At 36.2% G+C, this 57,671-nt stretch carries 51 protein-coding genes and 1 pseudogene (1 of these 52 running past the window's edge); 33 read left to right on the top strand and 19 right to left on the bottom strand.

The features are described 5' to 3' along the window. From CO726_RS16795 to CO726_RS16785, 3 genes are all read left to right on the top strand, one after another. Positions 1 to 842: the 3' portion of a bifunctional O-acetylhomoserine aminocarboxypropyltransferase/cysteine synthase gene (locus tag CO726_RS16795; protein ID WP_098759040.1), read on the top strand. It extends 457 nt beyond the left edge of the window; only the last 842 of its 1,299 coding nucleotides appear in the window; its start codon lies off the left edge, out of view; the stop codon is at positions 840 to 842. Next, positions 826 to 1,731 carry a homoserine O-acetyltransferase MetA gene (gene metA, locus CO726_RS16790; protein WP_099685010.1) on the top strand — a complete coding sequence of 302 codons (906 nt, stop codon included), beginning with the start codon at positions 826 to 828 and terminating at the stop codon, positions 1,729 to 1,731. Before CO726_RS16795 ends, metA begins: the two co-directional genes overlap by 17 nt. A gap of 141 nt (positions 1,732 to 1,872) precedes the next feature. Further along, entirely contained in the window at positions 1,873 to 3,168 is a 1,296-nt protein-coding gene (locus CO726_RS16785; RefSeq protein ID WP_099685009.1) for a homoserine dehydrogenase, read from the top strand. A gap of 30 nt (positions 3,169 to 3,198) precedes the next feature. On the opposite strand, the gene CO726_RS16780 is transcribed toward CO726_RS16785, so the two are convergent. Further along, positions 3,199 to 3,825 carry a YczE/YyaS/YitT family protein gene (locus tag CO726_RS16780; protein WP_099685008.1) on the bottom strand — a complete coding sequence of 209 codons (627 nt, stop codon included), beginning with the start codon at positions 3,823 to 3,825 and terminating at the stop codon, positions 3,199 to 3,201. A 98-nt stretch (positions 3,826 to 3,923) separates the two neighbouring features. On the opposite strand from CO726_RS16780, the gene CO726_RS16775 reads away from it, so the two are divergent. Genes CO726_RS16775 through CO726_RS16755 form a run of 5 tightly spaced genes read left to right on the top strand, consistent with a single transcriptional unit; the run spans position 3,924 to position 8,389 of the window. Beyond that, a complete protein-coding gene (locus CO726_RS16775) occupies positions 3,924 to 4,901 on the top strand; it encodes a LacI family DNA-binding transcriptional regulator (RefSeq protein WP_099685007.1) in 978 nt (325 codons plus the stop codon). Between the two features lie 10 nt (positions 4,902 to 4,911). Then, entirely contained in the window at positions 4,912 to 5,793 is an 882-nt protein-coding gene (locus CO726_RS16770; RefSeq protein WP_136699692.1) for an SGNH/GDSL hydrolase family protein, read from the top strand. Continuing rightward, positions 5,790 to 6,707: an ABC transporter ATP-binding protein gene (locus tag CO726_RS16765; protein ID WP_099685005.1), complete on the top strand. Its 918-nt coding sequence runs from the start codon at positions 5,790 to 5,792 to the stop codon at positions 6,705 to 6,707. The genes CO726_RS16770 and CO726_RS16765 overlap by 4 nt, the downstream gene beginning before the upstream one ends. Further along, positions 6,700 to 7,692: an ABC transporter permease subunit gene (locus CO726_RS16760; RefSeq protein WP_099685004.1), complete on the top strand. Its 993-nt coding sequence runs from the start codon at positions 6,700 to 6,702 to the stop codon at positions 7,690 to 7,692. Before CO726_RS16765 ends, CO726_RS16760 begins: the two co-directional genes overlap by 8 nt. A gap of 19 nt (positions 7,693 to 7,711) precedes the next feature. Beyond that, a complete protein-coding gene (locus CO726_RS16755; protein ID WP_099685003.1) occupies positions 7,712 to 8,389 on the top strand; it encodes a uracil-DNA glycosylase in 678 nt (225 codons plus the stop codon). Between the two features lie 38 nt (positions 8,390 to 8,427). On the opposite strand, the gene CO726_RS16750 is transcribed toward CO726_RS16755, so the two are convergent. From CO726_RS16750 to CO726_RS16740, 3 genes are all read right to left on the bottom strand, one after another. Then, the gene (locus CO726_RS16750; protein WP_098759049.1) at positions 8,428 to 8,721 is read right to left on the bottom strand and encodes a DUF3817 domain-containing protein; all 294 of its coding nucleotides are present in this window, start codon (positions 8,719 to 8,721) and stop codon (positions 8,428 to 8,430) included. 209 nt (positions 8,722 to 8,930) lie between these two features. Further along, entirely contained in the window at positions 8,931 to 9,752 is an 822-nt protein-coding gene (locus CO726_RS16745) for a Cof-type HAD-IIB family hydrolase (RefSeq protein ID WP_099685002.1), read from the bottom strand. A 176-nt stretch (positions 9,753 to 9,928) separates the two neighbouring features. Further along, on the bottom strand, positions 9,929 to 11,212 hold the full coding sequence (locus CO726_RS16740; protein WP_136699690.1) for a purine/pyrimidine permease: 1,284 nt from the start codon (positions 11,210 to 11,212) through the stop codon (positions 9,929 to 9,931). A 95-nt stretch (positions 11,213 to 11,307) separates the two neighbouring features. Between CO726_RS16740 and CO726_RS16735 the strand changes: the two genes are divergently transcribed. The 3 genes from CO726_RS16735 to CO726_RS16725 all read left to right on the top strand — a co-directional run bounded on the left by CO726_RS16735 (position 11,308) and on the right by CO726_RS16725 (position 13,026). Continuing rightward, a complete protein-coding gene (locus CO726_RS16735) occupies positions 11,308 to 12,300 on the top strand; it encodes a potassium channel family protein (RefSeq protein ID WP_136699698.1) in 993 nt (330 codons plus the stop codon). A 6-nt stretch (positions 12,301 to 12,306) separates the two neighbouring features. Then, positions 12,307 to 12,594, top strand: a complete 288-nt coding sequence (locus tag CO726_RS16730; protein ID WP_099685000.1) for a YwdI family protein — start codon at positions 12,307 to 12,309, stop codon at positions 12,592 to 12,594. Positions 12,595 to 12,657: 63 nt separating this feature from the next. Next, complete coding sequence (locus CO726_RS16725; protein WP_000688311.1) at positions 12,658 to 13,026, top strand: DUF423 domain-containing protein; 369 nt, start codon at positions 12,658 to 12,660, stop codon at positions 13,024 to 13,026. A gap of 30 nt (positions 13,027 to 13,056) precedes the next feature. Here CO726_RS16725 and gerQ read toward each other — a convergent pair whose 3' ends face one another. The 4 genes from gerQ to hemQ form a co-directional block, all read right to left on the bottom strand. Further along, positions 13,057 to 13,485 (bottom strand): spore coat protein GerQ, encoded by a 429-nt coding sequence (gene gerQ, locus CO726_RS16720; RefSeq protein WP_098759054.1) that lies wholly within the window; start codon positions 13,483 to 13,485, stop codon positions 13,057 to 13,059. Positions 13,486 to 13,512: 27 nt separating this feature from the next. After that, on the bottom strand, positions 13,513 to 13,935 hold the full coding sequence (cwlJ, locus tag CO726_RS16715) for a cell wall hydrolase CwlJ (protein ID WP_000538167.1): 423 nt from the start codon (positions 13,933 to 13,935) through the stop codon (positions 13,513 to 13,515). A 175-nt stretch (positions 13,936 to 14,110) separates the two neighbouring features. Beyond that, the gene (locus tag CO726_RS16710; RefSeq protein WP_099684999.1) at positions 14,111 to 15,382 is read right to left on the bottom strand and encodes a serine hydrolase; all 1,272 of its coding nucleotides are present in this window, start codon (positions 15,380 to 15,382) and stop codon (positions 14,111 to 14,113) included. Positions 15,383 to 15,706: 324 nt separating this feature from the next. Next, positions 15,707 to 16,450 carry a hydrogen peroxide-dependent heme synthase gene (gene hemQ, locus CO726_RS16705; RefSeq protein WP_099684998.1) on the bottom strand — a complete coding sequence of 248 codons (744 nt, stop codon included), beginning with the start codon at positions 16,448 to 16,450 and terminating at the stop codon, positions 15,707 to 15,709. 280 nt (positions 16,451 to 16,730) lie between these two features. Between hemQ and pta the strand changes: the two genes are divergently transcribed. Next, entirely contained in the window at positions 16,731 to 17,702 is a 972-nt protein-coding gene (gene pta / locus CO726_RS16700; protein ID WP_000067215.1) for a phosphate acetyltransferase, read from the top strand. Between the two features lie 48 nt (positions 17,703 to 17,750). Here the strand turns inward: pta and lipL are convergent, their stop codons facing one another. Continuing rightward, the gene (lipL, locus tag CO726_RS16695; RefSeq protein ID WP_099684997.1) at positions 17,751 to 18,596 is read right to left on the bottom strand and encodes an octanoyl-[GcvH]:protein N-octanoyltransferase; all 846 of its coding nucleotides are present in this window, start codon (positions 18,594 to 18,596) and stop codon (positions 17,751 to 17,753) included. Between the two features lie 128 nt (positions 18,597 to 18,724). After that, a complete protein-coding gene (locus tag CO726_RS16690; protein ID WP_099684996.1) occupies positions 18,725 to 19,417 on the bottom strand; it encodes an RsfA family transcriptional regulator in 693 nt (230 codons plus the stop codon). A gap of 436 nt (positions 19,418 to 19,853) precedes the next feature. Here CO726_RS16690 and CO726_RS16680 point away from each other — a divergent pair, with 436 nt between their 5' ends. The 6 genes from CO726_RS16680 (at position 19,854) to CO726_RS16655 (ending at position 25,868) form a co-directional block, all read left to right on the top strand. Beyond that, on the top strand, positions 19,854 to 20,078 hold the full coding sequence (locus CO726_RS16680; protein ID WP_000526077.1) for a YuzB family protein: 225 nt from the start codon (positions 19,854 to 19,856) through the stop codon (positions 20,076 to 20,078). Positions 20,079 to 20,391: 313 nt separating this feature from the next. Then, entirely contained in the window at positions 20,392 to 21,447 is a 1,056-nt protein-coding gene (locus CO726_RS16675; RefSeq protein WP_098759059.1) for a FecCD family ABC transporter permease, read from the top strand. Then, positions 21,444 to 22,460 carry a FecCD family ABC transporter permease gene (locus tag CO726_RS16670; protein WP_001260777.1) on the top strand — a complete coding sequence of 339 codons (1,017 nt, stop codon included), beginning with the start codon at positions 21,444 to 21,446 and terminating at the stop codon, positions 22,458 to 22,460. Before CO726_RS16675 ends, CO726_RS16670 begins: the two co-directional genes overlap by 4 nt. 16 nt (positions 22,461 to 22,476) lie before the next feature. Next, entirely contained in the window at positions 22,477 to 23,289 is an 813-nt protein-coding gene (locus CO726_RS16665; protein WP_000212061.1) for an ABC transporter ATP-binding protein, read from the top strand. 192 nt (positions 23,290 to 23,481) lie between these two features. Beyond that, the gene (locus CO726_RS16660) at positions 23,482 to 24,417 is read left to right on the top strand and encodes an ABC transporter substrate-binding protein (protein WP_099684995.1); all 936 of its coding nucleotides are present in this window, start codon (positions 23,482 to 23,484) and stop codon (positions 24,415 to 24,417) included. A 146-nt stretch (positions 24,418 to 24,563) separates the two neighbouring features. Further along, the gene (locus CO726_RS16655) at positions 24,564 to 25,868 is read left to right on the top strand and encodes an HD domain-containing protein (protein WP_099684994.1); all 1,305 of its coding nucleotides are present in this window, start codon (positions 24,564 to 24,566) and stop codon (positions 25,866 to 25,868) included. Between the two features lie 39 nt (positions 25,869 to 25,907). Here the strand turns inward: CO726_RS16655 and CO726_RS16650 are convergent, their stop codons facing one another. Further along, the gene (locus CO726_RS16650) at positions 25,908 to 26,093 is read right to left on the bottom strand and encodes a 2-hydroxymuconate tautomerase (protein ID WP_001147171.1); all 186 of its coding nucleotides are present in this window, start codon (positions 26,091 to 26,093) and stop codon (positions 25,908 to 25,910) included. A gap of 112 nt (positions 26,094 to 26,205) precedes the next feature. Between CO726_RS16650 and CO726_RS16645 the strand changes: the two genes are divergently transcribed. Both CO726_RS16645 and CO726_RS16640 read left to right on the top strand, forming a co-directional pair. Continuing rightward, complete coding sequence (locus tag CO726_RS16645; protein WP_099684993.1) at positions 26,206 to 26,877, top strand: site-2 protease family protein; 672 nt, start codon at positions 26,206 to 26,208, stop codon at positions 26,875 to 26,877. A gap of 18 nt (positions 26,878 to 26,895) precedes the next feature. Next, positions 26,896 to 27,405 carry a YwhD family protein gene (locus CO726_RS16640; protein ID WP_099684992.1) on the top strand — a complete coding sequence of 170 codons (510 nt, stop codon included), beginning with the start codon at positions 26,896 to 26,898 and terminating at the stop codon, positions 27,403 to 27,405. Positions 27,406 to 27,438: 33 nt separating this feature from the next. Here CO726_RS16640 and CO726_RS16635 read toward each other — a convergent pair whose 3' ends face one another. After that, positions 27,439 to 29,490 (bottom strand): transglycosylase domain-containing protein, encoded by a 2,052-nt coding sequence (locus tag CO726_RS16635; protein ID WP_099684991.1) that lies wholly within the window; start codon positions 29,488 to 29,490, stop codon positions 27,439 to 27,441. Positions 29,491 to 29,589: 99 nt separating this feature from the next. Beyond that, on the bottom strand, positions 29,590 to 30,315 hold the full coding sequence (locus tag CO726_RS16630; protein WP_099684990.1) for a glycerophosphodiester phosphodiesterase: 726 nt from the start codon (positions 30,313 to 30,315) through the stop codon (positions 29,590 to 29,592). A 152-nt stretch (positions 30,316 to 30,467) separates the two neighbouring features. On the opposite strand from CO726_RS16630, the gene CO726_RS16625 reads away from it, so the two are divergent. The 4 genes from CO726_RS16625 to speB all read left to right on the top strand — a co-directional run bounded on the left by CO726_RS16625 (position 30,468) and on the right by speB (position 34,127). Beyond that, positions 30,468 to 30,875: a MerR family transcriptional regulator gene (locus tag CO726_RS16625; RefSeq protein ID WP_000276566.1), complete on the top strand. Its 408-nt coding sequence runs from the start codon at positions 30,468 to 30,470 to the stop codon at positions 30,873 to 30,875. Positions 30,876 to 30,880: 5 nt separating this feature from the next. Continuing rightward, on the top strand, positions 30,881 to 32,044 hold the full coding sequence (locus CO726_RS16620) for an MFS transporter (RefSeq protein ID WP_099684989.1): 1,164 nt from the start codon (positions 30,881 to 30,883) through the stop codon (positions 32,042 to 32,044). A gap of 164 nt (positions 32,045 to 32,208) precedes the next feature. Next, positions 32,209 to 33,036 (top strand): polyamine aminopropyltransferase, encoded by an 828-nt coding sequence (gene speE, locus CO726_RS16615; protein ID WP_000424698.1) that lies wholly within the window; start codon positions 32,209 to 32,211, stop codon positions 33,034 to 33,036. A gap of 218 nt (positions 33,037 to 33,254) precedes the next feature. Next, entirely contained in the window at positions 33,255 to 34,127 is an 873-nt protein-coding gene (speB, locus tag CO726_RS16610) for an agmatinase (RefSeq protein WP_001209831.1), read from the top strand. 184 nt (positions 34,128 to 34,311) lie between these two features. On the opposite strand, the gene CO726_RS16600 is transcribed toward speB, so the two are convergent. After that, positions 34,312 to 35,349 (bottom strand): PTS sugar transporter subunit IIC, encoded by a 1,038-nt coding sequence (locus CO726_RS16600; protein ID WP_097817108.1) that lies wholly within the window; start codon positions 35,347 to 35,349, stop codon positions 34,312 to 34,314. A gap of 234 nt (positions 35,350 to 35,583) precedes the next feature. Between CO726_RS16600 and CO726_RS16595 the strand changes: the two genes are divergently transcribed. Next, positions 35,584 to 35,946, top strand: a complete 363-nt coding sequence (locus tag CO726_RS16595) for a YxeA family protein (protein ID WP_099684988.1) — start codon at positions 35,584 to 35,586, stop codon at positions 35,944 to 35,946. A 25-nt stretch (positions 35,947 to 35,971) separates the two neighbouring features. On the opposite strand, the gene CO726_RS16590 is transcribed toward CO726_RS16595, so the two are convergent. Beyond that, positions 35,972 to 36,958 carry a S66 family peptidase gene (locus CO726_RS16590; RefSeq protein WP_099684987.1) on the bottom strand — a complete coding sequence of 329 codons (987 nt, stop codon included), beginning with the start codon at positions 36,956 to 36,958 and terminating at the stop codon, positions 35,972 to 35,974. A 202-nt stretch (positions 36,959 to 37,160) separates the two neighbouring features. On the opposite strand from CO726_RS16590, the gene CO726_RS16585 reads away from it, so the two are divergent. Both CO726_RS16585 and argS read left to right on the top strand, forming a co-directional pair. Further along, positions 37,161 to 37,598 carry a YwiB family protein gene (locus CO726_RS16585; RefSeq protein WP_000414868.1) on the top strand — a complete coding sequence of 146 codons (438 nt, stop codon included), beginning with the start codon at positions 37,161 to 37,163 and terminating at the stop codon, positions 37,596 to 37,598. Beyond that, positions 37,598 to 39,268, top strand: a complete 1,671-nt coding sequence (gene argS, locus CO726_RS16580; RefSeq protein ID WP_098759069.1) for an arginine--tRNA ligase — start codon at positions 37,598 to 37,600, stop codon at positions 39,266 to 39,268. The genes CO726_RS16585 and argS overlap by 1 nt, the downstream gene beginning before the upstream one ends. A gap of 191 nt (positions 39,269 to 39,459) precedes the next feature. Here the strand turns inward: argS and CO726_RS16575 are convergent, their stop codons facing one another. From CO726_RS16575 to map, 3 genes are all read right to left on the bottom strand, one after another. Further along, a complete protein-coding gene (locus tag CO726_RS16575; protein ID WP_099684986.1) occupies positions 39,460 to 40,860 on the bottom strand; it encodes a M28 family metallopeptidase in 1,401 nt (466 codons plus the stop codon). A gap of 490 nt (positions 40,861 to 41,350) precedes the next feature. Beyond that, positions 41,351 to 50,551, bottom strand: a complete 9,201-nt coding sequence (locus tag CO726_RS16565) for a SpaA isopeptide-forming pilin-related protein (RefSeq protein WP_136699688.1) — start codon at positions 50,549 to 50,551, stop codon at positions 41,351 to 41,353. 818 nt (positions 50,552 to 51,369) lie between these two features. Then, positions 51,370 to 52,164 (bottom strand): type I methionyl aminopeptidase, encoded by a 795-nt coding sequence (gene map / locus CO726_RS16560; RefSeq protein WP_002096176.1) that lies wholly within the window; start codon positions 52,162 to 52,164, stop codon positions 51,370 to 51,372. A gap of 157 nt (positions 52,165 to 52,321) precedes the next feature. Here map and CO726_RS16555 point away from each other — a divergent pair, with 157 nt between their 5' ends. Genes CO726_RS16555 through CO726_RS16540 form a run of 4 tightly spaced genes read left to right on the top strand, consistent with a single transcriptional unit; the run spans position 52,322 to position 55,685 of the window. Beyond that, a complete protein-coding gene (locus CO726_RS16555; protein WP_099684984.1) occupies positions 52,322 to 53,224 on the top strand; it encodes an ABC transporter ATP-binding protein in 903 nt (300 codons plus the stop codon). Beyond that, the gene (locus tag CO726_RS16550; protein ID WP_099684983.1) at positions 53,221 to 53,955 is read left to right on the top strand and encodes an ABC transporter permease; all 735 of its coding nucleotides are present in this window, start codon (positions 53,221 to 53,223) and stop codon (positions 53,953 to 53,955) included. The genes CO726_RS16555 and CO726_RS16550 overlap by 4 nt, the downstream gene beginning before the upstream one ends. After that, positions 53,956 to 55,086 (top strand): ATP-binding protein, encoded by a 1,131-nt coding sequence (locus tag CO726_RS16545; RefSeq protein WP_099684982.1) that lies wholly within the window; start codon positions 53,956 to 53,958, stop codon positions 55,084 to 55,086. Then, entirely contained in the window at positions 55,083 to 55,685 is a 603-nt protein-coding gene (locus CO726_RS16540; protein WP_099684981.1) for a response regulator transcription factor, read from the top strand. Before CO726_RS16545 ends, CO726_RS16540 begins: the two co-directional genes overlap by 4 nt. A gap of 15 nt (positions 55,686 to 55,700) precedes the next feature. Here the strand turns inward: CO726_RS16540 and CO726_RS32475 are convergent. Then, a pseudogene (locus CO726_RS32475) lies at positions 55,701 to 56,255 on the bottom strand (M4 family metallopeptidase); the annotation flags it as partial. Positions 56,256 to 56,423: 168 nt separating this feature from the next. Between CO726_RS32475 and plcR the strand changes: the two are divergent. Next, a complete protein-coding gene (plcR, locus tag CO726_RS16525) occupies positions 56,424 to 57,281 on the top strand; it encodes a transcriptional regulator PlcR (protein ID WP_099684979.1) in 858 nt (285 codons plus the stop codon). Between the two features lie 83 nt (positions 57,282 to 57,364). Further along, entirely contained in the window at positions 57,365 to 57,511 is a 147-nt protein-coding gene (locus CO726_RS16520) for a quorum-sensing peptide PapR (protein WP_000734736.1), read from the top strand. Positions 57,512 to 57,671 lie beyond the last annotated feature (160 nt).

The raw sequence follows: 57,671 nt of genomic DNA, 5'->3' as shown, positions 1-57,671 counted from the left end.
CAGAATCGCTAGGAAATCCAGCGATGAACGTTTTAAATTTCAAAGAATTTTCAGATGCAGCCAAAGAGTTGGAAGTACCTTTTATTGTGGATAATACATTAGCAACTCCTTATTTATGCCAAGCATTTGAACATGGAGCGAATATTATCGTTCATTCTACGACGAAATATATTGATGGTCATGCAAGTTCTTTAGGTGGCATTGTTATTGATGGAGGGAACTTCGATTGGACAAATGGGAAATATCCTGAACTTGTTGAACCGGATCCAAGTTATCACGGCGTAAGTTACGTTCAAAATTTTGGTGCAGCAGCTTATATTGTGAAGGCACGTGTTCAATTATTAAGAGACTACGGAAACTGTATGAGCCCATTCAATGCGTATATTAGCAATATTGGCTTAGAAACGCTGCATTTACGAATGGAGCGTCATAGTGAAAATGCTCTCGCAGTTGCTAAGTGGCTTGCTAACCATGAACGTATTGAATGGGTGAATTATCCGGGATTAGATAGTAATGAAAATTACTCGTTAGCACAAAAGTATTTGAAAAAAGGTGCTAGTGGTGTTTTAACATTCGGCATTAAGGGGGGATTAGAAGCAGCAAAAGAATTTATCGCAAATGTAAAACTAGCAACTCTCGTAACGCATGTAGCGGATGCACGAACTTGCGTTATACATCCTGCTAGTACAACGCATAGACAATTAAGTGCTGAAGATCAGCGTTTAGCTGGCGTCACATCAGATTTAATTCGTTTATCAGTTGGTATAGAAGATGTTTCTGATATTATTGCAGATTTAGAAACAGCGCTAGTCGGAGGCAAAGAACATGCCAATCATAATTGATAAAGATTTACCAGCTCGCAAAGTGTTGCAGGAGGAAAATATTTTTGTAATGACGAAGGAGCGAGCAGAAACACAAGATATCCGGGCACTGAAAATTGCTATATTAAATTTAATGCCTACAAAGCAAGAAACAGAAGCGCAATTACTTCGTTTAATTGGCAACACACCGCTGCAATTAGATGTTCATTTACTTCATATGGAATCGCATTTGTCTCGTAATGTAGCACAGGAACATTTAACGAGTTTCTATAAAACATTCCGTGATATTGAGAATGAAAAATTTGATGGGCTTATTATTACCGGAGCGCCAGTAGAGACTCTTTCTTTTGAAGAGGTAGATTATTGGGAAGAGCTTGGGCGTATTATGGAGTACTCAAAAACGAATGTAACATCCACCCTTCATATTTGCTGGGGGGCACAGGCTGGTTTGTATCATCATTATGGCGTTCCAAAGTATCCTCTTAAGGAAAAAATGTTTGGTGTATTTGAACATGAGGTCCTTGAACAACATGTGAAATTGTTACAAGGCTTTGATGAGTTGTTTTTTGCTCCGCACTCTCGTCACACAGAAGTACGGGAGAGTGATATTAGAGAGGTGGAACAATTAACATTATTAGCGAACTCTGAAGAAGCAGGTGTTCATCTTGTTATCGGGCAAGAAGGTAGGCAAGTTTTCGCACTCGGTCATAGCGAATATAGTTGTGATACGTTAAAAGAAGAATACGAACGAGATCGTCAAAAAGGGTTAAATATTGATGTGCCAAAAAATTATTTTAAGCATAATCATCCAAATGAGAAACCGCTTGTTAGGTGGAGGAGCCATGGGAATCTATTATTCTCTAATTGGCTGAATTATTATGTGTATCAAGAAACCCCTTATGTATTATAAAAAAAGATTGTGTAACACGTGGTAACGTTTTCTTTGTAAAGATTAACCTATATATTTCCGAATGTTCAAAAAACATTGTTTTTCAGATTTTTTGCTCATATAATTTCATCTAAACACAATTTTTGAGGGGTGGACAGTATTATGAAAGAAATTCAAGTTGGTTTATTAGGTCTTGGGACAGTTGGTAGCGGTGTAGTTCGTATCATTACAGATCATCAAGAGCGGCTTATACACCAAGTAGGTTGTCCTGTGAAAGTAACGAAAGTACTAGTGCAAAATATTGAAAAAGAGAGAGAAATAGAGGTACCTTCTACTCTATTAACACAAGATGCAAATGAAATTTTAGATAATCCAAATATTGATGTTGTCATCGAAGTGATGGGTGGCATTGATGATGCAAAAGCATATATTTTGCAAGCTTTACAAAGTGGGAAGCATGTTGTGACTGCTAATAAGGATTTAATGGCGTTGCATGGGGCGGAACTATTAGCGGTAGCAAAAGATAATAAAGCAGATTTGTTTTATGAAGCAAGTGTAGCCGGAGGGATTCCGATTTTACGAAGCATCGTAGAAGGACTTTCTTCAGATCTTATTACGAAAGTAATGGGAATTGTAAATGGAACGACAAATTTTATTTTGACGAAAATGTCAGATGAAGGGAGAGCATATAACGACGTGTTAAAAGAAGCCCAACAACTTGGATTTGCAGAAGCAGATCCAACATCAGATGTGGAAGGTTTAGATGCAGCAAGAAAAATGACGATTTTGGCTACCCTTGGTTTCTCTACAAATGTAGAGCTTGGAGATGTGAAGGTAAAAGGGATTACTTCTATTACAGAGGAAGATATTGAATACAGTAAGAGTTTAGGGTACACGATTAAATTAATCGGTCTTGCAAAGCGAGATGGTGAAAAATTAGAGGTTACAGTTGAACCGACACTACTTCCAAATACACATCCTCTTGCGGCCGTGCAAAACGAATATAACGCTGTATATGTGTACGGTGAAGCAGTCGGAGAAATGATGTTTTATGGACCAGGTGCAGGAAGCTTGCCAACAGCAACAGCTGTTGTTTCAGATTTAGTAGCTGTAATGCAAAATATTAGATTAGGTGTAAATGGAAATAGTGCGGTATCCCCGCAGTATAAAAAGGTATTAAAAGAGCCAGACGAAATTGTTGTGAAGAAATTTTTAAGACTTCATGTAAAAGATGAAATTGGTGTATTTGCAAAAATTACTTCATTATTCTCTGAGCGTGGTGTTAGCTTTGAAAAGATTATTCAAATGCCGCTTGAAGAGAAAGGAAAAGCTGAAATTGTAATTGTAACGCATCGTGCGTCGCTTGCTGATTATGATTATATTCTACATACGTTGCAAGGGTATGTAGAAATAGATTGTGTGAAGGCAAATTATCGAATTGAAGGAGATGCTAAGTAGTATCTCTTACCATAAAACAGAAAGGGCCTATTAAGCAGCTTGCTTAATAGGCTCTTTTCTGTTTAAAATCTGCGTACCAATTTGAATAAATGCTTGGATAACCCAGCCTGTTGTAAAGGATAAGATGATTGTTCCAAAATAGATAGGTCCATCTAATAAAAAGCTTAATGTTAAAAATAAAAATGCTAACGAAATTTCCGTTCTTCTAAATGTCCATTTCTTTTTCTCAGCAACCGTTAAAACGAAAGCTTCTTGAGGTGCTGCGCAAAGGTTTGTAGAGACGTAAAGACCAATTCCAACTCCAACGAATAGATTTCCGCAAATAAGTGTTATATATTTTGGAAGAGAGCGGATAGCGTCCATAATAGTTGTAATAGATCCAATCCAATCAACAAAAAGGGAAATAAGAACCATCGTTACGATTGTACCAATTGTTATTTGTTTTTTATTCCAAAAGAGTACGATAAGGGTAAAGGCAAAATTAATCATGAAAATCCAAAAACCGATACTTATCCCAAAATTTTGATATAGTGCAATAAAGAAGGAATCATAAGGGCTAAGTCCAAAGGAAGTGATTGTCGTCATCATATTAATACCGATGGCGAGAATGAGTAGGCCGCCAATGAAAAATATATATTCTAATTTGAATCTAAGCATAGTTGCATATCCTTTCAAAATGTATTTGCTAGGACAGGATATATTGTGGAAAGCTTACCAGGTCAAGGGAGAATTTTTGAGGGGAAGGGGAAAATGAGATGACGAATATAAGAAAGATTGCTGAACTTGCTGGGGTATCTGTTTCAACTGTTTCACGTGTACTGAATAATCATCCATATGTGAATGAACAGAAACGAAAAGAAATTTTAGCAATCATAGAAGAATTAAATTATACGCAAAATGTGAATGCAATTCATTTAGTGAAAGGAAAAACGAATGTAATTGGCGTTTTATTACCGCACGTAAATGATCAATATTATAGCGCTATTATTGAGGGAATATCAAAGGAAACAGCAAAGAATAATTATAATATGATGCTTTGTCAGACGAATTATAGTGAGGAAAGAGAATTAGAAATTTTGAATATGTTAAAAATGAAAAAGCTTGATGGAGTTATTATATGTTCCCGAGCAAATAGTAAGGAAAAGCTTGAAGAATATACGAAATTTGGCCCAATTGTTATGTGTGAAGAAATAGACTCGAATTTCATTTCGAGTGTGCATATTGATTACTATAAAGTCTTTTCGCGCGGGATGAAGAGCTTAATAGATGCCGGTCATACAAGTATTGGGTATTGTATTGGGAGAAGTAATAGCATTAATAGTCAGAGAAGAAAACAAGCTTATGAGGATTCGCTTCAACAGATTGCTGCAACACCGATAGAGGCCTGGAAGTTTAAAGGCTGTTTTACAGTGGAAGATGGGCGTAATGTAATTAGGGAATGGACCCATATGTCAGTAAAACCAACTGCATTTCTTGTATCTTGCAACCATATTGCGGCGGGAATGGTAACGGAAGCAAAAAAACAAGGAATTCGTATGCCAGAAGATATTACGATTATCGGTTGTGATGATCAAGATGTGGCAGATATTTTAGGTATTACGACGATTTCATATTCTAGTAAAAATGTTGGTGTGAAGGCATTTGAATTATTATATGAAAAGATTAATGATGAAAAAATAAATGTAAAGCACGTAGAGTTATTACCAGAATTAGTACATAGGGAAACAACATAATAGAGAAGTTGTGAAAATCGCTTTTCAAAATTGCGTTTGGTATAATTATGGACAATCTATGAGGGCTAAAAGGAGTTTTGATATGAGATCAAAAGTAGTAAAAGTAATTCTACTCATTACAATTGCATCTTTCTGTTTATTTGCATATGGCTTTGTTTCAGGTGTAAATGATGTATTAAATCCGAAAGCTTCAAATTTAGTTAAAAAGACCGATGTGGTGGCAAAAGAGAAAAAGAAAACGGGAACGTTACAAATCGTTAGTTTAGGTGACTCATTAACACGCGGTGTTGGTGATAAAGAAGGAATTGGCTATATTGGACGGATGAAAAAAGATTTACAAAAAGATTATAAGCAAAAGGTTGCTTTGACTAACTTAGCGGTTAGTGGTGCGAAAATGCCTGACTTATTAAAACAAATTGAGAGTAGTGGCGCTCAATATTCAATTAAGCAAGCAGATGTAATCGTTTTAACGATTGGAGGAAATGATTTATTCCCGGGCTGGGAATCGCTTGGGAAGATAGATTTAGAAACATACCGTCCTGATACAGAAACATTCCAGAATGAAGCGAAGAAAATTATAGAAGAAATTCGTAAATTAAATACAGATAGCCCTATTTTTTGGCTAGGTTTATATAATCCTTTTGAAGATGTAGAAGATTTAAAAGGTTCTTCAAATATTGTTGTAGAATGGAATGCATCTTTAGAAAAATTAGCGCTAAATGATAAAAATGTGTATATTACACCGACATTTGATTTATTCCAAAACCGCGGGAAAGATTTATTATACTCCGATCATTTCCATCCGAATGAAGTAGGGTATACATATATGGCGGACCGATTAGTTCAAAATGTTGCAAGTAAATTAAAACTAGAACAAGGAGGGGTAAAATGACGACGATACTTTCCGTACGAGACGTGAAGAAGGTAATTGGAAAGAAGACAATTGTAGAGAATATTTCCTTCGATGTAAAACAAGGAGAAGTGTTTGGCTTCCTAGGACCGAATGGCGCCGGAAAAACGACTACCATTCGAATGTTAGTTGGATTGATTAAAGAAACAGAAGGTACGATTTCTATCGGCGGTTATTCTATTAAGGAAAATTTCAGAGAAGCGATGCGTCAAATTGGGAGTATCGTTGAAAACCCAGAACTGTATACATATTTAACGGGCTGGGAAAATTTAAAACAATTTGCCCGTATGTTAGGTGGTATATCAGATGAACGTATTATTGAAATTGCTCAAATGGTTCATTTGGATGAAAGAATTCACGATAAGGTAAAAACATACTCACTCGGTATGAAACAGCGCCTTGGCATTGCACAAGCGCTTCTTGGGAACCCAAAATTACTCATATTAGATGAGCCAACAAATGGTTTGGACCCAGCTGGAATTAGAGAACTTAGGGAATTTATACATAAGCTTGTGAAAGAAGAAAATATGAGTGTGTTTATTTCAAGTCACTTGCTAAGCGAAGTACAAATGATATGCGATCGCGTGGCGATTATTCATAAAGGAAAAATGATAACAGTTGCCAAGGTTGAAGAGTTAATTAAAACAGCAAGTGATCGTGTAGAATGGATCGTTACACCGATTGGCAAAGCGAAGGGTATGCTAGAAGATGCGGAAGAGGTAAGAGAAGTGAGTATAGAGGGTGACCGATTACTATGCCGCATGGATATCGCATCTATAAGTAGTTGGAATAAACATTTTGTAGAAAATGGGATAGATGTGCATAGTGTTAAGGAGCTTGTATTTACGCTAGAAGATTTATTTATTGAACTCACAAGGGGTGAGCAGCATGCGTGAATTTGCGAATCTAGTCTTAAATGAATCGGAAAAAATTTATCGTAAAAAACGTATTTTTGTTGTTATGCTTATTTTAGCGATCTTGATTCCACTTTTCGTATATGCACAGTATCGTGAAATAGAAACGACACAAAAAAGGCTCGGTACAACGGATTGGAAAGTTTCGCTGCAACAACAAATTGTTGATTCTCAAAACCGCTTAAACAACTCTAGATTACCAGAAGAATGGCGTGATTGGCTAAAGGTAAGAGTGGAGCAGCAACAGTATTATTTAGATCATGATATTAACCCGATGGCACCAGGTGCACCAACTTTTGTAAGGGCGTTTATTGAGCAAGGAATTACATTGTTTATTCCGCTTCTCGTCATGATTGTCGCTATTGATATTGTTTCAGGAGAACGAAGTGATGGAACGATGAAGATGTTACTCACGCGGCCGATTAGGCGCTGGAAAATACTTCTTAGTAAGTACGTGACAATGTTATTTTTCATTTCACTCATACTGTTTCTTGTAGGTCTGTTTGCTTACGCATTATCAGGGCTTGTATTTGGATACTCAGGATGGAATTTACCTGTTTTAACTGGGTTTGTTATTGATAAGGAAACGTTAAATACAAACTTTGTACATCTGATTCCGCAGTGGCAATACATCTTGATGGCGTACGGATTAGCTTGGTTCGTTGCTATCGTTGTCGGAACTATATCATTTATGGTTTCTGTTTTAATTCGAAATACACCAGCTGGTATGGGAATTATGCTAGCCGCATTAATCGCAGGTGGTATTTTAAGCTCATTCGCAACATCTTGGGAAGGTGCGAAATATATTTTTAGTGTGAATTTATCATTAACGGATTATTTATCAGGAAAACTACCTGCATTACAAGGTTTATCGATGGGTTTTTCTTTAATGAATTTAACTGTTTGGGGAGTTGTATCTCTTATTATTTCATTTGTAGTATTTACAAAGCAGGATATGGTGAATTAATTGAACAGGAAGTGAAAGTATGGAAAATGTTTTAAAAAATGATTGGGGACCATTATTGGCGCCAGAATTTGAGAAAGAATATTATCGCAAGCTGGCTGTTTTTTTAAAAGAAGAGTACAGTACACATGTTGTTTATCCAAAGATAGAAGATATTTTTAACGCTCTAGAGTATACAAGTTATGAAAATACAAAGGTCGTTATTTTAGGACAAGACCCATATCATGGACCGGATCAAGCGCATGGTCTAAGCTTCTCAGTACAACCTGGTATTAAAACGCCACCGTCATTGTTAAATATGTATAAAGAACTTCGAGATGAATATGGGTATGACATTCCAAATAACGGTTATTTAGTGAAGTGGGCAGAGCAAGGAGTGTTATTATTAAATACTGTATTAACAGTTCGACAAGGTGAAGCAAATTCTCATAAAGGAAAAGGGTGGGAGCATTTCACCGATCGTGTAATTGAGCTGTTAAACGAGCGTGAAAAACCAGTTATTTTCATATTGTGGGGACGCCATGCGCAGGCGAAGAAGAAGTTAATTACGAATACGAATCATCATATTATCGAGTCCGTACATCCAAGTCCATTATCAGCAAGACGTGGTTTCTTTGGTAGTAAGCCATACTCTAAAGTAAATGCAATTTTAGCTAATATGGGCGAGAGGGAAATTGATTGGGAAATTCCAAATTTATAAATAGAAAAGGTAGTTAACAGTCGTTAACTACCTTTTTATTATTGTTGTTCGTTTTTTAGTTTTGCATCTAGTACAAACGTGCCAAATGGGATAACTGATGAAACGAATGCCCCAAGTGCCCATACAATCGATTTACGGTGTACGATTGTTACTTGAATTACTGCGAAGATGAATAGAATAAATAAAACGCCGTGAGCCATGCCTGTAATTTTAACAGCTGTTGCAAATCCTGCGAAATATTTTAATGGCATTGCTACAAATAATAGTAATAGGAAAGAAATCCCCTCAATTAAGCCGATTGCTCTTAATCGTCCGATTGGTGTAGATAACATGAAGTAGCCTCCTTTAACGTATGCTTGTTTATAGTAAATTTGTATTCTTTTTCAACATAAAATAGTCTATTTTGTTTCATTATATACAAAAAGAAAGTTTACACTACGAGAATAGTGCAAAGTTCAAAATATAGTCACAAAGGCATGAGAATTTAAATGAAAACCTATTTGAAGTATTTGACTTCAAATAGGTTTTATGAGTGAAAATATTAAACAAGCGCTTCTCTTTTTAGTACGAACTTCTCTACAACTTTTGCAACACCATCGTTCATATTTGTATCTGTTACGTAGTTTGCAATTTCTTTAATATCATCAGGTGCATTGCCCATTGCAACACCGAGACCAGCGAATTCGATCATCGCCTGGTCGTTATAGCTATCACCCATTGCGATAACCTCTTCACGCTTAATGCCAAGTTTTTGGATTAGTTGGTTTAAGCTTGTTCCTTTTGTAACACCATATTCAGTAAATTCTAAGAAGAATGGTTTCGAACGCATAACGCTTAATTGGCCTTCTAGTTGTTTTTGTAGTTTTGATTCTACCGTTTGTAAATGTTCTGGATTTTCTACCATTAATACTTTTACAACTGGTTGTTGTACAGCTTCTTTCAGGTTATTTACTTCTACGATTGGCATACCCGTAATTTGACCTTCAATTTCTGTATAAGAGTTGTTTTTTTCAGTGATAATATCGTCACCAATGTATGTGTGAATCCATACATTTTCTTTTTTACTAATATCGTATAGACTGTGAACGATTTCAGGAGATAACGTACTACTGAATAATTCTTCATCTGTTTTACAGTTAATAATTTTTGCACCGTTAAATGAAAGAATGAAGCTACCGTACTCTTCTAAATGTAATTCTTTTGCGATTGCACGCATTGCGAATGTTGGACGTCCAGAAGCAAGTACCACTTTTACTCCTTGCTCTTGCGCAGTCATTAGAGCCTCTTTTGTGCGAGGTGAAATAGTATGGTCATCACGTAATAAAGTATCATCTAAATCTAAAACAATCATTTTATAAGTCATATTGAAAATTCCCTTCTTTATTTAAATAGAAATACATGTTCATGAAGATATTAAGGAATAATAGTAAGACATCGAACTTCTTGGAAAGAAGTAGATAAATTACCATGAGCGTATTGCCCATGATAATTTATCGTAACAACTCTAAAGGTAGAGTGCAATAATGGAAGTTTTCCAATTTACGATAGTTGTTTTTTTGTTGAACGAGAAAATAGTATTTCGAGCAAAATTGCTATTACAGACCCAAGAACGAGACCGTTACTTAAAAATGATGCTAGAAATGGTGGGAGCGTAGAAAATGCTCCAGCTGGAACGAACATAACTCCGACTCCTGTAAAGATGGAAAGCCCCGCTACTTTAAATAAGCGCTCTTTATTTTGTACTGTGTCGTATTCACGGAAAGCTAGACCAATCATACTTGCAAATACAGGATAGATAGCAGCATAACCAACTGCAACTGGGATTGCTGCAAAGAATGAGGTAATCTTTGGGAATATACTAACGGCAATAATAAAGCTTGATCCTAACATAAATGGGAGTCGCTTATAAATATTAGTCGTTGCAATAAAACCTGCTGATCCAGAAATGGCGACAGGTCCAATAGCTGAGAATAGACCACCTAGTAATTGATTGATTCCTGTTATAATGCCGGCTTGTTTGAAACGATCTGGTGCGGCACCTTCTTCATACTTAGAGACAATCTTTTGCACAACGCGAATACTTGCTAACATATTTGTTAGAAGTAATAGTGTAACGAAAACTACCGTAATTGCCATGTTCCATTCAATGCGAGGCATGCCGAAAACAAATAGGGATGGAAAACGGATTACATCTGTCACAGGCGTTACTGGATTAGATAATCCGAAGCATGCAAATAATATCCAGCCGCAGACAATACTGAAAAGAACGGAATATTGTCCAATAATAGGTAGCTTCATAATGAAAAAGGATAGTAAAATAACAATGAGTGAAAGAATAAATACGTCAGCTTGTACTTCTGTATGTTGTCCGTCAAGGCCAAACATTCCCTTTAAGAAGGAACCACTAAGTTGTGCGACAAGAAGAAATAAATATGTTCCAATGACTGTCGGTGTAAAATAGCGAACTAGCTTATCGATGAGTCCAAAAACACTAAGAATAATACAAATGATACCACTTAATAGGAAGGCGTATTGAAGGACTTTAAGCGTTTCATTGCTTGATCCAAATAATACGACACCTAAACTTGCATAAAGGGAGAAAATCCCCCACCAAAGGCCTGCAGGACCTTCTTGAATAGGAAGTTTATGTCCAAATATAGCTTGCAGTAGACCAGCAAAGCCAAGAACAAATAATGTTCTTTGTACGAATGCAATAGCTTCAGCACCACCTAGGCCATAACTAGTTGCGACGCTAATTGGTACAATAAGGCTCCCAGCTAAAATAAATAGCGCCCATTGTAAGGCGGAAAGAAATGTTTTCATTATATCAACCTCTTTCATAGATTCCGTATCTAGTATATATGTATTTCATTTCCACTGGCAAAGATTGTAGATAGAGAAAAGAGTTGAAACACGATATGAATGCACGTAAGCAATTATGGATAGCAGTTATATGTATGACTTTTGTTGTAATTTTAGGAACATTAGGATTTATGACAATTGAAGAGATTAGTTTGTTTCAAGCATTTTGGATGACGATGATTACTGTATTAACTGTTGGATACGGAGATGCCGTTCCTGTAACACATGCAGGAAAAGTTTTTGCGCTTCTTATTATACCGGTTGGCGTCGGTATCGTTACGTATGCAATTGGTGTAGTGGCAGCTATGATTATTGAAGGGAATTTATTTCATGCAGTACGGAGGAAGAAGATGGATAAACAAATAGCACAGTTACAAAATCATATTATCGTATGTGGTTGCGGTAGAGTGGGGCTTCAAGTTGTACATGAATTGCAAGAAAAGAAAATTCCATTTGTCGTCGTGGATAAGGATGAAAGCATATTAGAGAAGGAAAAAATTTTGTATGTACATGGAGATGCAACAGAAGACCAAGTGTTACATCATGCTGGGATTTCAAAGGCAGCTGGTTTAGTTGCCATCGTAGCAAATGACGCTGAAAATGTATTTATTACATTAACGGCAAGGGGATTAAATGATTCAATTAAAATTGTGGCAAGAGCAGAAAAACCAGAAACCGAAGACAAATTAAAGAGGGCTGGGGCAAATAAGGTGATTAATCCATCTAGTATGGCAGGAATTCATATTGCAAAAGGTATTGCGAATCCGCTAACAGTTCATTATATTGATACAGTACTGTATGGCGTGGATCAGACATTTGTAATTGAAGAAATTGCAGTCGGAAAAGGCTCTATTTTAGCTAGTAAATCGTTACTAGAGAGTGATGTGAGAAATCAATTTGATGTAACAATTTTAGCGATTTTGAGAAATGGGAATGTTATACATAATCCGACGGGGCAGGAAAAATTGCAAGAACATGATATGATAATAGTATTTGGTTCAGTAGAGAAGCTGGGGCAATTTGAGAAAGAACTACAAAGTACGAGGTGATAAGGAATGCAAATATCGAGCGATAAGATTTTAAATAAAATGGCGAATGAAATTGCAAAGGCAAAAAGTAGTGAAGGGCAAAAATCAAAAGATCATTTATTAGTTGTGCGTGCTTTATGTGATTTACTATTAGATGAACAGGTTGAATCTCCTACGTATAGAGAGCCGCAAATTCAATCGCAAGTAATTGGAAAGCAGCCTATAACAACTGTTCAACCAATTATGCCGGTTTCTGGAGAACCTGTGTATATAAAAGAAGAAGGTGCAAATGGTAATTCTTTATTTGATTTTTAAGAATTAAATCGTTTGGATTATATGTGGAAATTGCTTATGATAAAAATAAAAAGGGGAATTAATATGAAAATTTTCTTTTTACTAGGTTGTATTGCAGCGGGGCTATCTGTTGCGTTAGGGGCATTTGGAGCACACGGTTTAGAAAATAAAATTTCTGCGAAAATGTTAGAAGTTTGGAAAACAGGCGTTACATATCAAATGTTCCATGCAGGTGGGCTATTCGTAGTGGCTTTATTAATGGATAAGATTCAATCATCACTTTTAACTACTGCTGGTTGGCTTATGGTAGCTGGGATTATTATGTTCTCAGGTAGTCTGTATGCGTTAAGCACAACAGGGATTAAGTTTTTTGGCCCAATTACACCTCTTGGTGGTGTAGCGTTTATCGTGGCATGGATCTTAGTCGGAACTGCAGTTGTAAAAGGGTTATAAAAAACAAAAGCTGGCATATGCCAGCTTTTTTTATGGTCTTGGAGCATAAGTTGCTTGTTGACTAGGTAAATACGTAATTTCTTCTGGGAATTCTACATAATCTAAGTAAATCATCAATAGTAAATAACGTTTCCCTGATTGTGGCTCACTAATTACAATATGATCACGACCAGCTGCTTCGATAATACCTGTATACGATTGTGTACCGAGTGAACTACCGCGCTCATAAGTCATTACAATTGTAGCTTGCTTGCCCTTGTTCAAGCGAAGAATATTTTCAATATACGACTGTTCTAATGGTAACATGCCTTGAGAAATGGCATATTGGGCTTGCGCAGCTTGTTGTTGCATCGCTTGCTGTTGTTGCTGTTGCTGTGGGGTCATTTGTTGCGGTTGTACATAAGTTCCAGATGGTTGATAGAATCCTGTTCCGTAATACGGGTTTTGTTGCTGTGCCATTCAAAAATCCCTCCTCGTTTTCATTCCTTAATATACGCTAGGGCAATCTCCAGCAGATGGTTGGAAGAAGCAGTGTTTTTTAAAGCGACCAGAGTTTTGTTGGTTATACCAAGTTGGTGGACATGCACCTTCGGGTCTAAAGAACCATAAGGCAAAGTTGGCAGGCCAAAAACGTTGCCCTTGAATGGTCCGTCTCGCCAGGGCAATATCTTGTTCACGTGCCCGTTGATAAAAATATCCTTTTTGCGTTGCTTCAAAACCGCCGGGGTTTTGATAAACCATTTGACGTAAATTACGAATGCTTTTAAAGTCTAAACAATTTCCGCGGACACGATTTACCCCAACGTTTCCGACCATTAACATTCCTTGTTGCCCTTCTCCTTCGGCTTCAGCACGCATCAGTCTAGCTAATAACTTTACATCTTCTTCGTTATAAGCAATAACACCCATTATGTGTCACCTCTCTTTTTGGAATACCTTTTGGAAAGAGGTTTATTTCTAGATGAAGTGTGGAACAATTACTAGTTCATACGTATGAGGAAAAGGACTCAGATATGACAACCAAACGAAGTTTTACATTGAGAGAGGAAAATAAAAAAAGCTAGCGTGAGCTAGCTTTTCATCATTAAAATACTTTAGACCATAAGTTTGAGAAGAAATCTCCAATAGAGCGCATTGTTAGCACAAACCAGTTTGCTTTTTCAACTTCCTCTGTCGTTTTTGCAGTAACTTTCATACTTTTACTACCGTCTAAGAAACCATATTTATCAGTTGATTCTAAAGTAATCGATCCTACTTTGGCATCTTTCTTAACAGGAGCAACTAAATGTCCATCTTCAGCGAGAGATTTATCTACTTCAGTCCCAATTTTATAAGGGTTTTTACTACCCTTTTTCGCAATTACTGTTATTTCTTTTTCTGGTGCAACAGTTACTTGATCTTCTTTCCCTTGTACTACAGAGATTGTATTGTTTTTATCAACCTTTAGCTTTTGTTTTTCGAAGTTATTAAATCCGTATTCGATTAATTCGCGAGATTCTGTGAAGCGCTCGTCCATTGATTTTGTTTTAATAATAACCGAAATAAGGCGTACGTCACCACGTTTAGCAGTAATAGTGAATCCATATCCGGCTGTATCAGAACTTCCTGTTTTTAAACCATCTGTTCCCTCATAAGAGAAAGCGGCACCCGGTAACATCCAGTTCCAGTTTTCCATACGAATTGGTTTCGGATGATTGTCCGGGAAGTTTCTAAATCTTTGTTTTGTATCCTCTAGCATTTCTGGATACTTTGTAATCATTGTTTTTGAAAGACTACCCATATCGCGAGCTGACATAGAGTTTTCTGCATTTGAATCAGTACCCTCAGGATGTTTTCCTTTTAAGTCAGCGTTATTTAACCCAGTAGCGTTTACAAATTTATATTTCTTTAACCCTATATTTTTTGCATGTTCATTTGCAAGATTTAAGAAATTTTTCTCACTTCCTGCAAGTAGTTCTGCTAAGGCAATACTAGATCCGTTTGCAGAGAAGATAACGATAGAATGATATAATTCTCTTACAGTATATTGACGTCCCTTTTCAAACGGAACGTTAGAGAATTCATTATTACGTGAAACTTCATAAGCGTAATCAGAAATGTTTACCTTTGTATCCCAAGTGATTTTTCCTTCTTTAATTGCTTCTAATACGGCATAAACAACAATTAACTTTGACATACTAGCGATAGCTAGTAATTCATCTGGATTTTGTTCATGCAGTATTTTGCCTGTATCTGCATCAAACAGAAGTGCAGCAGCTGCCTCTATATGTATTTTTTCTTCTGCATGGGATGTTGTTACTACTAAGGGGGAAATTGACAATAAAAGCGCTAGTAAAATAGACAAGATTTTCTTCATATAGTTTATCACCTTCGCATCTTTATTAGCATGTAGCTCGTACCATTTTAGCATAAATTTGGATATGAAAAGGTTACAATTTCACTAGGAATTTGAAAAGAATTTGTCGATTTTTGTTCAAATTTGAGGATAAAAGAAGGTTTTTGAGGAGAAATATAGATGGTAATAAAAAAAGGAACGAATTTCGTTCCTTTTTCACGATTTACCCCACTATTTGCCGGGCAGTAAGATTCCTACCTCCCAATTCAGCGAAAGCAAAGAAGTTAGGAGGGGTATCAACTGCCCATAAAAGCCCGATTGGTGAGGGTTGATTAGAGTTTCACTTTATATGTGTAAAAAGTCCTCTACCTTTTCGTCTGGTAAAATGTTTCCAACGAAAAATGTTCCGAATTCACCATAACGAGCACTTACTTCATCGAAGCGCATTTCATATATAAGTTTTTTAAATTGAAGAACATCGTCAGCGAATAATGTTACGCCCCACTCGAAATCATCGAATCCGACTGATCCTGAAATAACTTGGCGTACTTTACCTGCGTACTGGCGACCGATTTTACTATGACTGTACATCATTTTTTTGCGTTCTTCCATAGGAAGCATGTACCAGTTATCATCACCTTGGCGACGCTTGTCCATTGGATAGAAGCAAATGTGATTTGCTTTTGGTAGGTCTGGATATAAGCGAGCTAAGATCTGTGGGTTTTGGTATGGATCTTCATCAGCTGGAAGATAGTTACTTAGTTCAACAACAGATACGTAAGAGTATGCAGGAACCATATATTCAGCTAATGTTGTTTTATTCAATTCTGTCTCAATTTCATTTAACTCTTCCATTGTTGGACGTAAAATCATAAGCATAATATCAGCTTTTTGGCCAACAACTGTATACATTGCATGACTGCCTTTTTTCGCAGTAGCTACTCCGTTCCATTTTTCAACGACATTTAAAAATTCAGACACAGCTTGCCCGCGTTCGTCGCTAGATAATGTTTTCCATGCAGCCCAATCAATAGAACGTAAATCATGTAAACAATACCAGCCATCTAACGTTGTTGTTGCTTCACTCATTCTATTCACCTCAGTTAATGATAGTTTTACACGTTAACTATAGCATATATAGTTTTAAAATCATCTATATAAAACCTTGGGGCATAAATTTGTCACATTTAAATTTACTTGAAAATAGGAGAAGATAAGGATTAAAGGGGATTTATTTCTATGCTGAATTTTATGAAAATATAATCATTTTCATTTTATCTATTTTTTGGGAGCTATAAGTTTAAAATATAGAGGAAAAGCAGTATTCTTAAAGATAGAGTTTTTTTAACATATGTAGGAGGGTTTATTCGTGAGCAACTTATTTACAACAGTAAAAGAAAAAGTTCAAGGAAAAGGCATTTCTATCGTACTTCCTGAAGGAACTGATGAAAGAATTTTAGGCGCTGCAGAGCGTTTAGCAAAAGAAGAGTTAGTAAAACCAATTTTAGTTGGTAATAAAGAAGAAATTAGCGCAAAAGCTGCTAGCATGAATTTAACATTAGCAGGCGTTGATATTTATGACCCAGCTACATACGAAGAAATGGATGCAATGGTAGCATCTTTCGTTGAACGTCGTAAAGGTAAAGCAACTGAAGAAGACGCTCGCAAAATCCTTAAAGACGAAAACTACTTCGGTACAATGCTTGTATACATGGGCAAAGCACACGGTTTAGTAAGTGGTGCAGCTCATTCTACAGCTGATACAGTTCGTCCAGCACTTCAAATCATTAAAACAAAACCAGGCGTTACAAAAACTTCTGGCGTATTCATCATGGTACGTGAAGAAGAGAAATATGTATTCGCTGATTGCGCAATTAACATTGCACCAAACAGCCAAGATTTAGCTGAAATTGGTATCGAGAGTGCGAAAACTGCTGAATTATTCGGTATTGACCCACGCGTTGCTATGTTAAGCTTCTCTACAAAAGGTTCTGCGAAATCTCCAGAAACAGAAAAAGTTGTAGAAGCAACTCGCATTGCAAAAGAAATGGCTCCAGAATTAACTTTAGATGGAGAATTCCAATTTGATGCTGCATTCGTACCATCTGTAGCTGAGAAAAAAGCTCCAGGTTCTACAATTAAAGGTGATGCTAACGTATTCGTATTCCCAAGCTTAGAAGCTGGTAATATCGGTTACAAAATCGCTCAACGTTTAGGTAACTTCGAAGCAGTAGGACCAATCTTACAAGGTTTAAACATGCCTGTAAATGACCTATCTCGTGGATGTAACGAAGAAGAAGTGTACAAGTTAGCTTTAATTACAGCAGCTCAAGCACTTTAATTCTATAACGAATTGAAATAAAGACCGTCGCTATAATAGCGACGGTCTTTATTTTTCTAACCCAAGTGCTTTATTGTTACGATCAATAATACGTTGTAAATTCGTCTCATATAAAGGTATTTCATCTACTGTTAATTGAGATGGTGTTAACTTTGGAGCGAATTGTTGCATTGTTTTTAAAAGGCGCATCATTAAATCTTGTACTGTAATGGTTTCGCCAAGCAATTCTGAAAGTGAAGCCATCGTGCTCGGTACAATTTCAGGGTACGTAAAGCGTGTTTCTTCCCCTTGAATGGCTAGACTGTAGAAATCACGAACGAGTGCAGCACGCTTAGAGCCACTTCCTGTAGCACAGAGATAGATTTGGACAGCGACACCACCGCGAATACGGCGCTGTGAAATGCCAGCAAATTTTTGATCGCGAATACTTAAATCGTAGCTACCAGGACAGTAAGAGCCAACAATTTCTTTTGCCTCGATTGTAACATTGTAATCCTTTAACATTTCCTTAATTAAATGCCACATTGTATCGTATCCAAGATCAATATCGATACCTTTTTCGGTCTCTTGGAATAAAAGTGATACGTTTAAAACACCTTCATCAAGTACGACTGCAAGCCCACCAGAATTACGAACGATAACATTGAAGTTGTTTTCTTTTAAAAAGGAAATACCTTCTTCTAGGTGTGGTAGGCGTGAATCTTGAATGCCAAGAACAATTGTATTGTGATGAACCCAAGAACGCATTGTTGCAGCTGATTGACCATTTCCGATACTTGTGCATAGTGTGTCATCCATTGCGAATGACTGCAATGCATGGAATGTTGGTCCTAAACTAGACTGATCTACAATACGCCACTCTGGCTGCGATAAAATGGAACGGGAATTGCTCATATAACTAACCCCTTATCTTTAAAATGACAATCTCTATTATAGCAAAAAATGAAGAATGGAGTTTTCTTACATATAAAGGGGAAGCTTAGAGGGGAAATAATAAAAAGGATGCATGTAATGCACCCTTTTTATTCTGCAATTTTTTCTAAATTACCGTTTCGATCCATTCGGAAAGATGTTTGAGAACGTTCTTCGTCATCCATGACTGCTAACTTACGAGCGCGGTTCATAATGTTCATAAGTGTTTCGTAATCTTCTTGTACAGTATGAGATTGTTTTTCTAATTTTTCTAGTTTCTTTTCTAGTTCTTCATTTCGAAGGATTTGTGCTTTAATTTCTTGTTTCAATCTCGTATTCTCGTTTTCAAGAGCTGTCACTTTTATATTTGATGATCCAACTGTTTGTAAAAAATAAATAACATCTTGCATTGTCATAGAGCCCTTTGCGGCAGGAACGGTAGTTTCTTGATATGGAGTAGCTTCTTTATATTGTACAATTGATTCCTCTTGTACGAATTCTTCATAATTAGTTATCGAATCTGAAGCTGGTGGTGTATAGAGTAAACGTTTTTTCGCTTGTTCACCACTTGCAGCACGCATTTTATCTTTACGATGTTTTTTTGCTAGTTGAAGAGCTTGTTCATAGCTATAGCGAACAACAGCATTCCAACGGAAACCACAGGCAGCTGATGTACGATTTAACCTGTCTCCTACTTCTTCAAATGCATTTAATTGAGTACTTCCTTCTCGAACGTGACGAAGTACAGTTTCAGCAAGTAATAAATCATCCTCATCCGTCCAAGCATCTTGTCTTACTTTCATAGATTCAACTCCCTTTCTTTTTATGAACTTCCTATTTTTATAATGGGCAAAAAAATGAGCTTTTATACAAAGCTTTTAAAAATATGGTAGATTTCGATGAAAGGTATAAAGTGAAACTTTAATCAGTGGGGGTTTTCTTCATCCCCCACTGATTATTAGTTGAACCAATCGGACTTTTATGGGCAGTTGATCCCCCACCTAGATTCTTTGCTTTCGCTGAATTTTGAGATGGGGGTCTTACTGCCCATTAAAGCGGGATAAATTTTGCCAAGAATGACGGAAGTCTCTGTAGGAGAACATATAAATATGTAGCATTATATGAAGAAAGAGCGTCGCAAGGAAACTTGCAACGAACTTCAAAGAGCGGTAAAATACCATTTAGTGTTTATTTTTAAATGTACTTGAGAAAAGTTTAAAATAGAGGAAGTGTTATATAATGGGAAACGAATTTCGTGTGTGTGATGATTGTCAGGCAACGAACGTTAAAACGTTGATTCCGAAATTAAAAAAAGTAGATTCATGTGCAACGATTGAAGTTGGATGTCAGTCTTACTGTGGCCCTGGTCGCAAAAAATCATTCGCATTTGTAAACAATCGCCCAGTTGCGGCTCCAACAGAAGATGAATTAATTGTAAAAATTGAAGCAAAGTTAAATAAGTAAGAAAAAGAAGAGTGAACAGATTACTCTTCTTTTTTATGCCCATAAGAGCAAAGATTCATTCTTTGGAAGCTTAACTAGTGTTGGCTAATGGTTAGTAACACAGGGACATCACCTACTTATTAAAGTTTCAATCTATATGAATTTGTATTTCAAAATAATGGTTGACATTCTTTGGGAGCAATAGGTAGAATAGAAAGTGTCTGATTCTGAGAATCATTATCAAAGAAATAACAATGCATCTAATTTTTTTTATTACTATTTGAGAATGAATTTCATTTAATAAATATATGTTGTTGGTTAGGATGGTTGAGGGATGGAAGCGAGCGCAAGGAGTATAGAACAGCAAGAAGTGAATGTTAAAGAGATTAAGAGCAGGCCGCTCATCGCTTCTATTATTTTAGTAGCAGGTACAGTTTTGTTAGCTTTAAGCATGGCAGTTTCTATTTCATTTGGTGCGGCAGATATTAGTTTAAAGAATGTATGGCAAGCTGTATTTCAGTTTGATGGTTCTATTACGCATCATAACGTAATTCAAGAACTTCGCATGCCTAGAGCAATAGGGGGCGTAGTTGCAGGTGCCTTTTTAGCGGTATCGGGGGCAATTATGCAAGGTATGACGCGAAATCCACTTGCTTCACCATCGTTAATGGGGATTACAGATGGGGCTGTATTTGGAATTGCAATTATGTATGCATTCTTCCCTAATTCACCTTATTTAATGTTTGTTATCGCTTCTTTTATTGGGGCTGCGTTTGGTGCGAGCATTGTATATGGGATTGGGTCCTCTTCACCAGGTGGATTAACACCTGTGAAATTAGCTTTAGCAGGTGCAGCAATTAGTGCTTTATTAGGGGCCATTTCATCTGGAATCGCACTGTATTTCAACCTTGCCCAAGAGGTGAGTATGTGGAATGCAGGCGGAGTTGCTGGAGTGAAATGGGAAAGTATTAATATGTTAGTACCAATTGGTCTGGTTTGTCTCTTTATTGCAATTATGATGTCGAGGTATATTACAATTTTGAGCTTCGGTGAAGAAATTGCGATTGGACTTGGTCAAAATACGACATTAATTAAATTTATCGGAACAGTACTTGTTCTTGTGTTAACAGGTTCTGCAGTTTCTATGGCAGGATCGGTTGGATTTGTTGGTCTTGTAATCCCGCATATGACTCGTTTCCTTGTAGGTTCGGACTATAGATGGGTTATTCCGTGTTCTGCAGTCTTAGGCGGGCTTTTAATTGAATGTGCTGACATGTTGTCTCGTGTTATTAACCCGCCGTTTGAAACGCCAATTGGAGCAATTACAGCGCTAATTGGGGTTCCATTCTTCCTCTACTTAGCACGTAACGAAGGGAGAGGGAAAATGTGAGGACAAGTGTCTTAACAAAAAAGAACGTTTCTGTTTTAACAATTTTAGTAGGATTAATCGTTACTGTATTTTTAGTGAGTTTAAATACAGGGACATTTAAAATACCACCAATGGACGTATTAAAATCATTGGTTGGGCTTGGGGCTGAAGATCAGTCTGTTATTTTATTTGAATTCCGCATGCCGCGTATGGTTATTGCAATACTAGTTGGCTCTGCATTAGCGATGTCAGGTGCAATTTTGCAAGGTTTATCACGAAATCCACTTGCTGATCCAGGTATTATCGGTATTAACGCTGGAGCGGGGTTAACAGTTGTTATCTTCGTCTACTTTTTCTTCGGTAAAGTTGGAACTGGTACATTTTTATCTGTATTTATCCTTCCTTTCTTCGCGTTAGTTGGTGCGATATTAGCAGCGGTTATTATTTATTTACTAGCATGGAAAGACGGCGTTTCATCAACGAGATTAATACTTGTTGGTATCGCCGTTGCAGCCGGGTTTGGTGCTGTTAGTTTAATTTTTTCTATGAAGATGACATCTAACGATTTCCGTTTTGCTACGATTTGGTTAGCAGGAAGTCTGTGGGGCACAGATTGGAAGTTCGTGCTAAGTGTACTTCCATGGATGGTTATTTTCTTGCCACTTGCTATTAGTAAGGCACACATATTAAATGTAATGAACCTAGGCGACTCCACAGCTGTTGGTCTTGGTGTAAATGTAGAAAAAGAAAGACGTAAATTATTATTTATTGCAGTTTGTTTAGCTGGTGCATCTGTCGCTGTTGCCGGAGGAATTGGTTTTATCGGTTTAATGGCCCCGCATTTAGCGAGGCGCCTTGTTGGTGGTAAACATCAAATTATGCTGCCTACTGCTGCACTAATAGGGACGTTTTTACTTTTATTTGCAGATGTAATTTCAAGAAGTGTATTAACAACTTCAGAAATACCGGTCGGTCTTGTTATTTCTGTAATTGGTGCACCGTATTTCATATACTTACTTATGAGGACAAAATAAAGGGAGGCTTTTTTGTATGGCAACTTTAGCAGTTGATGCGGTATCTGTTGGCTATAATGAAGGGTTAATTATTGATGGATTAACAGTTGAAATTCCGGAAGGGAAAATTACAACAATTATTGGACCAAATGGTTGTGGGAAGTCCACATTATTAAAAACGGCTTCTCGTATTTTGAAGGCGAAAAAAGGTACTGTTTATCTTGACGGAAAAGCAATTGAGAAACAGCCAACGAAAGAAATCGCAAAGAAAATGGCAATTTTACCACAGACTGCAGAAGTGCCAACAGGCCTTACTGTGTTTGAACTTGTTTCATACGGACGCTTTCCTCATCAAAAAGGATTTGGAACGTTAAAAGAAGAGGATTATCGCTACATTCATTGGGCACTTGAAGTGACTGGAATGACTGAGTTTGCAAACCGTCCAGCAGAAGCTTTATCAGGTGGTCAACGTCAACGTGTATGGATTGCGATGGCTCTTGCACAAGGAACAGAATTACTCGTATTAGATGAACCAACAACGTACTTAGATATGGCTCATCAATTAGAAGTATTAAATTTATTGAAAAAGTTAAATGAAGAAGAAGGTCGAACAATTGTAATGGTTATCCATGACTTAAACCATGCTTCTCGTTTCTCAGATCATATGATTGCATTAAAAGCAGGTAAGTTAATGAAACAAGGAACGCCAGATGAAGTGATGACAAGTGAAACACTTCGTAACGTATTTGAGATTGAAGCTCAAATCGTTCCATGTCCAGTAAACTGTAAACCAATTTGTTTAACATATGATTTAATGATGATTAATAATCAATTACGAAAAAAAGCATAAATAGAACCTCCTCTTAGAGAGGAGGGGGACTTCTAATGGACGTTGAGCTTCTTATATATGAATGGGAAGTTGAACGCCCGTTAGAATGGGCTATTAATAACAATTAATAAATATATATTAATTAATTGTTATTATTGTTTCTTATAGTTCATTGTAACTTATAAGAGAAATACACCTAGAAGGAGTGGGAACATGAAGAATTTTAAAATGGCGTTATTAGCAATGGTACTAGTCGTTACTTCTGTACTATTTGCAGCTTGTTCTAACAAAGAAGAGAAGAAAGCAGATGCGAAGACTGAAGAGCGCACTGTACAACATGCAAAAGGGGAAATTAAAATCCCTGCAAATCCAAAGAAAATTGCTGACCTTAGTGGTTCAACAGAAGAATTATTAATCTTTGGTATGAAACCAATTATTACTGCTAATACATCTCAAGAAAAAATTGATGCACATATTGCAAATAAATTAAAAGACGTAAAACCAGTTGGTTCTGCTTGGGGCGATAAAATTAATATCGAAGCAGTAGCTGCTGCAAAACCAGACTTAATTCTTGTAAACAACCGTCAAGAAAAGATTTATGATCAATTATCTAAAATTGCACCAACAGTTATGTTAAAAACTCCATTAGACCAATGGCGTCCGAAATTCGAAGAAGTAGGTCAAATCTTCGGTAAAGAGAAAGAAACAAAAGAATGGTTCAAACAGTATGATGAAAAAGCAAGCAAATTACATGACAAAATCGTTGCGAAAACTGGCGATGCTAAATTCATGAAAATGGCTGCATATCCAAATGCCTTCCGCGTATATGGTGACTACGGTTACGGTAGCGTAATCTTTAATGATTTAAAATTACCAGCAGTTAAAGGTACACCAACTGATAAACCGCTAGTACAAGTACAAAAAGAAGCTTTAATCGATTACAACCCAGATTACTTATTCGTATTTACGACTGGTGACGGTTCTCAGCGTCTAAAAGAATTCCAAGAAGAATCAATTTGGAAAAACATGAACGCTGTTAAAAACAACCACGTATTTACAATTAAAAACGAAGACGTAAACAAAGGTTACTTCCCACTAGGTAAAGAAATGATCTTAGATGAAGTTGCTGAGTTCGTTTTAGGGAAATAATGTATAAAAAGAAATCACTTTTACTCCGGTAAAAGTGATTTTTTCTTTATATAAGGGCAATTAATATAGTCTTTCATTTCTTTCTGTTTCCTATTTCGTTTATAATATATAGTAAGAATGCAGTAAAGAAAGGGGGATGTCGGAAGGTGGTATATTTAAACGACAAACTCAGCGAAACAAAAGTGTTTAAAGACCCGGTACATAAATATGTGCACGTGCGCGATCGCGTTATTTGGGATTTAATCGGAACGAAAGAATTTCAACGCTTGCGCCGTATTAAGCAGCTTGGAACGACATTTTTTACATTTCACGGTGCAGAGCATAGTCGCTTTACTCATTCGTTAGGTGTATATGAAATTATTCGTCGTATGATTGATGATGTGTTTGCTGGCAGACCGAACTGGAATGCTGAAGATAGATTGTTATGTTTATGTGCGGCATTACTTCATGATGTCGGTCACGGCCCGTTTTCTCACTCGTTTGAAAAAGTATTTTCATTAGATCATGAGAAATTTACGCAAAAGATTATCGTTGGAGATACGGAAATTAATCGCGTATTAAGTCGTGTGGATAAAGACTTTCCGCAAAAGGTAGCCGATGTAATCGCAAAAACATCTACTAATAAATTAGCAATTAGTATGATTTCCAGTCAAATTGATGCAGATCGTATGGACTATTTATTAAGGGATGCGTACTTTACTGGCGTAAAGTATGGAAACTTTGATATGGAACGTATACTGCGTGTTATGCGTCCGTACGGGAATCAAGTAGTTATTAAAAATAGTGGTATGCATGCTGTTGAGCATTATATTATGAGTCGTTATCAAATGTATTGGCAAGTATATTTCCATCCAGTAACTCGAAGTGCCGAAGTTATTTTAACGAAGATTTTACACCGTGCAAAATCATTGCATGAGAAGTATTATACATTTAAAAATCATCCTGTTCATTTCTATTCTTTATTTGAAGAAGAAGTAACAGTAGAGGATTATTTAAAGTTAGACGAGAACGTTATGTATTATTACTTCCAAGTATGGCAAGACGAAGAAGATCCAATTTTAAGCGATCTATGCCGCCGTTTTATGAATCGAAACCTATTTAAATATGTAGAGTTTACAGATAAGCACGGTTTAGATAATTGGATGGAATTAAGTAGCTTATTTAAAAAGATTGGACTTGATCCAGAATACTATTTAGTAGTTGATTCAACATCAGACTTACCGTACGACTTTTACCGTGCTGGTGAAGAAGAAGAACGTCTGCCAATCTTACTTCTTATGCCAAATGGAGAGCTCAGAGAGCTTTCACGTGAATCGGATATTGTTGAGGCAATTACTGGTAAGAAGAGAAGGGATCAAAAACTATTCTATCCGCATGATTTAATCTATGAAGATGGAAGAAAAGGAAAATATAAAGAGAGAATCATCGAGTTACTAGAAGGGAAAAAATAAGAAGCAGCTAAGAGCTGCTTCTTATGAAAGAACTTGAAATTATTTGTCGCTTAAGCGTTTTCCGCCAACTGCATAATGGTTTTTAGACATTTCTTCGATGAAAACAACGATGTTTTCTTCAGGAGCACCAGTTGTTTCGCTTACTGCTGCTGTTACTTTCTCAGCAAGAGCTTTCTTTTGTTCCTCTGTGCGTCCTTCTAGCATTTTCACTGTTACGTATGGCATATATAATCGCTCCTTTTATGTAAGTTACAATCTTATTATAGCGGATTATGGGGAAGAACAATCGAAAAAACAAATATTTTCTTTTTTTGACATATTGAAGAGGAGATGAAGTATGGACCAGTTATTTAGATACCCGTTGCATCAAATTCCTTTGGTAGCAATGGCGATTATTATTGCATTATCAGTGCATGAATTTGCGCATGCATATGTTGCATATAAATTTGGAGACGATACAGCAAAGAGACAAGGCCGTTTAACTTTATCACCGATGGCACACTTAGATCCTATCGGAATGATTGCAGTGTTAATTCTTGGTTTTGGTTGGGCAAGACCAGTTCCTGTTAACCCGTATAACTTTAAAAGACCACGTCTTGCAGGTATATTAGTTTCAATTGCAGGACCGATTAGTAACTTAATTTTAAGCGCAATCGGTTTAATTATTTGGTATAGCTTATTAAAATTTGGTGTATTATACTCAATTCCATCTGCAGTAGCAGATACATTAGCTCAATTTTTCCAGATTTTTATTATGTTGAATATCGTTTTACTTATCTTTAACTTATTACCGATACCACCACTTGATGGATATCGCGTAGTGGAGGATCTAGCACCAACAAATATTCGTGCGAAAATGACACAGTATGAAAAGTATGGAGCGATAGCGTTATTAATTCTTGTTATTACACCGCTTAGCAATTACACAATCCAGCCTATTTTTAATGTTGTTATTCCGTATGTATTAATATTTTTACAGAATATCATTGCGCCTATTTTCGGCCTTTAAACGAGGAGGAGCTTACATATGACAGAGAAAAAGAAAAAAATTGGTTTTAATATCGTGAAAAATGATTCAACAGATGGACATGGTGGTTTTGGCGTTGGGACATTAAGCCTAGAGAATATTTCACCTGTATTTGTGGATGTATTAGAAAAAAATGCTTTCGTTGATATCGGTGCGATGCATGCGCGTAGTACAGTCGAAAAAGGTATTAAGTTTTTAACAAATAAAGATGAAGTTCCAAACGGAAAACCATTTTGGCTTGTATGGGTAACGATTGAAAGAACAGCGACAGGTGCTTATTATGCAGGTGTAACAGCTTGTGAAATGACAGTTGACCGTGAAATTCGTCGCGGATATAAATCACTTCCAGAGCATGTAAACAAAATGGATAAATCATTGAAGCGTCACATTATGGTGGATCATATGGATGAATCATCTAAAAAAGTACTTGGTACGTTCTTGAAAGAACATAATGAAGCGATTTGGAACGAATCTAGTGAAGAATTGCGCCGTGCGTTATTGAGTGAATAAAAAATAGCTGACGGATGTCCGTCAGCTATTTTTTTACCAAGGAAGATATCTTTTCCACCAACTTGTTTTTTTCTTTTCTTCAGTTGTCTTTTCAAATTCCTCTTTATCATCGACATGATCCATACAATATTCAGTTGGTTCTGTACCTTTTGCGAAGTACATTTTCACTGAAATTGGACAGTTTTTTGTAGCGATTTTTCCGTTTTCAGGGTTAATATCGACTGCAACGACGTCACTTGGCTGCTTAAACTCTTTTTTAGGTTGTCCATTTAAGCCTTTCTCCATCGTATCCGTCCATATTCTTTTCGCATATCCTTGTTCTGCTACGTTTGAGATTGATTTAGGTTGATCATATCCAACCCACACACCAGTTACAATTTGCGGGGTAAACCCAATCATCCAACTATCTGTTTCAGTAGAACCAGATTTTCCAGCATATGTTCTTGATAGTTTAGATAACATCGATTGCCCAGTTACAGCAGCATAACTGCTTAGTTTTTTATTAAACATGCCCGTCATCATTTCTTCCATTACAAACGCTTTGCTCTTATCTAGAACTTGTTTACTCTCCAAATGAGCGTCGTATAACATATTTCCTTCATGATCCATAATGCGGCGAATGAAAATCGGTTTTACTTCTTTTCCACCGTTTGCGAACATGCTATAAGCGTTAACCATTTCAATTGGTTTTACAGGAGACGTACCGAGAGCAAGAGATGGGACGTCTTTTAATGCACTCTTAATTCCGAATTGCTTCGCTGTTTTTGTAAGAATGTCTTCGCCTAAAAATAAATTGGTTTTCACGGCATAGACGTTATCAGAGACCGCAAGAGCTTGCGCCATTGTTACAAAATTGTCTGCATAATAGTCTTTATAGTTTTTCGGTTTATACTTTGAAACACCGTCACCTAAAGTGAATACAGTGTATTCGCTTTTTAAGCGCGTAGCGGGGGTGAATCCTCGTTCTAATGCCGCATAATATAGAAAAGGTTTAAACGTAGATCCAGGCTGGCGAGCGGCCTGTGTAGCCCTGTTAAATTGACTTGTATTATAATCAGTTCCACCAACAAGGGCAGCTACTTCACCTGTTTTTGGATTCATAGAGACGAGTGCAGTTTGTATGTTTGTTGTGTCAGGTATGTGATCTTTTACAGCTTGCTCTGCAACTGATTGTAATTTAGGGTCTAGCGTTGTATAAATACGCAGGCCACCTTTTTGTAAGGCTTGTTCATCTAATCCGATATCACGAAGAAGAGAAGCTTGTACAGCATCTTGGAAATAGGGTGCGACCTCTGCCACTTTTTTCGTATCTAATGAAGCGAAAGTTAGTGGTTCTTTCTTCGCTGAAGCGGCTTGTTTCTTCGTAATATAACCTTGCCCTACCATTTCATCTAATATGAGAGATTGTCGTCCTTTAGCACGATCCTCTTTTAAAAAGGGAGAGTAGACACTAGGTCCTTTCGGGATACCTGCGAGCATACTAGCTTCCGCTAATGTTAATTCTTTTGCTGTTTTATCGAAATATAGACGGGACGCAGCTTCGATTCCGTAAGCACCATGCCCGTAATAAATTGTATTTAAATATCCTTCTAAAATATGATTTTTATTATAATTCACTTCAAGACGGATTGTGTACATTGCTTCTAATAGTTTACGTTTCCACGTTTTATCATGATCTAAGTATAGGTTACGGGCATACTGTTGTGTGATCGTACTAGCACCTTGGACTTTTGCCATCGCTTTTAAATCGGCAACAATGGCACCAGCAATACGCTTCATATCAAAGCCATGATGTTTGTAGAATCGTTGATCCTCGATAGAAAGTGTAGCCTCTTTTACATAAGGAGAAATTTCATTGAGAGATACATTGTATCGTTTTTGCACTTCATTACTTTGTCCTATAACAGTGTCATCATTAGCGTAAAAGACACTTGTTTGCGGGACTGCAACAGGAGGAGGTCCCATAATTTTTGCAACTATAATAATAACAAAAAAGGAAAAAACGAAAAAAAGAATAGAAGAAAACATTACGGTGAAGAAAAGACGTTTATATTTTTTAAGTTTCGGATTCATAGTTTGATCCATCTTTTTCAGCCCCTCATTCATACAAACATTATTGTATTAGTATTGAGGGTTTTCGGTTATTTTAAACAATGAAATTTGGAAAACAAAAAGCTCCTTCAATTAAGAAAGGAGCTCAAAGGCACGTGCTGGCCAATCGGTAATAATGACATCTACGCCATAATCAATCATAGTTTGTAAATCTTTGTATTCGTTAATTGTATAAGGGCGGAAAACGTACCCTTGTTTTTGCGCTAGTTGCACAAATTCCTTTGTTAGTAGTTGAAAGTTTGGATGTAAACCAGTTGCTTCTCTATTTTTTGCTTCAGCAATCGGATCAGCAAGTGGTGTATCATATAAAATTGCTCTTGGGATTTCAGGAGCAATCTCTGCTAATACTGAAACAGATTCGTGGTTAAATGAGGAGAATACAATTTGATTAGATAGATGATATTCTCGAACGAGAGCCACAACTTTTTCTTCGATATTTAGATAGTGAATCACGTCTGTTTTTAATTCAATATTGAGTTGTAAGCTTGTTGTAGATAGCCAAATAAATACTTCTCGTAACGTCGGGATTTTTGCTTCGTGGAAAGAAGGGTCTTTATGGCTACCAGCGTCCAACGATTGTAGTTCCTCTACCGTTTTTTCAGAAACAAGTCCTATGCCATTTGTTGTACGATCGACTGTTTCGTCGTGAATTACGACAAGTTCACCATCTTTTGATAGGTGGACATCAAGCTCAATTCCATGAGCGCCAATGCGTTCAGCTTCCTGGAAGGCAATCATCGTATTTTCGGGATGTGTTCCTTTTACCCCGCGGTGAGCGAAAATAAGTGGTTTATTCATACAGAAATCTCCTTATCGTTTCTTTTCTTTCATTATGAAACTGCTTTTGGAAAAATACAATTGAATAGGATAAACATTTACAAAAGTCTAACAGTTGCACAAAAGTTAACGTTAACGTAAAATGTAATAATTGAGTGAAGGGAGGAATAAACATGTACAAAATTGATGAAGTCACAAAGCAAGTTGGTTTAACAAAACGTACACTTCGTTATTATGAGGAAATTGGTTTAATTCATCCCCCTGAACGTAGTGAGGGGAACATTCGCCTGTATACAGACGAGGACATCGCCAGAATTAAAAGGATTGTGGAAGCAAAAGAAGTGTTAGGGATTACGCTTCAAGAAATGCAACATTTCTTATCCTTAAAAGAAAGAATGGAACAAAGAAGAAATAGTGAGAACCCTCGTGACCGTGAAGTGATTCAAGAAATTAAAGAGATGCTTGAAAAACAAGTGCAAACGCTAGATGAGAAAATGGAACAAATGCAGCGCGTGAAGGCGGAACTTGAGGATAGTTTACATCGTGCAGTGACATTTTTAGAGAATACAAAAGGAGAGTAATCAAAATGGAGAGCAAACGAAAACTAGGGAGATTGATTACAGTGGTGGCTACCTTTCTTGCCTTTTCAGGTATAGGGGTAGTCGATCCAATTTTGCCGATTATTGCTGAAAAGATTGGGGCAACGCATTGGCAAGTCGAGATGTTATTTACAGCGTATATTTTAACGATGGCAATTATGATGTTACCAGCTGGAATATTTGCATCAAGATTTGGTGATAAACGAATGATGACAATTGGCCTTGCGATCGTAACTGTATTTGCGTTTATATGTGGTATATCGCAAACGATTGCTCAATTATCTCTTTTCCGCGCTGGATGGGGATTAGGAAATGCGATGTTCTTCGCAACGGCGATGACATTATTGATTGCATTAAGTAAAGAAGTTCATGAAGCAGTAGGATTATATGAAGCAGCCATCGGTTTAGGAATGGCGGGCGGACCGTTATTAGGCGGTATATTAGGTGGACATTCTTGGCGTTACCCATTTTTTGCGACGAGTATTTTAATTTTCTTAGCATTTATTTTAGTGTTCTTTTTTGTGAAAGAACCGGAGCGAAAAGTGAAGCGTAAAGCGGCTGGCGTAGGAGAATTACTTAACTTAGTGAAATATAAACCGTTTATGCAAGGCGCGATTTCAGGGATGTTATACTACTACGGATTTTTCGTTGTGTTAGCATATTCACCACTTATTATGCATTTATCTGCCATTCAATTAGGATTTGTATTTTGCGGATGGGGATTAGCGTTAGCTTACGGTTCTGCAATTTTAGCGCATAAGCTAGAAGGTAAATATGAGCCGAAAACATTGTTGAAAGGCAGTTTACTCGTATTTGCGATTTTCTTAATTGCGTTATTCTTCGTGAAAGTTATGTGGTTACAAATTGTGTTAATTGTTCTATCAGGATTAGCGTCAGGATTAAATAATGCATTATTTACAAGTTATGTAATGGATATTTCACCTTATGAAAGATCTGTAACATCAGGTGTTTATAACTTCGTTCGTTGGTTAGGGGGCGCTATTGCTCCCATTTTATCAGGAGTTATAGGTCATACAGTTTCACCACAAAGCCCGTTTTTAGTTGGTGGGATTGTTGTGTTAGTTGGTTGTGTAATGATCATAATTCCAATCCGCAAACCAGTAGAAGTAGAGGCAAAAACCCTTTCTTAAGAAAGGGTTTTCTTTTTATGTATATGTTAGAACCCTCTGACTAAAATATATTTTCGGTATTTTTGTACTTTTAACTATACATTTTGGATGTTTTGTTTTATTTTTGTTAGGGGACATTAATGATGTCCCTATTATAAATTTGCATTGAAAGGCGTGATTGTACGATGGAACTATGGTTCACTGAAAAACAAACAAAACATTTTGGGATTACGGCGCGTATTAACCGCACATTACATACGGAGCAAACAGAATTCCAAAAACTTGATATGGTTGAAACGGAAGAGTTCGGAAACATGCTTATTTTAGATGGCATGGTTATGACAACAGAAAAAGATGAGTTCGTTTATCATGAAATGGTAGCGCACGTACCTTTATTTACACATCCAAACCCTGAAAACGTATTAGTTGTTGGCGGCGGTGATGGCGGTGTTATTCGTGAAGTATTAAAACACCCAAGCGTAAAGAAAGCAACTCTTGTTGAAATCGATGGAAAAGTAATTGAGTACTCTAAACAATACTTACCATCAATTGCAGGCGCATTAGATAATGAGCGTGTAGAAGTAAAAGTAGGAGACGGTTTCCTACACATCGCAGAGAGCGAAAATGAATATGACGTAATTATGGTAGATTCTACTGAGCCAGTAGGACCAGCAGTAAACCTATTTACAAAAGGTTTCTACGCTGGAATCTCTAAAGCGTTAAAAGAAGATGGTATTTTCGTTGCACAAACGGACAACCCTTGGTTTACACCAGAACTAATTACAACTGTGTTTAAAGACGTAAAAGAGATTTTCCCAATTACTCGTTTATACACAGCGAACATTCCAACTTACCCAAGTGGTCTTTGGACGTTCACAATTGGATCTAAAAAACATGATCCATTACAAGTAAGTGAAGAGCGTTTCCACGAAATCGAAACGAAATACTACACAAAAGAATTACACAATGCAGCATTCGCATTACCGAAATTTGTTGGCGATCTAATTAAGTAAGAGAATCGTATCGAAACAAATAAAGTGTAAGTAGCTCATTTAAGGTGTTTGTCCAGAAGACTTGAACATGCTAGCTATTTACACTTCTGTAAAGAAAATCGTCTTCTTATTGTTAAAAGGAAGACCCGGTAAATCGAGAAAGAGGAGCAATTCGCTCCAAATTTGAGAAATAATGAAAGGTTGGGATACCTTAAGTTCCACATAAGGAGGAAAAGAATATGCGTTTTGATGAAGCTTATTCAGGTAAAGTATTTATTAAAAGTCATCCAAGTTTTGAAGAGTCAAAGGTAGTTATTTACGGGATGCCTATGGATTGGACAGTAAGTTACCGTCCAGGATCTCGCTTTGGCCCTGCACGTATTCGTGAAGTATCAATCGGTCTTGAAGAATACAGTCCATATTTAGATCGTGAACTAGAAGAGGTAAAATATTTTGATGCGGGTGATATCCCATTACCATTCGGAAATGCACAACGCAGTTTAGACATGATTGAAGAGTATGTATCAAAACTTTTAGATGCCGATAAGTTTCCACTAGGTCTCGGCGGTGAGCACCTAGTGTCTTGGCCAATTTTTAAGGCAATGGCAAAAAAATATCCGGATTTAGCAATCATCCATATGGATGCTCATACTGATTTACGTGAATCGTATGAAGGGGAGCCTTTATCTCACTCTACACCTATTCGTAAAGTGTGCGATTTAATTGGTCCGGAAAACGTATATTCTTTCGGTATTCGTTCTGGAATGAAGGAAGAATTCGAATGGGCGAAAGAAGTAGGTATGAACTTATATAAATTTGACGTACTAGAACCGTTAAAAGAAGTATTACCGAAACTTGCAGGACGCCCAGTTTATGTTACAATCGACATCGACGTATTAGACCCAGCTCATGCTCCTGGAACAGGAACATTAGAAGCTGGAGGTATCACATCTAAAGAATTATTAGATTCCATCGTAGCAATTGCAAATTCAAATATAAACGTAGTTGGAGCAGACTTAGTAGAAGTAGCTCCTGTCTACGACCATAGTGATCAAACACCAGTCGCAGCAAGCAAATTCGTGCGGGAAATGCTGCTCGGTTGGGTGAAATAAAAGTGAAGCCGACTGTTTAGACCTGGTGACTAAGGTTCTTTCCTGCAAAAGGTGCTTTTTACCTTTTGGCAGGGAAGGTTCTTAGACGCAAGGGTCTAGGAGGCGTAACTGGATAGAATAAAAGCGGAAGCCGCTGTAGCTGGATAAAATAAGAGCCCTCTATATAATTTGAGGGCTCTTTTTCTTATGCAACCTTCTCTTCCGAAGTAATGCCGCGAATTTCATCAGCAGAACGAATTGGATATTTACGGAAAATGATTGATCCGATGTACCCAACAATAGTGGTAACGATTCCGCATAATACGGCAGCAATTGTTACTTTTACAACGTCATTAAATCCGAATAAGACAAGAAGTCCTGGGATTGGTGATGCTGTTCCTGGTGCATTATTAACGAGCTGGAACAGAGATGTAATAATACCAGCAAGTGCACCGCCAACGAAGTTTGTTGCATAAATTGGAATTGGATTTGCTGAAACAACATCGGCTTGTGTTAAAGGCTCGATTGCTACAGCGATTGTGTCTTTCTTTGAGCAAATTTTTAGTCGCTTAAAGAAAATAAAGTTCATTGGGGCTGAGGCTGCTACGGCAAGACTACCAATTGCCATTGGTAAACCTGTTAATCCAAGCATTGCAGTTAGTGCCATAGAACTCAGTGGAGAGGTAGAAATAACTGTGATTAATCCACCAAGCATAATACCCATAATGATAGGACTTTCTGTAGTTGCAACTGAAATCATAGAACCGATTTTACCGAGTGTTGCGTTTACGAGCGGATCCATAAGCATGGCCATTCCGCGTGAAATTGGTGCAGCAATAAATAGAATTGCTAAAAACTCTACACCAGCTGGTAATTTCTTTTCGAGAAATTTCACTACGAAAGCACAAACGTATCCAGCAAAAAATCCTGGTAAAATACCGAATCCACTAGTAGCGATACCGATTAAAACAGCATATACGGGTGAAACACCGATTGCTAGTGCGACTAAAATCGCCGCTGCGACACCGCTCATACTACCAGAAGCTTCTCCTACTGATTGTAAAAAGTCATTATGAAACATTTCTCCACCAATATAACGGTGAAATGCTTCAATAAGAAAACTTGCGATTGCTGCATTAGCTAAAGCACCCATTGCTTTCATGCCGTAAGGAGCACGGTAACTAAAAAGTGTAAATAGACAAAGTACAACAAGTAATAGTGCTAAACCTTGCAAGATAGCCATTTGAAAACTGTCTCCTTTGATTTTTGTAATAAAAATTTGTATCATTCAATAATAATATAAAAGTTCATGAAACGGAAAAAAATTTTATTTTGAAATTGCTATAAAGTGAAAATGCCTTACAATAATGTAAGGAAAGTGTAAGGTGTTTAGATAGAGTATAGTATGTCATTTTTCGTATAATACAAGTATAAACATAGGACTAGAGAAAAAGAAGTGCAAACAGGAGGCGCATGTATGAAATTGGTAATTAAAGTTTTAGCTGTATTCGCCATCATTTTAGGTGGAACAGCGTATTATTTGAACACAAAAACAGAAGGTGTACATGCTTTTGTAGACAACTTCTTTTCAAATAAAGAAATACAAGATTATTATGCGGTTATAGATAAAGGTGAGAAAAAAGACGGAGAATACTTGTATACATTTAAAGGATATACAGAAGACGGAAAGTTACAAGTTGTGAAAAGAATGATGAACCGTGAATTGCATACAGGGGCGTTTATAAAAATTTATGCGAAAGGTATGCAAGGAAAAGGATGGGCTGAAATCCCGAAAGAATCAATTCCGCAAAAAGCGTTGAAAAAAATAGAAAAACGATAAAAGGAGTGATTTACTCGCTCCTTTTTTAGTGCGTTAAAATAGTGATAGATGTCTTTTCTTTGTTAGAAACGATTTTTGCACGTCCACCAATTGGGAAAGTGAAAATTGGGGTTGTATGCCCGAAACTTGCGTTTGCAATGATAGGGATATGTGCCAGTTCAGACTTTGAAGCAATCATTTCTTGAATGTCTTCTATCGTACATTCCGCACCTTTTTGCATCCTTCCGATAACGATACCCTTTACGTACTCAAAATCTTGCTGTTGCATAAGAGAATGTAAATAACGATCAAAAGTTTTAAGAGTAGCTTTTCCAGTTAAACTATCTTCTTCAAGAAATAAAATTTTGCCCTGTAAGTTTGGCATATAGGGTGTACCTTGTAGTAAATTCAAAGTGCTCATATTACCACCGATAATTTCTCCAGTTGCTTCACCTTCGTGAATTGAAACATATCCTTCATTTTTATTAAATTCTCGATTTCCTTGATCTATATACCAAGAATCATCGCTCCATGTTTCAGATGGCAGGACTTCAATAGGTTCATTAGAAGTTAAGCATTTTAAAAAGTAATCGGTCGTATACTCGAGACCTTTCTCCATTCCAAATGAAGAGAAATGGGGTCCTGAATATGTGACAAGTCCTGTTTTTGTGTAAATTGCATTATTTAACGCAGTGATATCAGAATAGCCACAGAAAAATTTCGGGTTTTCTCGAATTAAATCGTAATCGAGATGTTTTAATAAACCATTAGAGTTGTACCCACCAAGTGTTGCTAAAATGGCTTTTACATTTGGGTCTCTAAATGCTTCATGGAGGTCTTGAACGCGTGAAGCAATAGAAGAAGAAGCGAATCGATCTATCTCATCAGCATATGTTGAGAATGTAACTTGAAAGCCCATGTCAGTTAATCTTTTTATAGCAAGCGTTTGGTTCGTATTTGAGACAATACTTAAACTACAAGATGGTGAAATAACTCTAATTTCATCACCTTTTTTTAATTTTGTTGGTAGCACCTAACTCACCTCTTTAAATAAAAGAATATTTAGATTTAAAAAATATTTTATCATATGAAATAAAGTGAAAGTGAATTATTTTTTGAAATGGAGTTTTCCTGATTTTTCAGCAGACAGACAGAGGTTTTTTTTGATATGATAGGAAAAGTGATTTATTATAAATAGTATTTAATATCTATAACATTTGAAAGGTGTGCAAGACGTGGAGAAACAACTTGCAGGCTTGCCGGTACACGTTCATTTCGTAACAGAAATCCGTGAAGGGGCGAGGAAGGAAACCGTTGCTTTCGAAGCAAATGGTCAATACTATGTAAAAGGTCAAGGTACATATGTAACATTCCAAGAGCCGAACGAACAAGGCGAAGTGAAAACAATTATTAAAATTCAAGATGAACAAGTTCTCATTATGCGTTCAGGTGCTGTTTCTATGCGTCAGACGCATGTGAAAGGTGAATGGACAACTGGTACGTATACGAGTGAACTTGGTACGTTTGCATTGCAAACAAAGACTGATAACGTTCTTTTTAAATGGTCGGATGAAAAGAAAAAAGGACAACTCTTCTTAACGTACGCATTGCTTCTAAGCGAACAAGAAGCTGGCAGATATACAATTACACTTAATTTGAAGGAGGCAAAATAATGAATTCTTTAGAACAAGTAAAAGGATTAATTAAAGAAGAAATTCAAGCTGCTGTATTAAAGGCAGAACTAGCGACAGAAGAACAGATTCCAAACGTTGTATTAGAATCTCCAAAAGATAAAACAAATGGTGACTTCTCTACAAATATGGCAATGCAACTTGCACGCGTTGCGAAAAAAGCACCGCGTATGATTGCAGAAGAATTAGTTGCAAACTTCGATAAAGCAAAAGCTTCTATTGAAAAAATTGAAATCGCAGGTCCTGGTTTCATTAACTTCTACATGGATAATAGCTATTTAACGGACTTAATCCCAACAATCGTTAACGCTGGTGAAGCTTACGGTGAAACGAATACTGGTAAAGGTGAAAAAGTACAAGTTGAGTTTGTATCTGCGAATCCAACAGGTGACCTTCACTTAGGACATGCACGTGGTGCAGCAGTAGGTGACACTTTATGTAACTTATTAGCAAAAGCAGGATACGATGTATCTCGTGAGTACTACATTAATGACGCTGGTAACCAAATTCATAATTTAGCTCTTTCAGTTGAAGCACGTTACATGCAAGCGTTAGGTTTAGATAAAGAAATGCCAGAAGACGGTTACCATGGTGCGGATATCATTGGAATCGGTAAACGTTTAGCTGAAGAGTTTGGTGATCGTTATGCGAAAGCTGATGAGAAAGAAAGCTATGAATTCTACCGTGAGTACGGTTTAAAATATGAGTTAGCAAAACTTCAAAAAGACTTAGAAAGCTTCCGTGTTAAATTTGATGTATGGTTCTCAGAAACATCACTATACAAAAACGGGAAAATTGATCAAGCTCTTGCTGTATTAAAAGAGCGTGAAGAGATCTTTGAAGAAGACGGTGCAACTTGGTTCCGTTCTATGACTTACGGTGACGATAAAAACCGTGTATTAATTAAAAATGACGGTTCTTACACATACTTAACACCAGATATCGCTTACCATCGCGATAAATTAGAGCGTGGTTTCGATAAATTAATCAATATTTGGGGTGCTGACCACCACGGTTACATTCCTCGTATGAAAGCTGCTATTCAAGCACTTGGTTACGATAAAGATACACTAGAAGTAGAAATCATCCAAATGGTACAACTGTATCAAAATGGTGAAAAAATGAAGATGAGTAAGCGTACAGGTAAAGCAGTTACCCTTCGTGAGCTTATGGAAGAAGTAGGCGTGGACGCAATGCGTTACTTCTTCGCAATGCGTAGCGGTGATTCTCATTTAGACTTCGATATGGACTTAGCTGTATCAAAATCTAATGAAAACCCAGTATACTATGCACAATATGCTCATGCTCGTGTATGCAGTATCCTTCGTCAAGGTGAAGAGTTAGGATTAGCTACAGGCGGAGATGTGAACTACAAACTTGTTACTTCTGAGAAGGAAGTAGAGTTACTGAAAAAGCTTGGTGAATTCCCAGCGGTAGTTGCGGATGCAGCACAAAAACGTCTACCACACCGTATTACAAACTATGCATTTGAATTAGCTGCAGCACTGCACAGCTTTTACAATGCAGAAAAAGTATTAAACCAAGATAACTTAGAATTAAGTAAAGCTCGCTACGAGTTAATGAAAGCAGTACGCACTACACTTCAAAACGCATTAGCAATCGTAGGAGTATCTGCACCAGAAAAAATGTAATAAAGTGAAACTTTAATCAGTGGGGGTTTTCTTCATCCCCCACTGATTATTAGTTGAACCAATCGGACTTTAATGGGCAGTTGATCCCCCACCTAGATTCTTTGCTTTCGCTGAATTTTGAGGTGGGGGTCTTACTGCCCATTAAAGCGGGATAAAAGACCACTGATAAAAATCAGTGGTCTTTTAAATGATTAAGCAGCTTTCTGTTCAGTTTGAGCAACAGGTTTTTGAAGTGTATTATAAACTCCTGTCCCAATAACCTCTAGTGCCGTTTTCATACGTTCAGGTGAAATGTTCTCAAATACGTTATCTTGAGGTGTGTGATATACCTTCTCGATATGATAGATTAATGGATTCCAACTATCGACACCCATCCAAATAAATAGAGCGGCAGGAATACCAACTTCAGCAAACGGTACGTGATCACTAGAACCGAATTTTCCTTGCAGTACGAGGTCATTATTTAATTGTTTACCTGCTTGCAAGGCTGCGTCTGTTACAAGGTTTGGAGAACCGTTAGGCGTCATAGCATATAAATTCTTTGCTTTATCGTAATTTGTTGCAACCATGTCTGCGTTAAAGACACCTAAAATTCGATCGCGTTCTTTTGAGGATAGACTATTAACGTAATAATCGGAGCCAAGTAAGCCAGTCTCTTCAGAACCAAAAGCAATAAACCGAATTTCTTTATCAGTTTCTACATTTTGAAAAGAACGAGCTAACTCTAATACTAATCCTGTACCAGAAGCATTATCGTTTGCTCCAGGTGCTCCAACGACACTATCATAGTGCGAACTTACAACGACAGCTTTTTCATTACCTGTGCTGTTTTTTGGTTTCTTTTTAGCAATGACGTTTAAGGATTTTAAATTAGATTCATGTCTCGCTTTTAGGGAAAGAATTGTTGTTCCTTTTTTAGCGATTTCTTCTTTAAATGCATTTCCTTGCGCATAAGCAAGGCCGAAGACAGGGACGGACTGCTTTTTTGTTAGGCGAGGATTGAAAGTTTGTCCGTAGTTTCCACGACTGCCAATTAAACTGTATAAAAGAACACCTTTTGCTCCTTTACTAACAGCGTTTTCAACTTGTTTATTGTAGTCCGCTACTGTTGTTCCCCTTTCAAATAGAACAATCTTTCCATTTACTTCATTTGGAATATCCTCTAATTTTGTCCCACCTTGAACAAAGATAAGAGGAGCTGTAACAGCTTCTGTAGAAATTAGTGCGTTAGGAGCAGCGCCAGCTTGCCAATTACGCTTTGTGGATAATGGGGATTCAATAAAGCCAACGTATTGATCCGGCACTTGAAATGGCTGATATTCTACTTCATAACCCATTGATTTAAGTTGCATACCAACGTAGCGAGAAGCCCATTCTTCTGATTTTGTTCCACCAGGGCGAGGACCAATTGTTTCGGATAAGAAACGGATGTGTTCGATGGTGCGGCTTGCATCAACTTGTTTTGTGATAGGTGAATTCTGTGTGATTTCTGACGTGAAATCAGCTTTTGCTTGTCCAATTGGAGCTAAGCTAACAGCGAGTGATACAGCAAGCAAAGAGCTTACTATTTTTTGTTTTAAAGATTGTTTCATTTTTTCCTCTCCTATTCTTCTATTCTCTCTGACTGACAAAAGAAGACGGATAACGACTTTATTTTACCTTTATATTTATTATTTTTCAATATTCTGATATTTATAAATAAAAACACCATATGCATATTTACATATTTGTGATGGAGATATGTATGCTATCATTTTAAATGAAGGTTCGCTTTCTGCTTGGAAAGCTCCTACATTGCATGAATCTAGTGTACCCAAACTTTAGATTATGTAGAGAAAAGAATCCACTGTAGGGTTTCTTTTCTCATGTTTGAATTATGTGATGATAAATATGTTTCCGCATTTCATAATTATCATCAGTGATATATGTAAGGCATCCATATGAAAATACGAGGCTGTTCAAAGGTTTTCCGTACTTTTGGACAGCCTCACCCCGTTAAAAGAACGATACTCTATGTATCGTTCTTTTTTTGCATAAAAAAACACCCAATCAAACGTTCATTTGATTGGGTGTGAAAAACTATTAATAATATTTTTTTCGTTTTGTAGCTAAAATACGTAACAATCCAGCTAGTAGAAGTATGATACCTACTGTTTGGGTAGGATCTTTTTTGTGACCTGTATTTGGAAGTTCTTTACCCGTATTTCGGTCATCTTGCTGTTTGTTTGTATGTGTTTCAGGATTTCCTTTTTCTAATTCTTCAGGAGTTTCCTTACCATGTGTTTCATTTTTTCCTTTTTCTAGCTCTTCGGAAGTTTCCTTACCATGTGTTTCATTTTTTCCTTTTTCTAGCTCTTCGGAAGTTTCTTTACCATGTGTTTCAGGATTTCCTTTTTCTAGTTCTTCGGAAGTTTCTTTTCCTGTTTCTTCTTCTTTATTCGGAGGAGTGATTGGTTTATCATCTCCACCTGATGAAGATTCAATCTTTTTATTTGAAACTGTAATTTGTAGTGGTGCAGCTTGAGCTTTTTCAATTGTAAAGCTTATTGGTGATGCATCTAATTGATAGCCAGTAGGAGCCTTTGTTTCCACTAATTGATAATTACCAGGTTTCAAATCATTTACGATTAATTTACCATGCCCATCTGTTTTTAAATCTTCTCGTACTATTTTTCCATCTTGATCTAAAATATTGAAAATGGCACCTTCAAGTGTTCCATGGTGATCAATATCAACTTTAGTTAACTCCATTGAACCTGTTGTTAAACTATTTAAGGCTGTAACAGAAGTAACTTGAGATTGTCCTTTCGTAATTGTGAAAGGAATTGGCTTAGCGCTTAAATCGTATCCAGTAGGAGCCTTCGTTTCAACGAACTGATAGTCTCCTGGACGTAAATCAGAAACAGAGATTTTGCCATCTTTATCAGTAGTTAAATCGGTACGAACATCGTGTCCATCCTTATTAACAATTTTAAATACTGCACCTTCAAGTGTTGTGTTTTCTTCAACATCATCCACTTTAATTAACTCCACACTACCTTTCGTTAAGCTGTTAGTAGCTGTAACGAAGACATGTTTTGTTTGACTTCTTTCAATTGTGAACTTAATAGGATCTTCATTTAAGTCATAATGTTTTGGAGCTTTCGTTTCAATAAATTGATAGTCTCCAGGTTGTAAGTCTTTAGCGATGATTTTTCCGTCTTTATTGGTAACTAAATTCGTACGAATATCATTACCGTTCATATCAGTAATTTTAAATACCGCACCTTCTAGCGTTTCTTTCGCATCTAAAGAGTCAACTTTCGTTAATTCTACGCCACCTTTAGTTAAGCTATTTTTAGCAGTAACAGAAAGGTGAGTTGGTTGGCTTTTCTCGATAGTGAAAGGAATCGGTGTTTTATTTAAATCGTAATCTTTCGGAGCTTTCGTTTCCACGAATTGATAATCTCCAGGACGTAAATTAGAAGCAGAAACTTTCCCATCTTTATCAGTAGTTAAATTCGTGCGAACAACTTTACCTTTCGCATCAATGATATTAAATACTGCATCAGAAAGTTTTGTATCTGGATTTATATCATCCACTTTAATTAACTCTACAGCACCTTCAATTAAGCTGTTCGTAGCAGTGACCTGTAACTTCTCTGCTTGGCTTTTCTCAATTGTAAATTTAATCGGTTTAGCATCTAGTGTATAGTGCTTCGGAGCTGTTGTTTCAATAAATTGATAGTCTCCAGGATGTAAATCAGAAATAGAAACTTTCCCTTTCGCATCTGTTGTAATGCCAGTGCGAATGTCATTCCCGTTCATATCAACAATTTTAAATACAGCACCTTCAAGAGCTGTACCGTCGATATCATCCACTTTAGAAAGCTCTACCGCACCTTTTGTTAAACTATTTTTAGCAGTAACAGAAATCGGTTCAGCTTGTCCTTTTTCAATGGTGAAAGGAATCGGTTCTTTATTTAAATCGTAATGTTTCGGAGCCGTTGTCTCGATGAATTGATAATCACCCGGACGTAGGTCAGGAACGCTAATTTTACCTTGTGAATTGGTAGTAAGATTCTTGCGAATTACAGTACCATTCATATCAACAATATTAAATACTGCGCCTTCAAGAATAGTACCATCGACGTCATCCACTTTAGAAAGTTCAACGCCGCCTTTTGTTAAACTATTTTTCATAGTAACAGTAGCAATATCTTTTTGGCTTTTTTCAACTTTAACTACAATTGGCTTTTTGTCTAAATCATAATGTTTCGGAGCCGTTGTTTCGACAAATTGATACGTACCAGGACGTAAGTTTTCAACAACGATTTTTCCTTCATTATTTGTTTTTAAATCTGTTTTAAGCACTTTACCATTTTGATCCAGTAAATTAAATACCGCATCAGAAAGTTTTATTTGATTGTTTAGATCATCTACTTTAAGTAGTTCGATACTACCTTGTTGTAAGTTATTTTTAGCAGTTAAAGAAATAGCTTTCTTCTGTCCTTTTTCAATAGTGAAATTGATTGGTGTTTCATCTAAAACGTAATGCTTCGGAGCTTTCGTTTCGATGAATTGATAATCACCCGGACGTAGGTCAGGAACGCTAATTTTACCTTGTGAATTGGTAGTAAGATTCTTGCGAATTACAGTACCATTCATATCAACAATGTTAAATACTGCGCCTTCAAGTTTAGTACCATCGACGTCGTCTACTTTAGAAAGTTCAACGCCGCCTTTTGTTAGAGCGTTTTTAGCCGTAACATGAAGAGTTTCAGTTTGGCTTTTCTTAATTGTAAATTCAATCGGTTTTTTATTTAAATCGTAATGTTCAGGAGCTATTGTTTCAACGAATTGATACGTACCAGGACGTAGATTTTCAACAACAATTTTTCCTTCAGCATTTGTTTTTAAGCCTTCTTCAACTATCTCTCCGTCTGCATCTAATAAATTAAATACAGCATTAGCGAGCTTCGTATCAGTATCAATATCGTCAATTTTTGTTAATTCAACGCTACCTTTTTTCAACGTGTTTTTACCTGTAACAGTAATTTTCTTCGTTTGACTTCTTTCAATTGTAAATGGAATCGGTGTTTTGTCTAATACATAGTGTTCAGGAGCAGCTGTTTCAATGAACTGATAGTCTCCAGGGCGTAAATCAGAAACAGAAATTTTACCATTTTTATCTGTAACAAGATTCGTATGAACATCCTTACCGTCCATATCAACAATTTTAAAGATTGCACCTTTTAGCATTGTACGATCGATGTCATCAATTTTCGTTAAAATGACGCCACCTTTCGTTAAGCTGTTCGTAGCGGTAACGTTAATGTTTTCTGTTTGACTTTTTCCGATAGTAAACGGAATAGGGTCTTTCCTTAAGTCATAGTCTTTTGGAGCTTTTACCTCAACAAACTGATAGTCTCCAGGACGTAAATCAGAAGCGGTAACTTTACCGTGTTCATCGGTCTTTAAGTCTTTACGAATTACCTTTTTAGTGTCATGAGCGTCCACAATGATAAATTCCGCACCTTCAAGCGTAGTGCCATCAACATCATCTACTTTTGTCAAAGTGACGCCACCTGTAAGTAAACTATTTGTTACAGTAACAGGGAGAGGAAGATCTTCCTTGCTACCTTTTTTAATCGTGAATTTAATAGGTGTTTGATCTAATTTATAATGTTCAGGGGCTTTTGTTTCGATAAATTGATAATCCCCTGGTGCTAAATCAGGAATAACTAATACTCCGTGATCATCTGTTGTTAAATCTTTCATAATTTCTTTGCCAGTTGTATCTTGCAATGTGAATACAGCGCCGGCAAGAGCTTTACTACTTTCCACATCATCTTCTTTAATAAGTTTAACTTTTCCTTTCGTTAAACTATTTTTAAATGTAAGTGGAAGGAGTTTTTGTTGTCCTTTTTCGATTGTAAATTCAATTGGTTCTACATTTACATCGTAATAGGTTGGAGCCTTTGTTTCGATAAGTTTATAGTTACCAGGACGTAAGTCATCTACAACTAGCATTCCTTTACTATTCGTAACAAGGTCCGTACGAACATCTTCATTAGTATCTCTATTAACGATTTTAAATACAGCACCTTCAAGTGTTTCCTTTTCATCTGCAGCATTCACTTTTGTTAACTCAATACCGCCTTTTGTTAAGCTGTTTTTAGCAGTAACAGTAGCCTGAGTTGTTTGACTTTCTGTAATCGTAAATTTAATTGGTTTTGTATTTTTGTCGTAATACTTCGGTGCTGTTACTTCGATAAATTTATAATCGCCAGGGCGTAAGCCAGTAGCGATAGCTTTACCATCCGCACCAGTTTTTACATTTTCGCGAATGACTTTCTTTTCATCATTTGCATCAACAATTTTAAATACAGCACCTTCAAGAGCTGTACCATCGATATCATCAACTTTTGTTAATTCAACATCTCCTGGTTTTAAAGCATTTTCAGCTTTCACAAGCAGAGTTTCTTTTTGACTTCTATCGATTGTAAATGGAATCGGTGTTTCGTCTAGTACATAATGCTCAGGAGCCTTTGTTTCAATAAATTTATAGTTACCAGGACGTAGCTTATCAGCTTTTGTTTTTCCATCAGCATCTGTAGTTAAGTCAGTACGAACATCATTATTATTTACATCGACAATTTTAAATACGGCACCTTTTAGAGGTTTTTTATCACCGAATTCATCAACTTTTAATAATTCGACTTCTCCTGTTTTTAAACTGTTTGTTGCCGTAACGGTAGCAAGAGACTGTTGGCTTTTATCGATTGTAAACTCGATAGGGTTTGCATTTAACACATAATCCTTAGGAGCTTCTGTTTCAACAAATTTATACGTACCAGGCTCTAAGTCTTTAACAGTTACTTTACCATCTGCACCAGTTTTTACATTTTCGCGAATGACTTTCTTTTCATCATTTGTATCAACAATTTTAAATACAGCACCTGCAAGAGCTGTACCATCGATATCATCAGTTTTTGTTAAAGTGACGCCACCTTTAATGAGGTGATTCGTTGCAGTAACAGTAACTGCTTTCTGTTGGCTCTTTTCAATTGTAAACTTAATAGGTTTTTTATCTATGTCGTAATGTTCAGGTGCTTTTTCTTCGACAAATTGATAGTCTCCAGGACGTAAATCTTTTGCTTCGATTTGTCCTTGGTCATTTGTCGTTAATTTTTCATATCCAGGAACTTTTATGTTATTCTGGTCTCTTACACTGAACTCCGCACCTGCTAAAGTTTTTCCGTCTTTATCGACTTTTGTTAAAATGGCCGATCCTGGAATTAAACTATTTGTTGCAGTTCGGTATACTATAGTCGTTTGATCTTCTTTGATTGTGAATTGAATAGGTGTACTGTCTAATTTATAATGCTCAGGAGCAGTTGTTTCTTGTAAGTAGTAAGTTCCAGGCTTTAAATTATCTACAGTAATTTGTCCTTTATCATTTGTTGTTAATTTTTCGTGTTCTGAAATTACTTTTTTGTCTTTATCAAGTAATCTGAAAACAGCACCTTGCAGTGTTGTTTTTTGGTTCAGGTCATCAGACTTTGTTAAAACTACTTTCCCGACAAATTTCTTATTTGCAAGTGTATATGTTGTAGTCTCTTGTGAACCAAGTTCAACAATTTTACCTTGTTTTAACTCCCAGCTAATTACATAGCCTTCAGGAGCTTTTGTTTCTTTTAATAAATATTTATCGCGTTTTAAATTATTAAACTTAGCGATACCATCTTTGTCTGTTGTTATTTTACGGATAACAGTTTTCCCTATACGATCGTATAAAGTAAATTCTGCTCCGGCCAATGGTGCGTTCTTATTGTCGTCATCCACCTTTATAATTTCAAGGTTTCCACGGCCTTTAGTAGCAGATCCTCCACCTGAACCAGAAGACATTCGTACTTCAATCGTTTCGGTTGTTTCTGTATTTTGTACTGTTAACTTATTGCCTGCAATCTTTGCTTTATTGCTTACTTCTTCTTTATCATCGGCATTAATAAGTGAACGGTATTCTAAAATATAAGCTCGATCAATTTTTTTCAAGAAGGCAATTTCGAAATGTTGCTTTCCAGTATTATTGTCTGTTGTGATCGTTAACTTATAGTCTGTTCCTTGTTTTAATTCATTTGCTGTATCTTTTGTTAAATTCCCATATAGATCAACAGTTGTAGGATATAAGTGGAATGAATCTTCCACAAGCACCTGATTATCTGTTGGATCATCCGTTACAACAGCATCAGCAATGGTTGATTGACTTTCGTTAATTGCAATACTCCAATTAATGTAGTTGTCGTCTTGTATAGCTTTCTTTGTAACGAAACTACCACCTTTATTTACTTGCGTACCACCTTTAAGAGTGGAGACAATTGTTGAACCATCTTTTAAATCAGCCTCGTTGTCGTAGTAATTTTGGATAAGCTCACCATCAAGGCTTGTTTTAAAGATAATATAGTAAGGTGAATTAATAGAATGCTTGAAATGAACTTTTAGAGTGTTTTTATTTTTGTCTGTAGGCTCTTCAAGTTCATATTCTTTAGGTGCCACGGCATCACCAGTTGCCACTTGCTCAGAACCACTATTTACAGTCATGTGACGCAATTCGATAGATCCAGGAACTAATTTTTGGTTATCCTTTAATACGTCTATAACAGAAGGGTCTTGAATGAAAATGTTATTGTAGTTGAATCCTATTATCCAAGTAATCTCTTTCGTTTGGGCATTATAAGAACCATATTTATATCCATTATCTTTTGTAAAGCGGTCTGGATCAAATGTATCTTTAGAGATATTTGATTGTTTTTCACTTTTTTCATCAATCCAATTTAATGTACCTAAATTATCAAACGATGATTTATCACTTGGTAATTTTGTATAATCGAAAGTTGTTTTATACGAAATAACTAATGAGCTCGTTGTTTTTGCATAATTACCAATTAATTTTACAGTAAATCCATTTTTAGGTTCATTTTCAACTAATATATAGTCATGGTTTTCAAATAAGGCTGTATTTCCATCTTTAATTTGGAATGTATTTTTCTGTAGCTGTAATCCTTCATTTCCAAATGTATCAACAATCTCTGCGTTATTTAGTTCATAGTTATTGTTGTTAACACTCATTTCCCAATTAGTAGTTTTTTCTTTATAGTTTGTATCACCTTTATGGGATTTGATAATGTTTTGTTGTTTAAACTGAACTTCATTTGTTTTACTTGAACCATTATCAGCTGTAACTGTATTTTTGACTTTTCCATCAGTTATAACTTTATTATTTGGTTTTGTTTTATAGGTGATTACATAAGCGCTATTAATATCTTCATTAAACTGTAGATCAAATCCGTTATTCTCCTTAGTTACAGTGTAATTATTAACAACATCACCTGTTACAAGCTCTCCTTTATCATCATATGAAGCATTTTTCACAACGATAGAAGTTTCATCTAGTATATGTGTATCGTCAAAAATATCTTTTAAAACCGCATCTGCTTTTTTGATATCTCTTTGATCACCATTGTAAGTAATTGTCCATTCAATTGTTTGCGTTTTTGGATCATATTTACTTGTTTTGTCTAAATGTGTACCGCGAGAGACTGTGACAGTAGCATCTGCTTTTTGTTGGTTTTGATTGCTACTTGTAATCGTAACGTCGTTTCGGAAGGAGGTTACACTTTCATCAGTAATTTTTGTTGCATATTCGATTTGGTATGCTTTATTTATTTCATCTTTAAAAGAAATCTCTAATTTAGAACTATCTGATGAAATGATCTTGTAATCTGCAGGATCAGCTTCTTTACCACGTGTTACGTTCCCGTTAATATCAACCTCTAAATTATAAACTTTAATAGAATCTTTATTTAAGCTTGTACCTTGTGGGATGTTATCTTTAAAAATAGCTTTTTTAAGAGTATCTTTCTTTTTATTCATCTCTACAGTCCAATTAATTTCATTTGTATTAATTGGTCTATCAGGTAAACCCCTTTTGTTCGTAGCTGTTTGTACATTGGGCTTAAAGTCAACTGTAATAGAAACATCTTTATCTTTAATTGGGAAAGGAATTTCTTGTGTTGTTGTACCTTTAATTTCAGCTTTATTAAATTCTGTCTTTAATTGTAGGTTACCAGCAACATCTGGATGTCCTTCAATATAATCGTTGAATGTCATCGTGACTTTTCCTTCTGTTGTAACAGTAAAGTTCCCAATAGGGTTGTTTTCACTATCGTATAAAGGACTGTTAATTGTATTGTAAATCTTAAAATGTTTAGGAAGATCAAAAATATAGTAATCTCCACTTTTCACATTCATCGATTTTAAAACTTCCCATGTAAACTCAATGTTGGCAGGGGAATCTGTACTTGGACGGTTATCCGCTGTAAATGGTTTTCCGTCTTTGTCCGTCAATTTTACACCCGTTAAAATGTTTGTTGTTATTTGCTTTGGACCTGAATTTGTACTTTCAGCAGGATCGCTTGCTAGCTTTTGTTCTGGGTTGTCAGTAGCAGTTTTAGTTGCTGGGTTTTGTTCCGGATTGTTAGTAGCAAGTTTAGTTGCTGAGTTTTGTTCTGGATTGTCAGTAGCAGTTTTAGTTGCTGAGTTTTGTTCCGGATCGTCAGTAGCAGTTTTAGTTGCTGAGTTTTGTTCCGGATTGTCAGTAGCAGTTTTAGTTGCTGGATTTTGTTCCAGATTGTTAATAACAGGTTTAGCTACTGGATCTTGGGCTTGTTGATTAGTATCCTGTTTGGTGCTATCTTCTTTAGAATCTTCTACCTGAACAGGAACCGATATAGCCTGAACCATTGCTCCTAAAGGAAAAGCAATTTGAACTGATTTTTCTCCAGTTTTTAAAGTTGGGTTAAACACAGTATCAACTTTAATTTTTCCTTTAGCATCTTTCAAGTTTTCTACTTGATCATTAAATATTAGTTTTAAATTATTATCTTTAGCTGTTATAAAATATTGACCAATATTTTTTTGATCTGTTACTAAATCTCCTTGCAAATCTTTAGATACTTTTAATGCAAGTGGTATTTGAAGTACTGCTGTATCGTTTGCATGTACAACTTGTTGATCCTTTATTGACCAAGCGTATTCTACTTGAATGGTTGATCCTATCTTTATTAAGTTGTTAGGATTTTTTGCTTCGTCAATAATGTGATCCGTTGCATCTTTCATCTCAACAGTGTCAAATAATGAAGTTTCCTTTAAAGTCTCAGCTTTTGCTTGATTGTACGGGAAACTAATAAACTGTGAAAATAGTACGAATACAATTAAACATATATTGAAAAGTTTTTTCATTTTGCCTCCTTTGAACACTCATTTGTTCACTGAGGAATATATTCCATATGAACAAATGGAATATAAAAAAGTTAATTGTTATAAAGTATTTGTTGCTACGATCCCTCCGTTTCTATGTACGTTCTCTGACAAAATAGACGTTTAATCAAAGGCATATATAATGTAACGTAAAAATTTGGAATGTACATAATTCGACAAAAAATGTCGGAAGTATGCTGATAAAAGGAATGATATCAGACCTTTATATACAAGAGATTTTCTTGTGAATGTGTTATGAACTGAATAGTCATAAAGGTAAGTTTTACGATACATGCTAACCAAAGTAATGTATCCCAAGTTGAAAGTTTTTTGGGTTTTAAAGTTATGTGGAAAAAATCTTAATAGGGTTAATTTTGGTTAGGGTGAAGACAATATGTACTTTGAAAATATTCATTTATGTAATATAGAATTGAGATAATTGTATCTTAAGAAGATCACTTATTACATTTATGAAAATTAACTTTTTGTCTAGAGATCTGTACAATTTGTGGACCGAAGTTAAGATGGTACAGTTCCTTTTTGGATTTAGTAGAATATAAGGTGTTTATAATATTTGACTAAACCATTACTGCGGTCATTTTTGAAGCTACTTTACCTAATAAAAAAGAAGATATCCCTTTTGATACTGGTGTTATCTTCTCTTAAAGATAATCATGAATAACCTCCGCTAAAGATTATATACTTAAATGATAAAGAGTTCAACAACGTTTCATATATTTTCCAAAAATGAAAAAACGACTGTTTTGTAGATTTATTCTACAAAACAGTCGTTTTTTGTATTATATTTCTGTTAAAATAATCGGTTCGCCGCGTGTTACGACAACTGTATGTTCACATTGTGCAACAAGGCTTTTATCAGGTGTAACGAATGTCCAACCATCATCGCCACGTTCGATAATGTGATCAGCTTTCATAGAAATGAATGGCTCTACAGCGATAACAAGACCGTCTTTTAGAAGTGCATTATCCATTGGGTCAAAGTAGCTTAAAATATGGTTTGGTGCTTCATGTAAGCTAAGACCAATACCGTGACCAGTTAAGTTTTGAATCACATTGTATCCATTTTTATGTGCAAAGTTTGAAACAGCACGACCAATTTGGTTTTGTTTTGAACCAGCTTTCACCTTTTTCATTGCTGCCCAAAATGCATCAACAGCTGCTTGGCAAAGCTTTTCTTTTGCTTCATCTTCTCCAAGTACAAATGAAATACCTGTATCTGCATAATAACCATCAAGTGCAGCAGATACGTCGACGTTTACTAAGTCGCCTTCTTTTAATACGCGATCTCCTGGAATACCGTGAGCAACTTCTTCGTTTACACTGATGCAAGTTACACCAGGGAAATCATATTCTTTTTCAGGTGCAGAAATAGCACCATGCTCATCTAATACTTTTTTACCGATCAAATCAAGCTCTTTCGTTGTCATACCTGGCTTCGCTTCTTTTTTCATTTCTTCACGTGCAAGCGCAACGATGCGGCCGATTTTTCGTAAGCCTTCTAAATCTTGTTCATTACGAATAATCATGAAAACCACTGTCCTTCCTCGAATATATATCTTACCCGATTGTATCATGTTTATTTTCGTCCTGCTACTCGCTTGCAGTATGCGGATTGATTCCTCTCATGAAGAATACATGACAATTGTCATATCGATGTCATGACGCATCATACTGTTTCCTAAGTTTTCCAACACGTACAATGTAAATATAAGAAACAGCGGGGGTGGAGAGATGGAAAAGATTATTGAAGTAAATGGTGTTTCTAAAACATTTAAACATAAAAACGCAGTAAATAACGTTTCATTTTATGTGAATAAAGGAGAAATTGTAGCACTACTTGGACCGAATGGTGCAGGGAAAACAACGACGATGTCGATGATGCTTGGATTAAAGGACCCAACTGAAGGAACTGTTTCTATATTTGGAAAAAGTCCAAAGCATAGAGATGTTCGTAATAGCCTAGGTGCGATGTTACAAGAAGTAAGTGTCATTGATAGCATTACAGTGGAAGAAGCAATTGAGTTATTCCGTAGTTATTATACGAATCCGGTAGAGAAAGAAACGTTGCTACAGTTATCAAATTTAGAATCAGAGCGAAAGCAAAGATGTGAGAAATTATCAGGTGGGCAAAAAAGAAGGTTAAACTTTGCACTCGCACTTGCGGGAAATCCAGACTTGTTATTTTTAGATGAGCCGACAGTTGGAATGGATATTACGTCTCGAAGAACATTTTGGGAAACAATTCGAAAGTTAGCAGGTGAAGGGAAAACGATTATTTTAACAACACACTATTTAGAAGAAGCAGATGCATTGGCGGATCGTATTTTACTGTTTGCGAATGGAAAGATTATCGCAGATGATACACCAGATGAGATGAAAGCAACGATTTCACGAAAAACAATCACGTTTTATTCGAAGGAAAGTATTCCTGCAAAATTACTAAAAGAATTACCAAGCGTAACAGAAGTACAATCAAAAGAAGGGCACTTCACTTTAACAACTGAAGATACGGATGCAACTTTAAAAGCAATTTATCAAAAGAACTTATCTGTAACAGATGTTTCAGTTGAACGTGGAAGCCTTGATGAAGCATTTGAACAGTTTATCGCAAATCAGGAGGGGGAAATCGCATGAGAGCTTTATGGATGCAATGCAAAATAGAAATTTTACGTACGTTTCGTAATAAATTGTTTATCTTTTTCTCATTACTAATGCCAGTTATGTTTTACTACATTTTCACAAATGTTGTTCAAGTGCCACAAAACGGAGATGCGTGGAAAGCACATTATTTAATCTCAATGGCGACGTTCAGTATTGTAGGGACGGCACTCTTTAGTTTCGGTGTAAGGATTTCTCAGGAAAAGGGGCAAGGATGGACACATTTGTTGAAAATTACACCACTTCCAGAGGGGGCATATATAACAGCCAAGATCATCGCTCAAACTGTAGTGAATGCTTTTTCAATCTTAGTTATCTTTATCGCAGGGATATTAATTAATCATGTTGAGTTAACAGTAGGGCAATGGATTGGTGCTGGATTATGGTTGTTGTTAGGTGTGACACCATTTTTAGCGTTAGGGACAGTAATAGGTTCTATTAAGAAGGCGGATGCTGCTGCGGGCTTAGCGAATATTTTAAATATGAGCTTAGCTATAATTGGTGGTCTATGGATGCCAATCGAAGTATTCCCGAAAATATTAAGAACTATAGGTGAATGGACACCAACATACCATTTCGGAAGTGGTGCATGGGATATTGTAGCAGGAAAATCAATTGGTTGGGAAAATATCGCGGTATTAGGAGGTTATTTCCTTATATTTGTTGTAATATCAATATATATAAGAAAAAGACAGGAAGCGGTATAGATGATAGAGAAGAAGAGGATTGAGATTTTTCCGAAACATATGGGTTTCTTCCCATATATGTGGCTTGTGTATCTGTTATTTCCAATTTACCATTTAGCGCAAGCGTCGGGATGGAAGCTTGTAATAGGGAGCGGTATGTTGATACTTTTTGTTATCACATACCGTCAACTTTATTTTGTTAATAAGACTTTCGTTTTATGGGCATGTATTCAAATGATACTGACGTTATTATTTGCTTTTTATTATAATGCCTTTATGATATTCTTTGGTTTTTTCACAGCAAGTGCGATAGGGTTTGCGCCAAATAAGAAAGTGTTTCGAGTGTTGTTATGTTTGTTAGCTGTAATGCTTGGAATTTTTATATTTGTGAATATGAATCAACTATCAACTACAAGTTTAGTGAATATCGTTCCAATGTTTATTTTAATGCTACTTACGCCATTTGGAATGCGTAATTTTAATCAAAAAAAGATGTTAAGAAATCAATTAAATGAGGCAAACGAACAAATTAAAGATTTAGTAAAACGGGAAGAACGGCAGCGAATTGCACGAGATCTTCATGACACGTTAGGGCATACGTTATCTCTTATTACGTTAAAAAGCCAGCTTGTTGAGAAGTTAATTGTGAAAAATCCAGAGCGTGCAAGTGCGGAAGCAAAGGAAATTACACAAACATCTCGTACTGCTTTAAAGCAGCTAAGGGAATTAATTTCTGATATGCGTATGATTACAGTAGAAGAAGAGCTTGAGCAAATAAAAGCGATCTTACAAGCAGCTAATATTGAATTAGAAGTAAAGCAGGAAGCAAGTTCGAGTTCGTTATCACCCATTGAACAAAATATTGTAGGAATGTGTTTACGTGAGGCTGTGACGAATGTTGTAAAGCATAGTAAGGCGACGCGTTGTACTGTTTCTGTACTAGAATCACAAGGTGAATTAATTTTGAGAGTAGAAGATAACGGAATTGGCTTAGCGAATCAAAACCATGATGGAAATGGCATTCGTGGCATGAAAGAGCGAATCGCTCTTATTGATGGATTTGTTGAACTGGGTACGATTAATCCAGGGACACTATTAATAGTAAAAGTTCCAGTTGTTATTCGAACAGGAAAAGATGAGGTGAGGGCATGATTCGAATTATTATTGCAGAAGATCAGCGGATGCTTCGTGGTGCATTAGGAGCCCTACTTGATCTAGAAGATGATATTGAAGTGATTGGGCAAGCTGCGAACGGGGAAGAATCGCTCAAACTAATTGAATCGCTAAAACCTGATGTAAGCATTATGGATATTGAAATGCCAATTCAAAGCGGATTAGATGTTGCGGAAACGTTAAAGAAAGAAAAATCAGCATGCAAAGTAATGATTTTAACAACATTTGCACGCCCAGGGTATTTTGAACGAGCAATGAAAGCTGGTGTGCACGGATATTTATTAAAGGATAGCCCAAGTGAAGATTTAGCTGCATCGATTCGTAATGTAATGAAAGGAAAGCGAGAGATTTCTCAAGATTTAATGTTCGGCTTATGGCAGGAGCAAAATCCTTTATCAGATCGCGAAAAAGAAGTATTGCTACTTGCGAAAGAAGGAAAGACGGCAAATGAAATTGCGAAGGCACTTTATCTTTCACCGGGTACAGTACGTAATTATATTTCTGAAGTATTAACGAAGCTTGATGCGAAAAATAGAATTGAGGCAATTACAATTGCGGAAGAAAAGGGATGGATATAAAAAGAAGTTTACCTATGAGTGGTAAACTTCTTTTTTCTTATAAACAAGTATTTCAATAGAGAGTTTCGTCACAGTCGCATCGCTCAGAATTTGAAGTATATCGCGTGATTTAGATTTTACTTCATTTTTCGACAAAAAATTTGTTATAGTAAGATTAGGTTGTTGGTCTAAATTTTGGACAACTTTACCACTAACAGTTGTAATAACTCCATTTTTATCTACTTTTACAATGAGATCTTGACCATGTACTTTATAGTTTTTGTAAATTTGTGCAAGACGAAATTCGGTTTGATTTTCTTTATCGGTAGGTTGAAAGTCTACATTTTTTTCAGTTGTCACTTGCTCTTGTTGAGCCTTAGCCCCATTTACCTCACCTTTTAAATACTTTTTCGCAATATTTTCTTTCGTATCATTTTGAGGTTGTGTTAATTTCTCAATTGTTAAACTAGGCTGAGCAATTTCAACTTTTACTTCATTTCTGTCTAATTCTTGGGTGTAAATAGCTTCTGCTGATAAAGGATAAAGAAGACCGAATGTAACGAAAGCACGGGCAAGTTTTCTATAATTTATTTATAAAATTCTTAATCTATTATTGTATGTGAGATGAATTGTATGAAAAATTTGCCGAATTTTATATATATTATGCATTATTTCATGTAAAAAATTGTCGAATTCACATTATTGTAGTGGTATGACAACTTAACAAATTAGATTGTTCTAATGGGATGGTGAGTAAGTATGCACGCAGAAAAATTAGGAAGTGAAATTAAGAAAATTAGGGTAATGAGGGGATTAACACAAAAGCAGTTATCCGAGAACATATGTCATCAATCGGAAGTGAGTCGAATTGAATCGGGCGCGGTATACCCAAGTATGGATATATTGCAAGGTATTGCAGCGAAGTTACAAGTTCCCATTATTCATTTTTATGAGGTACTCATTTATTCTGATATTGAGAGGAATAAGCAGTTAAAAGATGGAATTATTATGCTTTGTAAGCAAAAGAAATATAAAGAAATTTATAATAAAGTATGGAATGAGTTGAAAAAGGAAGAATATCATCCCGAGCTTCAGCAATTTCTTCAATGGCAATATTATGTAGCTGCTTACATATTGAAAAAAATCGATTATGAATATTGTATTTTAGAATTAAAGAAATTGCTCAATCAACAATTGGCAGGAATAGATGTATATCAGAACCTTTATATTGAAAACGCAATTGCAAACATTTACGCTGAAAATGGCCATTTTAAGAAGAGTATTAAGTTATATGAAAATATATTAAAACAATTAGAGGTATTACATGATAATAAAGAGTTTGATGTGAAGGTAAGACATAATCATGCAAAAGCATTATACTTAGACAATCAATACGAAGAAGCGCTTTGTCACGCAAATAAAGCCATTGAACTATCGTGTCGAATTAATAGTATGACATTGATTGGACAGTTATATTATCGAAAAGGTGAATGCCTAGAAAAGCTCGAGTGTGATAGAGCAGAAATTGAAGATGCTTACGAAAAAGCGTGCTTCTTTTTCGATATATTAGGAAACCATACGTTAAAAGAATCAATTATAAAAAAAATGAATAAATAAAAAAATAAATAAATATGCATAATTGCATAAGATGTGGATAAATTTTCATGATATATTTAAAGAAAAAATGCGGGTGATGGAATATGAAGAAACTACTTATTGGTAGTCTATTAACGTTAGCGATGGCATGGGGTATTTCATTAGGAGATACAGTTTTAGAGAAAAACCAAGTAATTTCTTATAATGATCAAGAGATACAAGTAGCTTCAGATGTACCTTTTGAGTACTAAAAAACAACCGTCTTACTTAGACGGTTGTTTTTTCACGTTGTTGAAAAAAGATTTTGTCAATGAAAATGTCACCTAAAAGGTGACATTTTCACTTTCTATTTCATCTGTAATTTGGTAAGTTAAATATAGGCCAACTTTCTTTAGCGAGAGAAGTTTGGTC

The organism is Bacillus fungorum, assembly GCF_002746455.1.
Lineage (GTDB): Bacteria > Bacillota > Bacilli > Bacillales > Bacillaceae_G > Bacillus_A > Bacillus_A fungorum.
Note: the sequence above shows the minus strand (reverse complement) of the source record. Positions and strands in the feature narration are given on the sequence as shown.

Coding starts and splice junctions, on each gene's coding strand:
- lipL (WP_099684997.1), bottom strand. CDS start 18,596: ATGAGCAATTCCCGTTCCATTTTATCGCAGCCAGAGTGGCGTATTGTA.
- CO726_RS16650 (WP_001147171.1), bottom strand. CDS start 26,093: ATGCCATACGTAACAGTGAAAATGCTAGAAGGACGCACAGAGGAACAA.
- CO726_RS16725 (WP_000688311.1), top strand. CDS start 12,658: ATGAAAATTTTCTTTTTACTAGGTTGTATTGCAGCGGGGCTATCTGTT.
- gerQ (WP_098759054.1), bottom strand. CDS start 13,485: ATGGCACAGCAACAAAACCCGTATTACGGAACAGGATTCTATCAACCA.
- hemQ (WP_099684998.1), bottom strand. CDS start 16,450: ATGAGTGAAGCAACAACAACGTTAGATGGCTGGTATTGTTTACATGAT.
- map (WP_002096176.1), bottom strand. CDS start 52,164: ATGATACAATCGGGTAAGATATATATTCGAGGAAGGACAGTGGTTTTC.
- CO726_RS16645 (WP_099684993.1), top strand. CDS start 26,206: ATGGACCAGTTATTTAGATACCCGTTGCATCAAATTCCTTTGGTAGCA.
- CO726_RS16630 (WP_099684990.1), bottom strand. CDS start 30,315: ATGAATAAACCACTTATTTTCGCTCACCGCGGGGTAAAAGGAACACAT.
- CO726_RS16620 (WP_099684989.1), top strand. CDS start 30,881: ATGGAGAGCAAACGAAAACTAGGGAGATTGATTACAGTGGTGGCTACC.
- CO726_RS16595 (WP_099684988.1), top strand. CDS start 35,584: ATGAAATTGGTAATTAAAGTTTTAGCTGTATTCGCCATCATTTTAGGT.
- CO726_RS16665 (WP_000212061.1), top strand. CDS start 22,477: ATGGCAACTTTAGCAGTTGATGCGGTATCTGTTGGCTATAATGAAGGG.
- CO726_RS16780 (WP_099685008.1), bottom strand. CDS start 3,825: ATGCTTAGATTCAAATTAGAATATATATTTTTCATTGGCGGCCTACTC.
- argS (WP_098759069.1), top strand. CDS start 37,598: ATGAATTCTTTAGAACAAGTAAAAGGATTAATTAAAGAAGAAATTCAA.
- CO726_RS16785 (WP_099685009.1), top strand. CDS start 1,873: ATGAAAGAAATTCAAGTTGGTTTATTAGGTCTTGGGACAGTTGGTAGC.
- CO726_RS16740 (WP_136699690.1), bottom strand. CDS start 11,212: ATGAAAACATTTCTTTCCGCCTTACAATGGGCGCTATTTATTTTAGCT.
- CO726_RS16640 (WP_099684992.1), top strand. CDS start 26,896: ATGACAGAGAAAAAGAAAAAAATTGGTTTTAATATCGTGAAAAATGAT.
- CO726_RS16660 (WP_099684995.1), top strand. CDS start 23,482: ATGAAGAATTTTAAAATGGCGTTATTAGCAATGGTACTAGTCGTTACT.
- CO726_RS16550 (WP_099684983.1), top strand. CDS start 53,221: ATGAGAGCTTTATGGATGCAATGCAAAATAGAAATTTTACGTACGTTT.
- CO726_RS16600 (WP_097817108.1), bottom strand. CDS start 35,349: ATGGCTATCTTGCAAGGTTTAGCACTATTACTTGTTGTACTTTGTCTA.
- CO726_RS16565 (WP_136699688.1), bottom strand. CDS start 50,551: ATGAAAAAACTTTTCAATATATGTTTAATTGTATTCGTACTATTTTCA.
- CO726_RS16680 (WP_000526077.1), top strand. CDS start 19,854: ATGGGAAACGAATTTCGTGTGTGTGATGATTGTCAGGCAACGAACGTT.
- CO726_RS16520 (WP_000734736.1), top strand. CDS start 57,365: ATGAAGAAACTACTTATTGGTAGTCTATTAACGTTAGCGATGGCATGG.
- CO726_RS16675 (WP_098759059.1), top strand. CDS start 20,392: ATGGAAGCGAGCGCAAGGAGTATAGAACAGCAAGAAGTGAATGTTAAA.
- CO726_RS16775 (WP_099685007.1), top strand. CDS start 3,924: ATGACGAATATAAGAAAGATTGCTGAACTTGCTGGGGTATCTGTTTCA.
- CO726_RS16730 (WP_099685000.1), top strand. CDS start 12,307: ATGCAAATATCGAGCGATAAGATTTTAAATAAAATGGCGAATGAAATT.
- CO726_RS16745 (WP_099685002.1), bottom strand. CDS start 9,752: ATGACTTATAAAATGATTGTTTTAGATTTAGATGATACTTTATTACGT.
- CO726_RS16755 (WP_099685003.1), top strand. CDS start 7,712: ATGGAAAATGTTTTAAAAAATGATTGGGGACCATTATTGGCGCCAGAA.
- CO726_RS16760 (WP_099685004.1), top strand. CDS start 6,700: ATGCGTGAATTTGCGAATCTAGTCTTAAATGAATCGGAAAAAATTTAT.
- CO726_RS16555 (WP_099684984.1), top strand. CDS start 52,322: ATGGAAAAGATTATTGAAGTAAATGGTGTTTCTAAAACATTTAAACAT.
- speB (WP_001209831.1), top strand. CDS start 33,255: ATGCGTTTTGATGAAGCTTATTCAGGTAAAGTATTTATTAAAAGTCAT.
- metA (WP_099685010.1), top strand. CDS start 826: ATGCCAATCATAATTGATAAAGATTTACCAGCTCGCAAAGTGTTGCAG.
- CO726_RS16635 (WP_099684991.1), bottom strand. CDS start 29,490: ATGGATCAAACTATGAATCCGAAACTTAAAAAATATAAACGTCTTTTC.
- speE (WP_000424698.1), top strand. CDS start 32,209: ATGGAACTATGGTTCACTGAAAAACAAACAAAACATTTTGGGATTACG.
- plcR (WP_099684979.1), top strand. CDS start 56,424: ATGCACGCAGAAAAATTAGGAAGTGAAATTAAGAAAATTAGGGTAATG.
- CO726_RS16540 (WP_099684981.1), top strand. CDS start 55,083: ATGATTCGAATTATTATTGCAGAAGATCAGCGGATGCTTCGTGGTGCA.
- CO726_RS16625 (WP_000276566.1), top strand. CDS start 30,468: ATGTACAAAATTGATGAAGTCACAAAGCAAGTTGGTTTAACAAAACGT.
- cwlJ (WP_000538167.1), bottom strand. CDS start 13,935: ATGGGTGTTATTGCTTATAACGAAGAAGATGTAAAGTTATTAGCTAGA.
- CO726_RS16575 (WP_099684986.1), bottom strand. CDS start 40,860: ATGAAACAATCTTTAAAACAAAAAATAGTAAGCTCTTTGCTTGCTGTA.
- CO726_RS16750 (WP_098759049.1), bottom strand. CDS start 8,721: ATGTTATCTACACCAATCGGACGATTAAGAGCAATCGGCTTAATTGAG.
- CO726_RS16765 (WP_099685005.1), top strand. CDS start 5,790: ATGACGACGATACTTTCCGTACGAGACGTGAAGAAGGTAATTGGAAAG.
- CO726_RS16545 (WP_099684982.1), top strand. CDS start 53,956: ATGATAGAGAAGAAGAGGATTGAGATTTTTCCGAAACATATGGGTTTC.
- CO726_RS16735 (WP_136699698.1), top strand. CDS start 11,308: ATGAATGCACGTAAGCAATTATGGATAGCAGTTATATGTATGACTTTT.
- CO726_RS16710 (WP_099684999.1), bottom strand. CDS start 15,382: ATGAAGAAAATCTTGTCTATTTTACTAGCGCTTTTATTGTCAATTTCC.
- CO726_RS16690 (WP_099684996.1), bottom strand. CDS start 19,417: ATGAAAGTAAGACAAGATGCTTGGACGGATGAGGATGATTTATTACTT.